This window comes from Microbacterium sp. NPDC055665 (genome assembly GCF_053618035.1).
The window spans coordinates 1-54,454 of the sequence record NZ_JBSHGY010000006.1 but is presented as its reverse complement, the minus strand read 5'-3'; the positions used below and the strand labels follow the sequence as shown (position 1 = coordinate 54,454).

The 54,454-nt window shown below is 69.1% G+C and carries 59 protein-coding genes (1 of these 59 cut by a window edge); 34 read left to right on the top strand and 25 right to left on the bottom strand.

The annotated features are described in order from the left end of the window. The 6 genes in view from ACWGO6_RS14370 to ACWGO6_RS14345 are tightly spaced (at most 40 nt apart) and all read left to right on the top strand, a layout consistent with a single transcriptional unit that may run on beyond the window. A protein-coding gene (locus ACWGO6_RS14370) for a purine-cytosine permease family protein (protein WP_452327022.1) crosses the window boundary here: on the top strand, window positions 1-1,102 show its 3' portion. The gene continues 236 nt to the left of window position 1, outside the view; the window shows 1,102 of its 1,338 coding nt (coding positions 237-1,338); the start codon falls outside the window, past its left edge; its stop codon occupies window positions 1,100-1,102. A gap of 40 nt (window positions 1,103-1,142) precedes the next feature. Then, a complete protein-coding gene (locus ACWGO6_RS14365; protein WP_452327021.1) occupies window positions 1,143-2,690 on the top strand; it encodes a hydantoinase/oxoprolinase N-terminal domain-containing protein in 1,548 nt (515 codons plus the stop codon). A 1-nt stretch (window position 2,691) separates the two neighbouring features. Beyond that, window positions 2,692-3,792, top strand: coding sequence for a DUF917 domain-containing protein (locus ACWGO6_RS14360; protein ID WP_452327020.1), 1,101 nt, complete (start codon window positions 2,692-2,694; stop codon window positions 3,790-3,792). Continuing rightward, complete coding sequence (locus ACWGO6_RS14355) at window positions 3,789-4,907, top strand: DUF917 domain-containing protein (protein WP_452327019.1); 1,119 nt, start codon at window positions 3,789-3,791, stop codon at window positions 4,905-4,907. The genes ACWGO6_RS14360 and ACWGO6_RS14355 overlap by 4 nt, the downstream gene beginning before the upstream one ends. A gap of 10 nt (window positions 4,908-4,917) precedes the next feature. Further along, a complete protein-coding gene (locus ACWGO6_RS14350; RefSeq protein WP_452327018.1) occupies window positions 4,918-5,946 on the top strand; it encodes an S-methyl thiohydantoin desulfurase domain-containing protein in 1,029 nt (342 codons plus the stop codon). Next, window positions 5,943-7,457, top strand: a complete 1,515-nt coding sequence (locus ACWGO6_RS14345) for a PucR family transcriptional regulator (protein WP_452327017.1) — start codon at window positions 5,943-5,945, stop codon at window positions 7,455-7,457. Before ACWGO6_RS14350 ends, ACWGO6_RS14345 begins: the two co-directional genes overlap by 4 nt. Window positions 7,458-7,479: 22 nt before the next feature. On the opposite strand, the gene ACWGO6_RS14340 is transcribed toward ACWGO6_RS14345, so the two are convergent. The 3 genes from ACWGO6_RS14340 to ACWGO6_RS14330 form a co-directional block, all read right to left on the bottom strand. Beyond that, complete coding sequence (locus ACWGO6_RS14340; protein ID WP_452327016.1) at window positions 7,480-7,893, bottom strand: VOC family protein; 414 nt, start codon at window positions 7,891-7,893, stop codon at window positions 7,480-7,482. Window positions 7,894-7,991: 98 nt separating this feature from the next. Further along, window positions 7,992-8,258 (bottom strand): glutaredoxin family protein, encoded by a 267-nt coding sequence (locus tag ACWGO6_RS14335; RefSeq protein WP_376103350.1) that lies wholly within the window; start codon window positions 8,256-8,258, stop codon window positions 7,992-7,994. 72 nt (window positions 8,259-8,330) lie between these two features. Continuing rightward, on the bottom strand, window positions 8,331-9,080 hold the full coding sequence (locus ACWGO6_RS14330; protein ID WP_452327015.1) for an SDR family oxidoreductase: 750 nt from the start codon (window positions 9,078-9,080) through the stop codon (window positions 8,331-8,333). Window positions 9,081-9,222: 142 nt separating this feature from the next. On the opposite strand from ACWGO6_RS14330, the gene ACWGO6_RS14325 reads away from it, so the two are divergent. Both ACWGO6_RS14325 and ACWGO6_RS14320 read left to right on the top strand, forming a co-directional pair. Next, a complete protein-coding gene (locus ACWGO6_RS14325; RefSeq protein WP_452327014.1) occupies window positions 9,223-10,572 on the top strand; it encodes a M20/M25/M40 family metallo-hydrolase in 1,350 nt (449 codons plus the stop codon). 55 nt (window positions 10,573-10,627) lie between these two features. Further along, entirely contained in the window at window positions 10,628-12,088 is a 1,461-nt protein-coding gene (locus tag ACWGO6_RS14320; RefSeq protein WP_136043015.1) for an MFS transporter, read from the top strand. Window positions 12,089-12,099: 11 nt separating this feature from the next. Here the strand turns inward: ACWGO6_RS14320 and ACWGO6_RS14315 are convergent, their stop codons facing one another. The 5 genes from ACWGO6_RS14315 to ACWGO6_RS14295 form a co-directional block, all read right to left on the bottom strand. Continuing rightward, window positions 12,100-12,345 carry a hypothetical protein gene (locus ACWGO6_RS14315; protein ID WP_452327086.1) on the bottom strand — a complete coding sequence of 82 codons (246 nt, stop codon included), beginning with the start codon at window positions 12,343-12,345 and terminating at the stop codon, window positions 12,100-12,102. Window positions 12,346-12,529: 184 nt separating this feature from the next. Next, window positions 12,530-13,699: an RtcB family protein gene (locus ACWGO6_RS14310; protein WP_136043012.1), complete on the bottom strand. Its 1,170-nt coding sequence runs from the start codon at window positions 13,697-13,699 to the stop codon at window positions 12,530-12,532. Between the two features lie 278 nt (window positions 13,700-13,977). Beyond that, on the bottom strand, window positions 13,978-14,382 hold the full coding sequence (locus ACWGO6_RS14305; RefSeq protein ID WP_136043011.1) for a VOC family protein: 405 nt from the start codon (window positions 14,380-14,382) through the stop codon (window positions 13,978-13,980). A 31-nt stretch (window positions 14,383-14,413) separates the two neighbouring features. Beyond that, complete coding sequence (locus ACWGO6_RS14300) at window positions 14,414-14,800, bottom strand: MmcQ/YjbR family DNA-binding protein (RefSeq protein WP_452327013.1); 387 nt, start codon at window positions 14,798-14,800, stop codon at window positions 14,414-14,416. 92 nt (window positions 14,801-14,892) lie between these two features. Further along, entirely contained in the window at window positions 14,893-15,660 is a 768-nt protein-coding gene (locus ACWGO6_RS14295; protein WP_452327012.1) for a siderophore-interacting protein, read from the bottom strand. A 100-nt stretch (window positions 15,661-15,760) separates the two neighbouring features. Here ACWGO6_RS14295 and ACWGO6_RS14290 point away from each other — a divergent pair, with 100 nt between their 5' ends. Genes ACWGO6_RS14290 through ACWGO6_RS14275 form a run of 4 tightly spaced genes read left to right on the top strand, consistent with a single transcriptional unit; the run spans window position 15,761 to window position 19,585 of the window. Beyond that, complete coding sequence (locus ACWGO6_RS14290) at window positions 15,761-16,756, top strand: siderophore ABC transporter substrate-binding protein (protein WP_376103373.1); 996 nt, start codon at window positions 15,761-15,763, stop codon at window positions 16,754-16,756. Between the two features lie 48 nt (window positions 16,757-16,804). Further along, window positions 16,805-17,791, top strand: coding sequence for an ABC transporter permease (locus tag ACWGO6_RS14285; protein WP_136043005.1), 987 nt, complete (start codon window positions 16,805-16,807; stop codon window positions 17,789-17,791). A gap of 4 nt (window positions 17,792-17,795) precedes the next feature. After that, window positions 17,796-18,833 (top strand): iron chelate uptake ABC transporter family permease subunit, encoded by a 1,038-nt coding sequence (locus tag ACWGO6_RS14280; RefSeq protein ID WP_136043003.1) that lies wholly within the window; start codon window positions 17,796-17,798, stop codon window positions 18,831-18,833. Next, window positions 18,830-19,585: an iron ABC transporter ATP-binding protein gene (locus tag ACWGO6_RS14275; protein ID WP_136043001.1), complete on the top strand. Its 756-nt coding sequence runs from the start codon at window positions 18,830-18,832 to the stop codon at window positions 19,583-19,585. Before ACWGO6_RS14280 ends, ACWGO6_RS14275 begins: the two co-directional genes overlap by 4 nt. A 28-nt stretch (window positions 19,586-19,613) precedes the next feature. On the opposite strand, the gene ACWGO6_RS14270 is transcribed toward ACWGO6_RS14275, so the two are convergent. From ACWGO6_RS14270 to ACWGO6_RS14260, 3 genes are read right to left on the bottom strand one after another with little or no spacing between them, the layout of a single operon-like run. Further along, window positions 19,614-19,811 carry a hypothetical protein gene (locus ACWGO6_RS14270; RefSeq protein WP_136043000.1) on the bottom strand — a complete coding sequence of 66 codons (198 nt, stop codon included), beginning with the start codon at window positions 19,809-19,811 and terminating at the stop codon, window positions 19,614-19,616. A 22-nt stretch (window positions 19,812-19,833) separates the two neighbouring features. After that, window positions 19,834-20,796 (bottom strand): DNA-3-methyladenine glycosylase family protein, encoded by a 963-nt coding sequence (locus tag ACWGO6_RS14265; protein WP_136042998.1) that lies wholly within the window; start codon window positions 20,794-20,796, stop codon window positions 19,834-19,836. A gap of 43 nt (window positions 20,797-20,839) precedes the next feature. Next, entirely contained in the window at window positions 20,840-21,547 is a 708-nt protein-coding gene (locus ACWGO6_RS14260) for a winged helix-turn-helix domain-containing protein (protein ID WP_136042997.1), read from the bottom strand. A gap of 332 nt (window positions 21,548-21,879) precedes the next feature. Here ACWGO6_RS14260 and ACWGO6_RS14255 point away from each other — a divergent pair, with 332 nt between their 5' ends. The 5 genes from ACWGO6_RS14255 (at window position 21,880) to ACWGO6_RS14235 (ending at window position 28,757) form a co-directional block, all read left to right on the top strand. Beyond that, entirely contained in the window at window positions 21,880-22,188 is a 309-nt protein-coding gene (locus ACWGO6_RS14255) for a GNAT family N-acetyltransferase (protein WP_136042995.1), read from the top strand. A gap of 52 nt (window positions 22,189-22,240) precedes the next feature. Beyond that, window positions 22,241-22,723 carry a DIP1984 family protein gene (locus ACWGO6_RS14250; RefSeq protein ID WP_136042994.1) on the top strand — a complete coding sequence of 161 codons (483 nt, stop codon included), beginning with the start codon at window positions 22,241-22,243 and terminating at the stop codon, window positions 22,721-22,723. Window positions 22,724-23,033: 310 nt separating this feature from the next. Next, window positions 23,034-24,479: an MFS transporter gene (locus tag ACWGO6_RS14245; RefSeq protein WP_136042992.1), complete on the top strand. Its 1,446-nt coding sequence runs from the start codon at window positions 23,034-23,036 to the stop codon at window positions 24,477-24,479. Window positions 24,480-24,590: 111 nt separating this feature from the next. After that, the gene (locus ACWGO6_RS14240) at window positions 24,591-25,760 is read left to right on the top strand and encodes an exonuclease SbcCD subunit D (protein ID WP_136042990.1); all 1,170 of its coding nucleotides are present in this window, start codon (window positions 24,591-24,593) and stop codon (window positions 25,758-25,760) included. Then, window positions 25,761-28,757: an AAA family ATPase gene (locus tag ACWGO6_RS14235; RefSeq protein ID WP_452327011.1), complete on the top strand. Its 2,997-nt coding sequence runs from the start codon at window positions 25,761-25,763 to the stop codon at window positions 28,755-28,757. A gap of 45 nt (window positions 28,758-28,802) precedes the next feature. On the opposite strand, the gene ACWGO6_RS14230 is transcribed toward ACWGO6_RS14235, so the two are convergent. Then, a complete protein-coding gene (locus ACWGO6_RS14230) occupies window positions 28,803-29,360 on the bottom strand; it encodes a phosphorylase family protein (RefSeq protein ID WP_136042987.1) in 558 nt (185 codons plus the stop codon). Window positions 29,361-29,469: 109 nt separating this feature from the next. Here ACWGO6_RS14230 and nadE point away from each other — a divergent pair, with 109 nt between their 5' ends. Both nadE and ACWGO6_RS14220 read left to right on the top strand, forming a co-directional pair. After that, window positions 29,470-30,288, top strand: coding sequence for an ammonia-dependent NAD(+) synthetase (gene nadE / locus ACWGO6_RS14225; RefSeq protein WP_136042985.1), 819 nt, complete (start codon window positions 29,470-29,472; stop codon window positions 30,286-30,288). An 89-nt stretch (window positions 30,289-30,377) separates the two neighbouring features. Then, complete coding sequence (locus ACWGO6_RS14220; protein ID WP_452327010.1) at window positions 30,378-33,848, top strand: TM0106 family RecB-like putative nuclease; 3,471 nt, start codon at window positions 30,378-30,380, stop codon at window positions 33,846-33,848. Window positions 33,849-33,949: 101 nt separating this feature from the next. Here the strand turns inward: ACWGO6_RS14220 and upp are convergent, their stop codons facing one another. After that, window positions 33,950-34,582, bottom strand: coding sequence for a uracil phosphoribosyltransferase (gene upp / locus ACWGO6_RS14215; RefSeq protein WP_021198071.1), 633 nt, complete (start codon window positions 34,580-34,582; stop codon window positions 33,950-33,952). A 94-nt stretch (window positions 34,583-34,676) separates the two neighbouring features. On the opposite strand from upp, the gene ACWGO6_RS14210 reads away from it, so the two are divergent. Further along, window positions 34,677-35,132, top strand: coding sequence for a nucleoside deaminase (locus ACWGO6_RS14210; RefSeq protein WP_136042983.1), 456 nt, complete (start codon window positions 34,677-34,679; stop codon window positions 35,130-35,132). Between the two features lie 28 nt (window positions 35,133-35,160). Here the strand turns inward: ACWGO6_RS14210 and ACWGO6_RS14205 are convergent, their stop codons facing one another. Continuing rightward, window positions 35,161-35,586 (bottom strand): hypothetical protein, encoded by a 426-nt coding sequence (locus ACWGO6_RS14205; RefSeq protein WP_136042982.1) that lies wholly within the window; start codon window positions 35,584-35,586, stop codon window positions 35,161-35,163. Between the two features lie 12 nt (window positions 35,587-35,598). Then, complete coding sequence (locus tag ACWGO6_RS14200) at window positions 35,599-36,570, bottom strand: cation diffusion facilitator family transporter (RefSeq protein ID WP_136042980.1); 972 nt, start codon at window positions 36,568-36,570, stop codon at window positions 35,599-35,601. A gap of 59 nt (window positions 36,571-36,629) precedes the next feature. On the opposite strand from ACWGO6_RS14200, the gene proC reads away from it, so the two are divergent. Together proC and ACWGO6_RS14190 are read left to right on the top strand one after the other, a co-directional pair. Next, a complete protein-coding gene (gene proC, locus ACWGO6_RS14195) occupies window positions 36,630-37,469 on the top strand; it encodes a pyrroline-5-carboxylate reductase (protein WP_452327009.1) in 840 nt (279 codons plus the stop codon). Between the two features lie 3 nt (window positions 37,470-37,472). Further along, window positions 37,473-37,760 (top strand): DUF1905 domain-containing protein, encoded by a 288-nt coding sequence (locus ACWGO6_RS14190; RefSeq protein ID WP_136042977.1) that lies wholly within the window; start codon window positions 37,473-37,475, stop codon window positions 37,758-37,760. A 13-nt stretch (window positions 37,761-37,773) separates the two neighbouring features. Here the strand turns inward: ACWGO6_RS14190 and ACWGO6_RS14185 are convergent, their stop codons facing one another. The 4 genes from ACWGO6_RS14185 to ACWGO6_RS14170 form a co-directional block, all read right to left on the bottom strand. Continuing rightward, entirely contained in the window at window positions 37,774-39,366 is a 1,593-nt protein-coding gene (locus ACWGO6_RS14185) for a hypothetical protein (RefSeq protein WP_452327008.1), read from the bottom strand. Next, window positions 39,348-40,124, bottom strand: a complete 777-nt coding sequence (locus ACWGO6_RS14180; protein ID WP_136042973.1) for an ABC transporter ATP-binding protein — start codon at window positions 40,122-40,124, stop codon at window positions 39,348-39,350. Before ACWGO6_RS14180 ends, ACWGO6_RS14185 begins: the two co-directional genes overlap by 19 nt. Before the next feature lie 78 nt (window positions 40,125-40,202). Continuing rightward, a complete protein-coding gene (locus ACWGO6_RS14175) occupies window positions 40,203-40,874 on the bottom strand; it encodes a potassium channel family protein (protein ID WP_021198064.1) in 672 nt (223 codons plus the stop codon). Further along, complete coding sequence (locus ACWGO6_RS14170; protein ID WP_136042972.1) at window positions 40,867-42,297, bottom strand: TrkH family potassium uptake protein; 1,431 nt, start codon at window positions 42,295-42,297, stop codon at window positions 40,867-40,869. The genes ACWGO6_RS14175 and ACWGO6_RS14170 overlap by 8 nt, the downstream gene beginning before the upstream one ends. A 106-nt stretch (window positions 42,298-42,403) precedes the next feature. Here ACWGO6_RS14170 and ACWGO6_RS14165 point away from each other — a divergent pair, with 106 nt between their 5' ends. Then, window positions 42,404-42,811, top strand: coding sequence for an ArsR/SmtB family transcription factor (locus ACWGO6_RS14165; RefSeq protein ID WP_136042971.1), 408 nt, complete (start codon window positions 42,404-42,406; stop codon window positions 42,809-42,811). A 209-nt stretch (window positions 42,812-43,020) separates the two neighbouring features. Here the strand turns inward: ACWGO6_RS14165 and ACWGO6_RS14160 are convergent, their stop codons facing one another. After that, window positions 43,021-43,848 carry an ABC transporter permease gene (locus tag ACWGO6_RS14160; RefSeq protein WP_136042970.1) on the bottom strand — a complete coding sequence of 276 codons (828 nt, stop codon included), beginning with the start codon at window positions 43,846-43,848 and terminating at the stop codon, window positions 43,021-43,023. Further along, window positions 43,845-44,738: an ATP-binding cassette domain-containing protein gene (locus tag ACWGO6_RS14155; protein ID WP_205820376.1), complete on the bottom strand. Its 894-nt coding sequence runs from the start codon at window positions 44,736-44,738 to the stop codon at window positions 43,845-43,847. The genes ACWGO6_RS14160 and ACWGO6_RS14155 overlap by 4 nt, the downstream gene beginning before the upstream one ends. 103 nt (window positions 44,739-44,841) lie before the next feature. Between ACWGO6_RS14155 and ACWGO6_RS14150 the strand changes: the two genes are divergently transcribed. From ACWGO6_RS14150 to ACWGO6_RS14100, 11 genes are all read left to right on the top strand, one after another. Further along, window positions 44,842-45,774 (top strand): TetR/AcrR family transcriptional regulator, encoded by a 933-nt coding sequence (locus ACWGO6_RS14150; protein WP_452327007.1) that lies wholly within the window; start codon window positions 44,842-44,844, stop codon window positions 45,772-45,774. A 39-nt stretch (window positions 45,775-45,813) separates the two neighbouring features. Next, the gene (locus tag ACWGO6_RS14145; protein ID WP_452327006.1) at window positions 45,814-46,737 is read left to right on the top strand and encodes a cyclase family protein; all 924 of its coding nucleotides are present in this window, start codon (window positions 45,814-45,816) and stop codon (window positions 46,735-46,737) included. A gap of 75 nt (window positions 46,738-46,812) precedes the next feature. Continuing rightward, on the top strand, window positions 46,813-47,004 hold the full coding sequence (locus ACWGO6_RS14140; protein WP_452327005.1) for a helix-turn-helix domain-containing protein: 192 nt from the start codon (window positions 46,813-46,815) through the stop codon (window positions 47,002-47,004). 18 nt (window positions 47,005-47,022) lie between these two features. Then, window positions 47,023-47,508, top strand: a complete 486-nt coding sequence (locus ACWGO6_RS14135) for a hypothetical protein (protein ID WP_136042967.1) — start codon at window positions 47,023-47,025, stop codon at window positions 47,506-47,508. Window positions 47,509-47,620: 112 nt separating this feature from the next. Continuing rightward, window positions 47,621-47,719 (top strand): 30S ribosomal protein bS22, encoded by a 99-nt coding sequence (locus ACWGO6_RS14130; protein ID WP_003792170.1) that lies wholly within the window; start codon window positions 47,621-47,623, stop codon window positions 47,717-47,719. A 78-nt stretch (window positions 47,720-47,797) separates the two neighbouring features. Further along, window positions 47,798-48,100, top strand: a complete 303-nt coding sequence (locus ACWGO6_RS14125; RefSeq protein WP_136042966.1) for a rhodanese-like domain-containing protein — start codon at window positions 47,798-47,800, stop codon at window positions 48,098-48,100. Further along, on the top strand, window positions 48,097-48,393 hold the full coding sequence (locus tag ACWGO6_RS14120) for a glutaredoxin family protein (RefSeq protein ID WP_136042965.1): 297 nt from the start codon (window positions 48,097-48,099) through the stop codon (window positions 48,391-48,393). The genes ACWGO6_RS14125 and ACWGO6_RS14120 overlap by 4 nt, the downstream gene beginning before the upstream one ends. Beyond that, complete coding sequence (locus ACWGO6_RS14115) at window positions 48,390-48,692, top strand: Dabb family protein (protein WP_136042964.1); 303 nt, start codon at window positions 48,390-48,392, stop codon at window positions 48,690-48,692. The genes ACWGO6_RS14120 and ACWGO6_RS14115 overlap by 4 nt, the downstream gene beginning before the upstream one ends. 173 nt (window positions 48,693-48,865) lie before the next feature. Next, a complete protein-coding gene (locus tag ACWGO6_RS14110) occupies window positions 48,866-49,684 on the top strand; it encodes a basic amino acid ABC transporter substrate-binding protein (RefSeq protein ID WP_136042963.1) in 819 nt (272 codons plus the stop codon). A gap of 34 nt (window positions 49,685-49,718) precedes the next feature. Continuing rightward, window positions 49,719-50,516: an amino acid ABC transporter permease gene (locus ACWGO6_RS14105; protein ID WP_136042962.1), complete on the top strand. Its 798-nt coding sequence runs from the start codon at window positions 49,719-49,721 to the stop codon at window positions 50,514-50,516. Next, a complete protein-coding gene (locus tag ACWGO6_RS14100; protein ID WP_136042961.1) occupies window positions 50,513-51,268 on the top strand; it encodes an amino acid ABC transporter ATP-binding protein in 756 nt (251 codons plus the stop codon). Before ACWGO6_RS14105 ends, ACWGO6_RS14100 begins: the two co-directional genes overlap by 4 nt. Before the next feature lie 101 nt (window positions 51,269-51,369). On the opposite strand, the gene ACWGO6_RS14095 is transcribed toward ACWGO6_RS14100, so the two are convergent. The 4 genes from ACWGO6_RS14095 to ACWGO6_RS14080 all read right to left on the bottom strand — a co-directional run bounded on the left by ACWGO6_RS14095 (window position 51,370) and on the right by ACWGO6_RS14080 (window position 54,317). Beyond that, on the bottom strand, window positions 51,370-51,549 hold the full coding sequence (locus tag ACWGO6_RS14095; RefSeq protein WP_136042960.1) for a YegP family protein: 180 nt from the start codon (window positions 51,547-51,549) through the stop codon (window positions 51,370-51,372). A gap of 88 nt (window positions 51,550-51,637) precedes the next feature. Next, complete coding sequence (locus tag ACWGO6_RS14090) at window positions 51,638-52,729, bottom strand: ABC transporter ATP-binding protein (protein WP_136042959.1); 1,092 nt, start codon at window positions 52,727-52,729, stop codon at window positions 51,638-51,640. Beyond that, window positions 52,726-53,520, bottom strand: coding sequence for an ABC transporter permease (locus ACWGO6_RS14085; RefSeq protein ID WP_136042958.1), 795 nt, complete (start codon window positions 53,518-53,520; stop codon window positions 52,726-52,728). Before ACWGO6_RS14085 ends, ACWGO6_RS14090 begins: the two co-directional genes overlap by 4 nt. After that, window positions 53,517-54,317: an ABC transporter permease gene (locus ACWGO6_RS14080; RefSeq protein ID WP_452327085.1), complete on the bottom strand. Its 801-nt coding sequence runs from the start codon at window positions 54,315-54,317 to the stop codon at window positions 53,517-53,519. The genes ACWGO6_RS14085 and ACWGO6_RS14080 overlap by 4 nt, the downstream gene beginning before the upstream one ends. Between the last annotated feature and the right edge of the window lie 137 nt (window positions 54,318-54,454).

The following is a 54,454-nucleotide window of genomic DNA, read 5'->3' as shown; positions in this document are numbered from 1 at the left end:
CGAGGGACTCAACACCGCACTCCTGGCCCGCTGGACCGGCTTCGGTGAGATCGGCGCATCACTGGTCGGGCTCGCCATCGGGATCAGCCTGATCGGCTGGTTCGGCATCCAGTCGGCCATCTCCGCGCAGTCCCTCGACGCCCTCATGCCCGGCGCGCTGCCGGTGTGGGCATGGAGCCTCATCTTCGGTCTCGCGGTCACCGCGATCGTAGCTTTCGGATTCGTCGGGATGCAGTGGCTCGCGAACATCACCGTGCCGCTGTTCCTCATCCTCGTCGGCTGGTCGGTCATCACCGAGCTGAGCCGTCACGACATCGGCGAGCTGCTCACGGGCCCCGCCCCCGGACCGAGCATGAGCGTCTGGGCGGGAACCGGCATCGTCGCCGGTGGCCTCATCGTCGGCGCGATCATCACCGGCGACATGACCCGCTTCAACCGCTCGCGCGCCGACGTCATCAAGCAGACCGTGCTGGGCGTCTCGCTCGGCGAGTTCGTGATCGGCCTCGCCGGAGTGCTGCTCGCCCACGCCGCGGCCACGGGTGACATCGTCGCGATCGTGACCTCGTCGGTCGGCTTCATCGGCCTGTTCATCGTGCTCACGGGCACCCTGAAGATCAACGACTGGAACCTGTACTCCTCCACGCTGGGTCTGGTGAACTTCATCTCCACCGCGTTCGGCAAGAACCTGCACCGCGTGACGACGACGATCGTGCTGGGTGTCGTGGGGTCCGTCCTCGCCGCGGTCGGCATCCTCGGCCAGTTCACCGAGTTCCTCATCGTGCTGAGCGTCGCCTTCCCGCCGATCGCCGGCATCATGGTCGCCGAGTACTACGTGGTGCGACGCTGGCGCCCCGACCTCGACGCGACGCGCGAGGCCGGCACCCTCCCGGCGACCGCGCCGCGCATCGTCCCCGCGACGATCGTCGTGTGGCTGGTCTCCGCTCTCGTCGGCTACTTCGTCACGTGGGGCATCCCGTCGCTGCTCAGCCTCTTCCTCTCGATGGCGCTGTACATCGTGGCGGGCAAGCTCGGCTGGGTCCGCGGCGTCGGCGTCGCGACCACCCGCCAGGCCGCACCGGTCGAAGAGACCGCAGCGGCCTGAGCCACCAGAGACAGACACCCCTCACAGGAAAGCGAGAATCATGCACATCGGCATCGACGTCGGCGGCACCAACACCGACGCAGTCCTCATGGACGGCACCCGCACGCTGGCGGGGGTGAAGCACTCGACCACTCCCGACGTCACCAGCGGCATCATCCAGGCGATCGAGGACCTGCGCGCCGGACACGCCTTCGAGGGCACCGACATCGACGCCGTCATGATCGGCACGACGCACTTCATCAACGCGCTCGTGCAGGCCAGCCGTCTGGCTCCGGTCGCAGCCCTCCGGCTCGGGCTTCCGGCCACGCGGGCGCTGCCGCCGCTGATCGACTGGCCCGAGGTGCTGGTCGAGGCGACGCAGGCGCGCAGCTACCTCGCGCACGGCGGCTACGAATTCGACGGCCGACCGATCTCGCCGCTCGACCCCGACGAGATCCGGGCGCACGCCGAGGACATGAAGGCGCACGGCATCCGCTCCGTGGCCATCTCCTCGGTCTTCAGCCCGGTCAACCACGATCTCGAGGTGCGGGCGGCCGAGATCGTCGCCGACGTGCTCGGTGCCGATGCCGCCATCTCGCTGTCGCACGAGATCGGACGGATCGGCCTGCTCGAGCGCGAGAACGCGACGATCATCAACGCCGCGCTGCGCGAGCTCGCCTCCGAGATCGTCGACGGTCTCACCTCGGCCGTTCGCGCCCAGGGCATCGAGGCGCCGATCTTCCTCAGCCAGAACGACGGCACGCTCATGGATGAGGAGTACGTGCGCCGCTACCCGGTCGCGACCTTCGCCTCGGGCCCGACCAACTCGATGCGAGGTGCCGCGGCGACCAGCGGGCTCGACGACTGCGCGGTGATCGATGTGGGCGGCACCACCGCCGACATCGGGCTGCTGATCAACGGGTTCCCGCGCGAGACGGCGAACGAGGTCAAGGTCGCCGGCATCCGCACCAACTTCCGGATGCCCGACGTGCTCTCGCTCGGCATCGGCGGCGGCAGCATCGTCGACGAGGAGACGGCCGAGGTCGGTCCGGCCTCCGTCGGATACAAGCTGACGACGGAAGCCCTGGTCTTCGGCGGCTCGACCCTGACGGCCACCGACATCGCCGTGGCGGCCGGTCGCGCCGAAGTGGGCGATGCGAGCAAGGTCGCCCACCTCGACCCCGCGTTCGTCGAACGGGTGCTGGCGCGCATCGCCGAGCGCGTGTCCGAGGCCGTGGACCGCATGCGCACCTCGCCCGAGCCCATCGCGGTGGTCGCGGTCGGCGGTGGATCCATCCTGCTCCCCGATGAGCTGCCGCTGTTCGGCACCGTGCACCGCCCCGAGAACTACGCGGTCGCGAACGCCATCGGCGCCTCCATCGCGCAGGTCGGCGGCGAGATCGACAAGGTCTACGCGATCGAACCCGGCCGCCGTGAGGAGACGCTCGCCGAGGTACGGGCCGAGGCCGTCGACAAAGCCATCGCCGCCGGTGCGAGGCCCTCGACCGTCTCGATCATCGACTTCGACGAGGTGCCCATTCCCTATCTCCCCGGCAACGCCACGCGCATCCGCGTCAAGGCCGTCGGCGACCTCGACATGGGGGCGTGACATGAGCTGGACCATCACCCCCGCCCACATCGACGGACTCGCCCGCGGCGCCGCCGTGCTCGGGACCGGCGGTGGAGGAGACCCGTACATCGGTGCCCTCCTCGCCCGTCAGGCACTCGCCTCCGGTGATGTCACGGTCGTCGGCCTCGAAGAGGTGCCCGACGACGCCCTCGTGCTCTTCGTCGCCATGATGGGTGCCCCGACCGTCATGGTCGAGAAGCTGCCGAGCCTCGCCGAGGTCATCGAACCGGTCAAGGCCCTCAGCGTCCATCTCGGCCGTCCGATCACGCATATCGCCTGTGCCGAGGTGGGCGGCGTGAACTCGACCATCCCGATCGCCGCCGCTGCCGCGCTCGGACTGCCACTGGTCGACGCCGACGGCATGGGGCGTGCGTTCCCCGAGCTGCAGATGGTGCTCCCGACGCTGTACGGCGTGACCGCATCGCCCCTCGCGTTCAGCGACGAGAAGGGCAACACCGGCGTGCTGCAGACGGCCGACAACTCCTGGACCGAGCGCATCGCCCGCGTGGCCTGTGTCGAGATGGGCTGCTCGGTCATGATCTCCGGGTTCTCCATGTCGGGCACAGCCGCGCGGGAGTCGCTCGTCTCGGGCTCGCTGTCGCGCTGCATCGAGATCGGGCAGCGCATCGCCATCGCGCGTGACGAGAAGACCGACCCGGTGGACGCGGTCGTCGACCTGCTCGGCGGGCGCGAGCTCTTCGACGGCAAGGTCGTCGACGTGCACCGCGCCACGACCACCGGATTCGCCCGGGGTCGCGCGCGCATCGACGGGGACGCCGGCACCACGCTGACCCTGCAGTTCCAGAACGAGCATCTCGTCGCCGAGGCCGACGGGGTGGTGCTCGCGACCACCCCCGATCTGATCATGGTGCTCGACGGCGAGTCCGGCGAGCCGATCACGACCGAGGGCCTGCGGTACGGCCAGCGCGTGCGGGTGATCGCGGCCCCGGCCGACGAGCGCTGGCACTCGGAGGCCGCTCTCGCCATGGTCGGGCCCGGCTACTTCGGCTACGACATGGCGGCGCACCGTTACGACGGCAGCATCTCCGCCGGAACGGCATCGGCGGGAGTCGCGGCATGAGCTGGCAGCTCACCGCCGCGGACCTCCCCGACCTCGCCCGCGGCGCGACGCTGCTCGGTACCGGCGGTGGCGGCGACCCCTACATCGGCAAGATGCTCGTCGAGCGGGTGCTGGGGGAGGGGAGCATCACGATCCTCGACCCGGACGAGCTCGCCGACGACCTGTTCGTGATCCCGACCGCGCAGATGGGCGCCCCGACCGTGATGATCGAGAAGATCCCGGCCGGCACCGAGCCCACCCTCGCGTTGCGCACGCTCGAGGAGCACCTCGGCCGGAAGGCGGATGCCACCATGCCGATCGAGTGCGGCGGCATCAACTCCATGATCCCGCTCATCGTCGCGGCCGAGACCGGGCTCCCGGTGGTGGATGCCGACGGCATGGGCCGCGCGTTCCCCGAGCTCTCGATGGAGACCTTCGCGGTCTACGGCGTGCACGGGTCGCCGTTGGCGCTCGCCGGGGAACGCGGGGAGAAGGTCGTGATCGACACCGGCGACGACGACCGGCAGATGGAGTGGCTCGCCCGCGGCATCACGATCCGCCTCGGCGGCGTCGGTCACATCGCGGAGTATGCGATGACCGGAGCCGACGTGCGGCGGACGGCCGTGCCGCGCACGATCTCGATGGCCCTCGCGCTGGGCCGCGCCATCCGGATCGCTCGCGAGGAGCACCGCTCCCCGTTCGAGGCGATCGCCGACACGCTCGCGACGACGCTCTACCCGCACCTGCGCGAGCTCTGCGTGGGCAAGGTCATCGACGTCGAGCGGCGCACGACCGAGGGCTTCGCCAAGGGGCGGGCGGTCATCGCACCGCTTGGGGCGGAGGAGGGCGACACGTTCGAGATCGCCTTCCAGAACGAGAACCTCATCGCGCATCGCGGAGAGACCCTCGTGGCGATCGTGCCCGACCTCATCTGCGTGGTCGACCACGAGACCGCCGAGCCGATCACGACCGAGGGGCTCCGGTACGGACAGCGCGTGCGGGTGCTGGGCATCTCGACCCCCGAGATGATGCGCACCCCCGATGCGCTCGCCGCCTTCGGCCCGTCGGCATTCGGGCTCTCGGCGGAGTTCGTCCCGGTCGAGACCCTGTCCGCAGGCGAGGGCGTTTCTCCCTAGGCTGGAGCGCATGATGCTGCAGCGCGACGACCTCACGGCACTCGCCCGCGGGTATGCGCTGCTCGGCTCGGGCGGCGGCGGCTCCACGACCATGCTGGAACTCATGCTCGCGCGCGCCGGAGACTGGCCGATCGAGGTGTCGCCGATCTCATCGCTCGACCCGGACACGCCCTGCCTCGGGGTCGCGTTCGTCGGCTCGACGATGCTGCTCGGCGAGCGGCTTCCGGCGGAAGAGCCGTTCGCCCGGCTCCTCGCCGCGGTCGAGCGGTGGGTCGGGCATCCGATCCCCGCGGTCTGCTCGCTCGAGGGCGGGGGTATGAACGGGCTCGCGCCGCTGACGCTCGCCGGATCGCACGTCGTGGTCGATGCGGACTGCACCGGTCGCGCGGTGCCGGGGCTGGACCAGATGTCGCTCTTCGTCGACAGCGTGCCGGGGCTCGTGTTCGCGTGCGACACCGGTGCCGACGGAGTCGCGCTCGTGGAGGCGCATCGGGCCATCGATGCCGAACGGGTCGTGCGGTCGGCGATCATCCAGGCCGGTGGTGTCGGTTGCGCGGTGCTCGGCGGCTTCACCGTCGGCGACCTGCGGGAGCACGCGATCGGCGGCCACCTCGCGCACGCGCTCGAACTCGGCAGGGCGTATCTCGCCTCCGTCTCCGCGCCGCTTCCGCTCCTCGCCGACGCCCTGGGGGCCGAACTGCTCGCCGAAGGACGCATCGTCTCGGTCGTGCCCTCGCTCCAGGACCCGCACGTGAACGCGGTCGAGATCAGCGGACTCGGTGGTGCGGTGCACCGGGTCGTCACCCGATCCGAGGCGCTTGCCGTGCTCACCGACGGACTCCTCGTCGCCTCGGCCCCGACGATCATCGTGATCGTCGACGCGGTCTCCCGGGAGATCCTCGAGGCCACCGAGCTGGGTCTCGCCCGGAACGTGGCGGTCTTCGCCGTCCCCGCGCCGGCATGGTGGAACGCGCGGTCGGACCGGCGAGCCAAGGTCCTGCCTTCGGCCTACGGCCTCGACGATCTGGATGCCGCATGATCGAGCGGCTGCGGTTGAGCGCCCTGCTCGCTCACGCGGAGAACGGCGGGTTGCGGCGAGTCGCCGGCCCCTCGGATGCCGCGTGGGACGCCGTCGCCGTCGGGGCGGGAGAGGCGGAGCTGACCGAGAGCGGTGCAGACCGGCTGGCGATCGTCACATCGGCGGCCCCGACCGCGACCTGGCAGCAGGACGCGCTGCTGCGACGACTGCGCGACCGCGGTTTCACGGGACTCGCGCTCCCCGGTGCGGTCGGCTTCGACGCGGGTGCGTTCCGGCTCGCGGACCGCATCGGTCTGTGCCTGCTCGACGTCGAGCGACCGGTGCAGCTCGCGAAAGCCTGCTGGATGCTGATCGAGGCCCGCGATGCGCTGACGCTCAGCCAGGTGCGAAAGGTCGCCCAGTCCTTCGAGTACGCCGCCGACGACCTCGCCGACCTGCTGGGGCACATCGCGGCGAACCTCGGTGTCGGGGCCGCGCTGATCGACTCATCCGGTGTCCTGGAGGAGGCGGGCGCACATCTCGACGAACGTCTGCATGCCGCGATCGGCTTCGACTCCTGGCTCGATCAGGCGAGCGCGGACGGTTCAGCGGCGGCGTCCGTGCGCGTCGACAGCCCGGGGCGCAGCGGTCTGCGGCTCGTGCTCTTCGGGCGCGGGCTCGGCGAGGCGCAGGTGCAGTCCCTCTCGGTCGCCGCCGAGATCGCGATGCCGGCCGTCGCGGCGCGCATCCTGATCGACGAGGTCGCGGCCGTGAACGACGTCGCCGTGTCTTCGGGTCTCCTTCGCGACTTCGTCGACCTGCACGGGGCAGCTGATGCCGATGTCGAGCGCCGCATGGCGGAGCGCGGCTGGCGCACGGGCGGGCATCACATCGGCTTCCGGGTGGTGGCGAGGGGACGGCTCGATTCCTTCTCGCTGCTGCGTTCGGTCAGCGCTGCTCTCTCGGTGATCGACGGAGAAGCACATGCGACGACGGCCGGCCGCGGGCTCAGTGGATGGCTGTCGTTCCCGGAGGCCCCGGACCCGGATCGGGTGGAGCGCGCCGTGGCCGCTCTGCGCGCGCTGCACCTGGGAGTCCTGCGCGACTTCACCGTGGCGACCGGTGTGGGCTCGTTGCAGGCCGGGGCGGAAGGCCTCGCCACGACTCTGGACGAGGCCGGCGACGCGGCGCGTATCGCGGCATCGCGCTCCGCGACGGGATGGTTCGTGCGGGTCGACAGCCTCGGCCTGGAGCAGCTGCTTCTCGCCTGGACCGGGAACGACACCTTCGTCCCGGCGGCGGAATCACTGTTGGCGCCGTTGCGCGTCGGGGGCGGGGAGCTGCTCACCACGCTCTCGGCGTACCTCGACCACGAGTCGGGCATCGCAGCGACGGCGCAGGCGCTCGGCCTGCACCGCAACACGGTCATGGTCCGGATCCGGCGCGTGCAGGAACTCCTCGGCATCGACATGACCGATCCCGAGGCGAGGCTCGCCCTGCACCTCGCGTGTCGCGCCGTGCAGCCGCGCTGAGCAGCGTGCTCAGTCTTCCCGCTCAGTCCTCCGGGTCGCCGTGCAGCATCCACGGGATGCCGAAGCGGTCGATGAGCATGCCGAAGAGTCCGCCCCACGGCGGCACGTCCAGGGGCATCGTGATCGTCGCCCCCTCGGCCAGTTTCTCCCACACCGTCCGGGTGGCGTCCTGCGAGTTGCCGCTCAGCGAGACCGAGAACCCCTGCGGCTTCTCCCAGGGCATGCCGTCGGGAGAGTCGGACGCCATGAGCACGAGTCCGCCGGGGGCATCGAGCTGGGCATGCATGACGAGGTCCTTCTGGCTCGGATCCTGCACCATGTCGGGGAACTCTCCGAAGGTGCTGATCACGAGCTCACCACCGAGCACGCTCTGATAGAACTCCATCGCCTCGCGGGCTTCGATGCGGAACGAGAGGTACGGGTTGAGAGCAGGCATGTGGACTCCAGGAGGTGTGAGATGAAGTGACGGCACCGCTGACGCTCAGTCTGCGCCCGGGGGCGTGCCTCCGCAAGGGGCCGACGGGGCCGAGTCGCTCAGGTCGGCAGCGCCTTGACCGCGGCGGTCAGCACCTGGGGGACCGTCGGCACGCCCTCCGCGCGGAACACCTCGACTCCTGATGCATCGCGGATGATCACGGTCGGGGTGAAGCCGATGTCGAGCGCCTCGGCGGCATCGGGATCGCGGGCCACATCGATCTCCGTGATCGTGGCATCCGGAAGGAACCGAGCAGCGTCGGCCAACACGGACCTGGTTCGTGCGCACGCGCCGCAGAAGGACGATGAGACCAGGGTCAGTTCCATGCGCACCTCCTCGGATCGGCGTCGGATCTCTGTGGTGCAACAGCAGCGGTCACGGCACTGTTCCCACGGTGCTCAGGGCCGCTGCCCTTCGGCGAGCCAGTCGGCGAACGTCTGGACGCCCAGGTCCGCATCGGGCCCGGGCAGAGCATGCCCCGCGCGCATCCCCGCCATCTGCGGTCCCGGCACGTTCAGGGCCGGTATCCATCCGCGGTATCCCTCGCGGCGGGCGAAGGCGCGGACCATGGCGGCCAGGCTCTCCTCGCGCGGGCCCGCGAAGTCGCGCACACGGCCCTGCGGCTCCGCTGCGGCGAGTGCGGCGAGGCGCGCGCCGACTTCCGCGGCAGCCACGGGCTGGGTGCGCGCGTTCGGCGCGAGGTGCAGCGGCCCGACCTTCGCCCGCTCGAACATCTGACCCGCGAACTCATGGAACTGCGTCGCGCGGAGGATCGTCCACGGAACGCGTGACGCCTCGACGACTTTCTCCTGCGCGACCTTGCCGGCGTAGTAGTCGTAGGGGATGCGATCGATCCCGACGATCGACAGCAGCACGACGTGACGGACCCCCGCATCCGCTGCCGCCGACAGCAGGTTCCCGGTCGCGGCGGTGAAGAACTCGATCGCCGCGCTCGCCTTGAGGGTCTGGATGCTCGCCACGTCGATCACCGCATCCGCACCGGCGAGGGCGGCATCCAGGCCCTTCCCGGTCACCAGATCGACACCCTGCGATCTGCTGAGCACCACCGCCTCATGCCCCGCGGCCCGCACCGCCTCCACGGTGTGCCGGCCGACAGTCCCGGTTCCTCCTGCGACGGCGATTCTCATGTGTGCTCCTTCTTCTTCTCGGTACATCCTTCTGCATAGCTGACCGGACAGGTGCTCGAAATGTGAGGCTGCTGCCGAATTCGTTCGTGACGAGTCCCCGAGCGCGAGACCGCTTCCGGGCGATGCCTGGGCGCTCGGTACGATGGCGGTTGTGACCACATCGACCGTGCGCCCCGGCATCGCCGAACGGCTTTCGCAGATGATCCGGATCCCGACGGTCTCCGCCGAGCTCGACGAGCGCGGGGCCACCCCGTTCGAGGACTTCGTCGCGTTGATCGCCGAGCTCTATCCGCTGACGCACGAGAAGCTGCGACTCGAACGGCACACCGACTTCGGGCTGCTGTTCCACTGGGCGGGCAGAGGAGTGGCCCCGGGTGGCCCCGCCGTGCTGATGGCGCACTACGACGTCGTCCCGGTCGACGAGAGCGACGCGTGGACCCATCCGCCCTTCGACGGCGTGATCGCCGGCGGCTCGGTGTTCGGGCGCGGCGCGCTGGACGACAAGGGCCCGCTGATCGTCGTGCTCGAAGCGGTCGAGAATCTGCTCGCCGACGGATTCGTCCCGCCCCGCGACGTCTACCTCTCGTTCGGCGGCAACGAAGAGACGTACGGGAAGGCGGCCGAGGAGATCGCGCGGGTGCTGCGTGCACGCGGCATCGTTCCGTGGCTGGTGGTCGACGAGGGCGGAGCGGTCGTGGATGCGCCGCTGCCTTTCGTCCCCGGTCGGGCGGCGATGATCGGCGTCGGCGAGAAGGGCGTCATGACGCTGCGGCTGTCGGCGCGCGGCGAGGGCGGGCACGCATCGGCCCCGCCGTCGCTCACCGCCGTGCGACGGATCGCCCGAGCCGTCGACAGACTCGGACCCGCGACCTTCCGTCCTCGCGCCTCGAAGGCGGTCCTGCGGATGCTGTCGCGGCTGGCCGCCCAGACACCGGGGCCGGCGCGCCACCTGCTGCGCTTCCTCGGCTCGGCGCCGCTGCTGACCGGGCAGGTTTTCGCGGCACTCGGCGGCGAGCCCGCGGCACTCGTACGCACGACCGTCGCCCCGACGATGCAGTCGGGCGGGACGGCCGCGAACGTGCTGCCCTCCCAGGCATCCGCGACCGTCAATCTCCGCATCGCGCTGGGGGAGACGACGCAGCAGACCGTGTACCGCGTGCGCCGCCGCATCCGCGATCCGCTCGTGTCCGTCGAGGTGGTCGAGGCCAGCGAGCCGTCGCCGGAGTCGCCCACCGACAATGCGCAGTTCGCCCTGCTCGCGGCGGCGCTCGAGGTCTCGCATCCCGGGGTGCCGGCAGTGCCGTACGTGATGATGGCCGCCACCGACTCCCGGCACTTCCATCGCTTCTCTCCGGCGGTCTACCGCTTCGCTCCGCTGGACATGTCGAACGCGCAGCGGGCTTCGATCCACGGCGTCGACGAGAGCGTGGAGATCGCGGCGTTGGAGCGCGGAGAGCGATTCCATCGCGCGCTTCTCGAACGGCTAGGGTGATCTCACCCTCCTCCCGCCCCGCGCGGGAGTACCCGAACAAGAAGCAGGAGACGCGATGACGCGCACCCGCACTCTGGGCACCCTCGCCGTCGTCGTCGGCTTCCTCGCCTTCGTCGAGTTCACGAGCGGTGTGCTGCAGGGCTATTACACGCCGATGCTCAGCGACATCGCCCGCCACCTCGACATCCACGACGCCGACGTGAACTGGCTCGAGGGCACGCAGCTCATGCTGTCGGCGCTCGTCGTCCCGGCGTTCGCGAAGCTCGGCGACATGGTCGGCCATAAGCGGATGCTGCTGATCTCCACCGCCGTGACCGCCGCGGCGGCCCTGGTGCTGCCGTTCACAGACTCCTTCGGCGTGTTCCTCGCGGCCTGGGCGCTCATGGGTTTCTACGTCGTGTGGCTCCCGCTCGAGATTGCCTTGATCTGGTCGCGGTCGCGCCGCATGGAAGGACGCTCCTCGATCACGGCCAAGGCGGCCGGTCTCCTGGTCGCCGCCCTCGAAGGTGGTGCGATCATCGGTGCTCTCGTCGGCGGCGCGCTGATCGACGTGCTGCCGCTCACCGTCGTCCTCCTGGTCCCGGCCGTGCTCATCGTGGTGTGCTTCTTCGTGATCCTGTTCGGGGTCAAGGAATCGCCGGAGCCCACCGGCGGCATCTTCGACACGGTCGGCCTCGTGCTGATCTCCCTCGCCCTCGTCTGCTTCACCGGCGGACTCAGCCTGCTCCGTCTCGAGGGTGGTCTCGTGAATCCGTGGTCCTGGGCCGTGGTCGTCTTCGGTGTGCTGCTGGTGATCCCGTTCGTGCTCTGGGAGCTGCGCTGCGACGACCCGCTCATCGACGTGCGCATGTTCCGTTCGCCCGCACTCGGCCCGGTGTTCCTCACCGCGGGCCTCTTCGGGGTCAGCGTGCTCGGTGCACAGGCGCCGCTGTCGACGTTCGCGCGCACCGATCCGTCGGTCTACGGCTACGGTCTCGGGACGAGCGGTTTCGCGACCTCGCTGATCATCGGCGTGTACCTCGTGGCGATGATCGCAGGTGCGCTGCTGTTCCCGACGTTCGCGCGCTGGGCCACTCCGCGGGTCACCCTGATGGGCGCGTCTGTCCTGGTGGGCCTCGGCTTCCTGCTCTTCCTGCCGTTCCATGACACGTACGGTCAGGTCATCACAAACATGGTCGTCGTGGGGCTCGGCTCCGGCGCGCTGGTCGCCGCTCTGCCCGCTGCCGCCGCCTCGGCTGCTCCTGCCACGCAGACCGGTGTCGCCACGGGGCTCACGAACTCGGTGAAGACCGTGGGTGGGGCGATCGCCTCGTGTGTGTTCGGCATCGCGTTGCTGCACGGCGTCGCCACCACTGCCGGTGCGACGGAGGGGACTGCCGGTTCGCTCGCGGGTTACTTCACCGTCTGGATCGTCTGCGGAGTTACCGCACTAGCCGCGGCGGTCATCCTCGTGTTCGTGCCGAAGACCGCGTTCACCGATCGGTCGGTCGATGCGGAGGTCGCCCCGGTCGTCTGACGTCGGGCCGATCAGTCGCGATCGAACCCGAAGGTGCGCTTCACGATGGCCTGCACGTCGCCGTCGAGCCCGTCGATGCGTGTGTTCACCGCATCGAACCGGGTGTCCACGGCGTCGAACCGCGCGTTCATCTCGTTGCGGAGTCCGCCGATCTCACTGCGGACGACGTGGATGAACAACGTGGAGACCACGGTCAACGTGCTGAACATCAGCGCGCTGAACGCCCCGATCATGGTCCAGATCTGCGCGTCATTCATGAATTCCACCCCGTCATCGTCGCATCGATTCCGCAAGCCTGCCAGGGCGGGAGCAGCGAAGATATCGGTGCCCCGGGAATGGGGGACAAGTCGTTCTCGAGCGGTCCGGAGGAGGAGCAGTCGATCCGCCTCCACGTGGACGGCACACGAACCGGGCGGTGGGGGTCCCACCGCCCGGTCCTGCTCAGTCGCCCTTCACGTTGACGAGCTGCCGCAGCGTGTGCCGGATCGACACCAGGCTCGAGGCATCCGCCATCACCTGGTCGATCGGCTTGTACGCCTGCGGGATCTCGTCGATGAAGGCGTCGGTGTCACGGAACTCGATGCCCGTCATCGCCTCCCGCAGCTGGCCGTGCGTGAACGTCCGCCTCGCGGCCGACCGGGAGTACTCGCGCCCCGCGCCATGCGGTGAGGAGTTCAGCGACTGCGGGTCGCCGAGCCCTTCGACCACGTACGACGCGGTGCCCATCGACCCGGGGATGAGCCCCGGACGACCGGCGTCGGCCTGGATCGCACCCTTCCGCGACACCCACACCTGCTTGCCGTAGTGCTTCTCCGATTCGGTGAAGTTGTGGTGGCAGTTGATGCGCTCCTGCTCGTCCACCGCGGTGTCGAGGAACCCCGACACCTGGCGGATGACCCGGTCCATCATCTCCTCCCGGTTCAACAGGGCGAAGTGCTGAGCCCACCGCAGCTCCCGGATGTACTGCGTGAACTCCGGCGTGCCCTCGACGAGGTAGGCCAGGTCGGGGTCGGGGAGGTCGATCCACCACTGCTTGCATAGCCGCTGCGCGACACCGATGTGGTGCCCGGCGATCTTGTTGCCGACGCCCCGGGAGCCCGAGTGCAGGAACAGCCACACCCGGTCGAGCTCGTCGACCGACACCTCGATGAAGTGGTTGCCGGAGCCGAGCGTGCCCAGCTGCAGCCGCCAGTTCCCGGCATACTGTGCGGGGTCGAAGCCGTTCTTCTCGGCGAGCTCCTCGAGCTCGGCGATGCGCGGCTCGGCCGTCGTGACGACCTTGCGGTTGTACCGGCCGGCCGACAGCGGAATGGCGCGCTCGATCTGCTCCCGAAGTTCTGCGAGGTCGCGGCCCCCCAGGTCGCTTCTCGTGAACTGGGTGCGGACGGCGATCATGCCGCAGCCGATGTCGACACCGACGGCCGCGGGGATGATGGCGCCGAGCGTCGGGATGACCGAGCCGACCGTCGCCCCCTTGCCGAGGTGTGCATCCGGCATCAGCGCCAGGTGCGGGTGGATGAACGGCATGCGGGCCGTGGTGTGCGCCTGAGCGAGTGTCTTCTCGTCGATCAGCGATGCCCACGACAGCAGCCGTGTGGAGAGCCTCTCCATGATTCCTTTCCTTGTGGTGGTGTCCAGCCACAGGTCAAGGTTCTGCTCTCCATACGGAAAACGCCCCGGACCTGACGGTGCGGGGCGTTGCGAGAGCGGATGCTGTCACACGGCGCGCGCCGGAGGGTACGACTCGTAGCGGTCATTGAACTTCGGCTGAAGCTGCAACACCGCTCCGATGGGAAGGTTCCGCTGGGCGGTCATCCGTCGACTCCTGGGCTGGCGTGCTGCGCCGATCGGCACAGCTTTGCCACATTAGAGGGCGACACGCCCGGGAGTCAAGCCGTCTCGCGCGGCGGGTTGTACATGAACTCGATGCGGATGCCGTCGGCGTCTTCGACGAAAGAGGCGTAGTAGCGCTCGGAGTAACGGGGGTACTCCTTGGGCTCGCGCACCGCCGTCCACCCGGCCTCGACGGCGATCGCGTGCAGGCGCTCGACCTCTTCGCGCGTCGGCACCGCGAAGGCGATGTGCTGCCACCCGATCTTGCCGTGCCGGTGCGGGGCGGAGTCTTCGTCCCAGGTGTACAGGATGATCTCGGTCTCGTCGCCGTTGTTCCAGGAGACCGAGTGATCGTCTTCGCCGCCGCTCCGGTAGCCCAGAGCGGTGAGGACCGGATGGAACTGCGCGCGGCCGCGCTCGAGGTCGTCGACGGTGATGCCCAGATGATCGAGAAGAGCCATGCCCCCAGTGTTGCAGAAGGGGCCGACAGGGTCAGGGAGCGATCCTCCCGAATGTGGCGGGGTCGACGGGCCGCTGACGCCGGGGGAGGTTCTCCACGACGAGGAGATACGACTCGGTCACCAGCTCCCGGACCAGGTCTTCCGGCAGCTTCCCACCTGGGCGGAGTGTGATCCAGTGCTTCTTGTTCATGTGATAGCCGGGGATGATGTCATCGAACTGCCGGCGAAGCGCGTCGCCGTCTTCTGGTGCCGCCTTGAGGGTCACGATCTCCGCTCCGATGACCGCGGTGAGCAGCATGAACACCTTGTCGCGCACCTTGAACACGTCCCATTCCGGACCGAAGGGATGCTCGAGACGAGAACCCGGGAGTTCCTCGGCGCGGTCCTTCGCGCACCGCTGCAGGCGGTCACCTTTCATGAACACTCCACCCTCGAGACAGCGGGAAACCACGGCACGCACCTACGGTACCCACCCCCACCGACAGGGACGCTGCAGAAGCGGAGACGGCGTCAGTGCGGTGCGTGGTACTCGGCTTCGCCGCGCTTCCAGTAGCCCTTCACGACGGCGTTCGCGGTGTCGACTCCCCAGCGCTCGAGCAGGGCCCGGCCCGGCTTGACGATCGACTGCTCGGCCGCGATGAAGACGAACGGGTCGGACCCGACGGCGTCTTCTGCGGTGAGCGCCTCGAGGAAGGCGATGAGGGCTGAGCCCGACGGAGCATCCCCGCGGTGCAGCCACTCGATCTCGACCGGCGCCTCGATCTCGAACTCGCGCCCCTGGTTCACCGTCTCCACGACGACGCGTGCCGGGGCTCCCGTGGGGATCAGCGCGGCGAAGCGCCGGATGGCGGGGATCGCGGTCTCGTCGCCCACGAGCAGCCAGGAGCCGGGGGTGCCCTCGATCACGGCCGAGCCGCGGGGTCCGCCGACGCCGATCGAGGAACCGAGTGGCGCCGTCGCCGCCCACGGCGCCGCGACGCCCTGGCCGCCGTGCACGGCGAACTCGACGTCGAGCCAGTCCTCGCCCCAGGCGAGCGGTGTGTATTCGCGGCTGGGCGACGCACGCAGCTCCTCGACGGAGCCGACCGGCCCTGCCGGGAAGAACAGCCGCATGTGGTCGTCGGAACCCCGCGATTCGAAGCCGGCGAGGTCGGAACCGGTCAGCCGCACCCGCACGAAGTCCGGAGCCAACCATTCGCGGGCACTCAGAGTCACGTTGCGGAAGCGCAGCTCGAGGCCGCGACGCTCGATCGAGAAGCCGGATTTCGTATCGCTCATGAAGTAAGGCTAACCTAAATAAGCCGAGGGAAGGTCACCCTAACCTCGTCGTCCCGGCGCCATCGTGTGCGCACAGATCCCGCAGAACAGGAGTCTCTCCATGTCCGTGCCCAGAACCCTCACCGCCACGAGCACCGCCCTCGTCGGCCTCCTCGTCCTCGCCGGCTGCGCTACCGGCGAGACGGCCGAACCGGCGAAGACCGAACCGGCGGCAGCATCCGTCACGATCGAGGACAACACCGGCACTCACGAGATCGCGACCCCTCCGGCCTCCGTCGTCGCCCTCGACAACCGCACCTTCCAGACGCTCTCCGACTGGGGAGTCGAGCTCTCGGCGGGTGCTGTGGCACTCATGCCCGAGACTGTGTCGTATGTGAAGGACGACGGCATCGTCGACATCGGACTGCACAGCGAGCCCGACCTCGAGGCCGTCGTCGCGGTCGAGCCCGACCTGATCATCAGCGGTCAGCGTTTCACGCAGCACAACGCGGCCATCGCCGATCTCGTGCCCGAGGCCACGATCATCGATCTCGAGCCGCGCGAGGGCGAGCCCTTCGACGAGGAGCTCAAGCGCCAGGTCACCGTGCTCGGCGAGATCTTCGGCAAGCAGGACGAGGCGAAGAAGCTGGTAGACGACTTCGATGCCGCGGTCGAGCGTGCCAAGGACGCCTACGACGACGCCGACACCGTCATGGCCGTGAACACCTCGGGTGGCGAGATCGGCTACCTCGCCCCGACCGTCGGCCGCTCGCTCGGCCCGATCTACGACATCCTCGGCCTGACTCCCGCGCTCGAGGTCGACGACGCGACCGACGACCACCAGGGCGACGAGATCTCGGTCGAGGCGATCGCGGCGTCGAACCCCGACTGGATCCTCGTGCTCGACCGTGACGCCGTGTTCGCCGCGGAGACCCCCGACTACGTCCAGGCGGCCGAGATCCTGGAGAGCTCTGAGGCGCTCGCCGGCGTCACGGCGGTGAAGGACGAGCAGATCGTCTACATGCCCACCGACACCTACCTGAACGAGGGCATCCAGACGTACACGACGTTCCTCGAGGACTTCGCCGACGCCCTCGAGGCGAGCGCGAAGAACTGAGGCGACGCGGCGGCATCCGGATGACTCGGGTGCCGCCGCACCGTCATCATGACCCCCACAGAAACCACCCCGCCGCCCCGGTACGCCGGGCGGCTGTTCGACGGCAAGCTGCTCATCGGCGTGCTCGTCGTCGTCGTGCTCCTCGTCATCTCGCTCTTCACCGGTGTGTACGACATCGCCGGCGCCGACGACGGCGCGGAGATGTTCCAGATCACGCGCGTGCCCCGGACGATCGCCCTCGTCCTCTCGGGCGCGGCGATGGCGATGGCGGGCCTCGTGATGCAGCTGCTCACCCAGAACCGCTTCGTCGAGCCGACGACGACCGGAACCACCGAGTGGGCGGGACTCGGGCTCCTGACGGTCATGATCCTCGTCCCGCAGCCGTCGCTTCCGCTGCGGATGGCGGGCGCTGTGCTCGCGGCGTTCATCGGCACGATGGTCTTCTTCGCCTTCCTGCGCCGCGTCGCGCTCAAGTCATCGCTCATCGTCCCGATCGTCGGCATCATGCTCGGGGCGGTCGTCGGCGCCCTGTCGACCTATCTCGCGCTCGCCACGAACTCCCTGCAGATCCTGGGCGTGTGGTTCGCCGGCAGCTTCACCTCGGTGATGCGCGGCCAGTACGAGATGCTGTGGATCGTGGCGATCATCGGGGTGATCGTGTTCTTCGTGGCCGACCGGCTGACCATCGCCGGCCTCGGCGAGGAAGTGGCCACGAACGTCGGGGTGAACTACAACCGGATCATCCTGCTCGGCACGGTCCTCATCGCGATCACCACGGGAGTGGTCACGGTCGTCGTCGGCAACCTGCCCTTCCTCGGACTGATCGTGCCGAACATCGTCTCGATGGTGCGCGGCGACGACCTCCGCAGCAACTTGCCGTGGGTGTGCCTGCTCGGCATCGCGATCGTCACGGTGTGCGACATCATCGGACGCACGATCATCATGCCGTTCGAGGTTCCGGTGTCGCTGATCCTCGGTGTCGTCGGCGCCGTGGTGTTCGTGCTCCTCCTGCTCAGGCAGCGTCGACGTGGCTAGCGGCGTGGGGGAGCAGGTGGCGGCGGTTCCGGTTCCGGTGCCGCGATCGTCGGGCTCGTTCACGACCCCTCGTGCGCGCCGTCGGTACCTCATCGTGCTCGGCCTCCTCGTCGTCCTGGCCGCGGGCTCCGGCTTCGGCCTGCTCGCCTGGGGGAACCCCATGCCGGTCGGCTCGACGGGGTTCTGGCGCATCGCCCAGCACCGGGGGATCGATGTGACGGTCATGGCGCTCGTCGCGGTCGCGCAGGCCATCGCCACGGTGAGTTTCCAGACGGTCACGAACAACCGCATCATCACCCCGTCGATCATGGGGTTCGAGTCGCTCTACCGAGTGGTGCAGACCTCGACGGTGTACCTGTTCGGGGTGGCAGGGCTCGTGGCGATCCAAGGCGTCGGCCAGTTCGCGATCCAGGTCGCGATCATGGTCGGGCTCGCGGTCGCGCTCTACGGCTGGCTGCTGTCCGGGCGATACGGCAACCTGCAGATCATGCTCCTGGTGGGCATCGTGATCGGTGGGGGACTGGGCGCGATCGCCACGTTCATGCAGCGCCTGCTCACGCCCAGCGAGTTCGACGTGCTGGCCGCCCGGCTGTTCGGCAACGTGTCCAACGCCGATCCCTCCTACCTCCCGTTGGCGATTCCCCTGGTCGTCGCGGCCTCCGCACTGCTGTGGCTGCGATCCCGGCGGCTCAACCTGATGGCGCTCGGGCCGGATGCCGCGCGCTCCCTCGGGGTCGACCATCGACGCGAGCTCTTCATCGTGCTCTTCCTGGTCGCGGTGCTGATGGCGACATCGACCGCGCTCGTCGGACCGATGACGTTCCTCGGATTCCTGGTGGCGACCCTCGCGTATCAGTTCGCCGACACGCACGACCATCGGCTCATCTTCCCCGTCGCGGTGCTCACGGCGTTCACCATCCTCGCGGGCGCGTACTTCGTGATGAAGAACGTCTTCTACGCGCAGGGGATGGTGTCGATCCTGATCGAGCTCGTCGGCGGCACCGTGTTCCTCATCGTCATCCTCAGAAAGGGCCGACTGTGATCTCACTCGACGGCGTCCGCCGTGATTACAGCAGCGAGGTCGCGATCGGCCCCGTCGACCTCGAGATCCCCGCCGGAGGCATCACCGCGCTCATCGGACCGAACGGCGCCGGCAAGTCGACCCTGCTGACGATGATCGGCCGACTGAACGGTATGGACGCCGGCGCGATCGAGATCGCCGGACTCGATGTCGCCTCGACGAAGTCGAAGGACCTGGCGAAGGTCGTGTCGATCCTGCGGCAGGAGAACCACTTCGTTACCCGGCTCACCGTGCGTCAGCTGGTCGGCTTCGGTCGCTTTCCGCACTCGAAGGGGCGACTGAACCGAGAGGACGAGGAGATCATCAGTCAGGCGATCGACTTCCTCGACCTCGGACCGCTCGAGGGCCGCTATCTCGACGAGCTCTCCGGTGGCCAGCGCCAGCGCGCCTATGTCGCGATGGTCCTGGCGCAGGACACCGAATTCGTGCTGCTGGACGAACCGCTGAACAACCTCGACATGCGGCATGCGGTGCAGATGATGAAGCACCTGCGCCGGGCCGCGGAGGAGCTCGGACGCACGATCGTCATCGTGCTGCACGACATCAACTTCGCCGGGCACTACTCCGATCACATCTGCGCGATGAAGGACGGGGCGGTGGTGGAGTTCGGCTCACCGGCCGAGATCATGACCGACGACGTGCTCACGCGCGTGTTCGACACCCCGGTCCACGTCGTCGACGGCCCCTCGGGACCCCTCGCCGTCTACTACTGAGGGACGGATGCGGTGCGCGAGGCTGCTCTCAGAGCTCGATGCCGTGGTCCTCGTCGTTGACGCCGGCGTTGTTGCCTCGGCGCGACTCGTATCCGAGGAACCATCCCAGCCAGACGATGGCAGCCAGCAGCACGCCGAGCCAGACGTTCTGGAAGATCAGCCCGACCACGACGCCGACGATGAGCAGGCCGACGGTGATGGAGATGCGCAGCGCAGAACGGGACATGGCACCAGCATAGGTGGCGGCGTCAGCGGTGGCGATGGTCTTCGGGCGCGAGACGGGGCCCCCGGCGCGGCTCCTGAACACCGCTGGCGAAGATGAGGCGCACGACGCGCTGCCGTTGACCCGCCCAAGGTGCGAGGAGCTCGAGCATCCCCTCGTCGTCGGTGCGTTTGCCCGTCAGCGCGTAGCCGACCTCGTGGGCGAGGTGATAGTCGCCGACGCTGACCGCATCGGGATCGCCCAGGGCGCGGATACGGGTCTCCGCCGCCGTCCAGACGCCGACACCCGGCAGGCTGGTGAGCACACGGTCGCGGTCAGCGCCCGTGGGAGCAGCCGCGTGCACAGCGCGGGCGATGCGGTCGCCGCGCTCGGCCGCGCGCACGATGGTGCGGGACTGCGGCGGTTCGACCCCGGCGCGGTGCCAGGCCCAGGACGGGATGCGGTACCACTGCTCGGGAGCGGGAGCAGCGAACATCGGTCGCGGCGTCGGACCGGGTGCGCGCTCGCCGAAGCGCGAGACCAGCCAGCGCCAGGCGCCGAAGGCCTGCATGCCGGTGACCTTCTGCTCGATGATCGCGCACGCGAGAGCGTCGAACACCTCGTCGGTGCGGGCGAGCCGCAGGCCCGGGTGTCGGCGCGCGGAATCGGCGATGAGGGGATGCCGCGACGCATCGAAGTCCCCGGCATCGTCGTGGGCACCGCAGAGGGCGGGCACGAGTGAGAGCGCGTGTTCGGCTCCGGGGCCCCAGGCCGCGGCCCTGACCTCTTCGCCCGACATGCGCAGGGCGAGTGTCGCGGGCCCGAGCGGCGTGCGCATGGCGCGCCAGATGACGGGGCCGTCGATGACCATCGTCGGGTCGGTGCCACCGCGTCGGAGCATGCCGACCGTGCGTCGGAGATCGAGCGGGTGCGGAGGCCGGTAAACGGTCTCACTGCGACCATCCGCAGACGCGGCGTCGGTCGTCGCAGGATGCTCGATCAGGGTCATGCGCCCACCCTACGCGCCGGCCCTGACACGGACCCGAGGGCGCTCAGAAGCGGTCGGGCGAGGGGGTGCCGTGGCCGTAGCGGATGACGACGTCGGCGTGACGGTCGAACCGGTACCCGATGCCGCGCACGGTACGGACGATGTCCTCGTAGCGGCCGAGCTTGGCGCGAAGGCGGCGGACGTGCACGTCGATCGTGCGCTCGCCGGGCGTCTCGTCGTCCTGTGCCTGCCAGAGCGCCGAGACCAATTCGCTGCGCTCGATGGTGCGTCCCTCGCGGAGCACCAGGTACTGCAGCAGCTCGAACTCCTTGTAGGTGAAGGCCGCGGACTCTCCGTCGATGAGCACGCGCTTGCGGGAGATGTCGACGGTGACGCCCGTCTCCTCTTCCACGACGTCCTCTTCGGCGGCGGCCTTGGTGCGGGCGATCGCACCCGGCTCCTGGAGGGCGAGGCGGACGACGTCGAGGTCGCGGCCTCCGGAGCCGTGCGGGGCGAGGGCGACCGTGGCGTGCGTCTCGGCACCCGGTGCGAGTTCGGCGAGGGTGCGACGCAGCGCGTCGACGAGGAGGGGGAGGCTGACTCCGGCTTCGGCTGCCTTGATCTCGTCGAGTCCGACATAGAGGGCGAAGCCGCGGGGCGAGCGGACGGCGGGCAGATCGGCGCCGGCGGCGGCCAGGGGGGCAGCGGTCTCGGGCTGCGTGCGGATCGCGGCGGTGGTGGCGGGACGCTCGAGAAGTGCGGTGTTCGACATGATGATGAGTCCTCAGGACGTGAGCCCGGATCGAGCGGGGCTCTGATGCGTTGCATGAATGACCGGCGGAGCCGGGAAGCGAGCAAAGGGTGGATGCTCGGTGACTCTGCCCTCGCAGATGGCGAGGCGTCAGGTCAGGCGGGGTGGCTGTTCGTTCAGCGACACATTCGGCAACACATGCCAACGCGACCGGGCATCATCATCCCGGCAGTCCTGTTCGCCTCCTGGGCGGACAAAGGGCTTGCGTTGGTGGTCATGGGGGGATTATGTCCGATCGTGACCGCCCATGTCAAAACGCCCGGGCGTCCGCGAGCGGGCGTAACGTTGCTCGGATGACGATCTCGCACACCGTCGGCGGCTTCATCCTGACCGACGAGAAGGACGCGTCGCGCTACACGCTCATGCGCGACGGAAAGCTCGTGAGCGTTCTCGACTACCGCGACGACGGACACACGATCGCCCTCACCAGGGCCTTCACCGTCCCGACTTTCCGCGGCCACGGCTATGCCGGGAAGGTCGTCGAGGGGGCCGTCGCCGACATCGAGGAGCGCGGCGACCGCAAGGTCGACGCCGTCTGCTGGTACGTCGCCGACTGGTTCGCAGCGCACCCCGAGCACGCGCCGCTGCTGCGCTCGCGTTGACTCGCGTGCATTATGACGCCGTGTTACGGCCCGCTGCTGCGAGGATGGGCCCATGAAACTCGCTGAGGCCCTCACCGCACGCGCCGATCTGCAGCGCCGCATCGAGCAGCTGCGCGCCCGCATCGTCGCGAACGCCCGCTACCAGGAGGGTGAGGAGCCGGCCGAGGACGCCGCGGCGCTCATCGTCGAAGCGGACGCCGCGCTGACCCAGCTGCGCGACCTGATCCGTCGCATCAACGCGACCAACGCGCGGCTCGACCTCGGTGCCGACGGCACGATGACGGATGCGCTCGCCGCCCGCGATGTGCTGCGTCTGCGCCACTCCGTGCTGACGGACGCGGCGGCCGCGGCATCCGGCTCGAACGACCAGTACCTGCGCCAGATGAGGTCGGAGCTGCGGCAGGTCTCGGCGCTGCCGGTCGCGCAGCTGCGATCGAGGGCCGACGCCGTCGCACAGGAGTTGCGCGAGCTCGACAACCGGATCCAGCAGGCGAACTGGGCGAACGACCTCGAGGAGGAGAGCGGAAGTCGGTAGTCGCGACGAAGCGGGCACAACCCTCAGCCGGCGGGGCAAGCCGGCACCTGTTGGGCGGAGGGCAGCCCTGATATCGCATCGCGCAGCCCCGCACGCCGCACAGGTGATGGTGCACAGCGCATCTCGCATCACCGCGTGTCGATCGTCGCGACGAGGGTGGGTCAGGGGACCTTCCGCTTCCTCCTCGAACATCATGCGATAGAATGGAGTTCTGCTCAGCCCCGTTGGCTGAGGTGGTCAGGCGTCCAGGTACGCGCTGATCCGAGGCTCGAAACCTCCGGCATCCTCATCAGACACCGGAGGTTTTTCCATGTCTTCGTCCCTGCGCGCCCATCCACATTCCCGGTGGTGGGCACTCATCGTCATCTCCCTCACTCAGCTCGTCGTGGTGCTCGACGGCACCATCGTGAGCATCGCGCTCCCGCGGGCCCAGGCCGCTCTCGGCCTCTCCGACGGGCAGCGGCAGTGGGTCGTCACCGCCTACGCGCTGGCGTTCGGCGCGCTCCTGCTCTTCGGCGGACGCCTCGCCGACTACATCGGGCGCAAGCGCATCTTCATGATCGGCATGATCGGATTCGGGGCGGCGTCGCTGTACGGCGGATTCGCACAGCAGGGCTGGGAACTCATCCTCGCGCGCGGGCTCCAGGGGGTCTTCGCCGCGCTGCTCGCCCCGGCGGCGCTGGCTCTGCTGACGGTGACGTTCCCCTCCGGCCGCGACCGGAACACCGCCTTCGCCGTGTTCGGGACCGTCGCCGGAACGGGAGCCGCGGTCGGCCTCCTGCTCGGAGGGCTGCTCACCGAGTTCGCCGACTGGCGCTGGTGTCTCTTCGTGAACGTCTTCTTCGTGGTGGTCGGTCTCATCGGCGGTGCCCTCTTCCTCACCGAGAGCAAGGCCGAGGGTGAGAACCGGTACGACGTCTGGGGCACCATCACGGTGACCCTCGGGCTCGGAGCGCTCGTCTACGGGTTCAGTCTCGCCGAGCACGGATGGGGTGATCCGCTGACGATCTCGTTCCTGGTGCTCGGGGTCGTCCTGCTCGCGCTCTTCGTCTGGATCGAGAGCCGGGTCGCACAGCCGCTGCTACCGTTGCGGATCGTCGCCGATCGCGTCCGGGGTGGGGCGTTCCTCATCCAGGGCGTCGCCGGGGCGATCATGATCGGCGCCACGATGTACCTCACGTTCCACCTGCAGTTCGTGCTCGGCATGGGCGCGTTCCCGGCGGGGCTCGCCACGCTGCCCCTGCCGATCGCGACCATGATCATCGCGCCGATCGCGACCCGGCTGCTTCCGGTGATCGGGCCGCGACCGATGCTGATCGTCGGCCCGCTGCTCGCCGCCGCGGGGATGGTGTACCTCTCGGGCATCACCCCGGACGGCGCGTACCTCGTGCAGGTCGCCCCTGCGCTGGTGGCGCTCGGCGTCGGGATGGCGTTCATCTTCATCCCGCTGCAGAACCTGGCGCTGTCGGGGGTGGCTCCGCACGATGCCGGCGTCGCGTCCGCCATGGCGAACTCGGCGATGCAGATCGGAGGGTCGATCGGACTCTCGGTGTTCACCGCCGTGTACGCCGCCGCCGTGGGCGGACACGCCCAGGGTGAGCTGGCGCCGTCGCAGCTTACCGATGCGTACGGGTGGACGTTCATCGCCGCGGCGGTCTTCATGGTCGCAGCCTCCGTGATCGCGGTGTTCCTGGTGCGAGGCACCAAGGAGGAGCTGATGCCGATGCAGGGCGAGCGGTCCCTCGCCGCGCACTGAGCCGTGGCCGCGGCATCCGTCCGGGCGCAGATCGCCTGATTCCCGCCCCGGGGAACGGATGCCGCGGCACGCCTCGGACGTAATGTCCGAGGGTGTTCGTACCGTGTGAGTATGCGAATCCTGCACACCTCCGACTGGCACATCGGCCGGACGTTCCATGGCAACTCGACCATGGACGCGCTCGCCGAGGTGCTCGGGGCGCTCACGGAGCAGGTTCGCGAGAACGAGGTCGACGTGGTCGTCGTCGCGGGCGACGTCTTCGACTCCGCGACCCCCTCGGGCGCCGCCTACACGCTGCTCGGCGATGCTCTGGTGTCACTGCACGAGACGGGCGCCCGCGTCATCGTCACGAGCGGCAACCACGACTCGGCCGCGCGGCTCGGCTTCCAGGCCCGTCTGCTCCGCGAGGGCATCCACGTGCTCACCGATCCGCTCGCGGTCGGTCTGCCGGTCACCATCGCCGACGCCGAGGGGCCGGTGCACTTCTTCGGCATCCCCTATCTCGAACCGGCGATCGTCCGTCAGCACTGGCCCGAGGGCGACAGCTCGGGGCGGCAGCTGCGTACGCAGGCGCAGACCATGGCTCACGCGATGGATCTGGTCCGCGCCAGTATGCGCGAGCACGAGGGGCGTTCGGTGGCGATCGCGCACTGCTTCGCGGCGGGTGTCGACGCGACCGCCGGCCTCGAGCGCGAGGTGCGCCAGGGCGGACTCGACGTCGTGCCGCTGAGCGTCTTCGACGGCCCCGACTACGTCGCGCTCGGACACATCCACGGGCGGCAGCAGATCAGCGAGCGCGTCCGGTACGCCGGCGCTCCGCTGCACTACAGTTTCGGCGAGCAGCACAAGCCGCGCGGATCCTGGCTGGTCGAGCTCGATGCCGAGGGACTCGCCGCAGTCGAGTGGCTCGAGCTGCCCGTCCCGCGTCGACTCGTCACGCTCACGGGCTCGCTCGAAGAGATCCTCGCAGCCGACATGGTCGCCGAGCACGCCGACGACTGGGTCTGCGCCGTCTACACGGATGCGGTGCCGCAGTCCGAGCCGATGCGGCGTCTGCGGGAGAGCTATCCCCACTGCGCGATGGTGCAGCATCAGCCGGCGGCTGTCGCCGAGGTGGAAGAGAAGTCGTACGTGCAGCGGCTGCGCACCGCCGTCACCGACGCCGACCGTATCGAGGCGTTCCTCGAGCACGTGCGGGCAGGTCGTGGGCCCACCGCAGTCGAGCACGAACTGATCCGCGCGGTGCTCGATGAGCGCGTGCGCGCGGAGGCACTCGTCTAGATGCGTCTCCATCGCCTGGAGGTCGAGGGCTTCGGTCCCTTCCGTTCGCGGCAGGTCGTCGACTTCGATGCCTTCGCCGACGACGGCATCTTCCTGATCGCCGGCCGCACGGGGGCCGGCAAATCGAGCATCCTCGACGCCGTGTGCTTCGGGCTCTACGGCGGCGTGCCTCGCTACGACGGCGGCGAGAAGCGGCTGCGCAGCGATCACTGCGAGCCCGATGATCCGTCGGAGGTGGTGGTCGAGTTCAGCACTCCGGCGGGCCGCTTCCGCGTGACACGCTCGCCGGAGTACCTGCGTCCTGCCAAACGCGGTGGCGGCATGACCAAGCAGGCATCGGCCGTCGCCCTCGACGAGTGGACCGACGCCGGTTGGATCGGTCGTGCCGCTCGGGCGGTCGATGTGGGGAACGAGCTCGACGAGATCCTGCAGCTCAGTCGCGAGCAGTTCCTCCAGGTGATCCTGCTCGCGCAGAACCGATTCTCCGAGTTCCTGCTCGCGGGCAGCAGAGACCGCCAGGCACTGTTGCGGCGACTGTTCGGCACGCAGCGGTTCGAAGACGTGCAGGCGCGTTTCGACGAGCGTCGCCGGGAGGCGGAACAGACACTCGGTGCCCGGCTCGCGACGGTGAATGCGCGTATCGACGAGGCCGAGCAGCTCGTGGTGGCGAGCGGGCTCTTCGGCGACTCCGACGACGGGACAGCGCCGGCCGACGACACGGCGGCGTCCGGACCCCAGCCGGTCGACGATCGCCTCGAAGCCCTCCGGCGCGCGAGGGCGCGTGCCGACTATCGGGCGGAGCGCCGAGCCTCGGAACGGGCGGAGGCGGAGAAGCGTGCGGCTGATGCCGACGCGGCGCTCGCCACGGTGCGAGAAGAGCAGCACGCCCAGCGGGAACGCGATCGCGCCCGGGCAGCGCTGGAGCGGCTGGATGCCGAGGCGCCGTCGATCGATGCTGCCCGTGCCGAGTTCGCGGCCGCGCGTGCCGCTGCGGCGGTGCGGTCGACGATCACTGCCGCGGCCCGCGCGCAGACGGCGCTCGCCCGCGCGTCCGAAGACGAGCAGCGGGCACGAGGGGTGTGGGAGGCGTGGGAGGTCTCCGTCGACGGCGACCTCGAGGCCTGGGTGGCCGACCGCACCAGGGAGAGCGGATCCTGGGAGCGGGCGCGTGAGCTCGAGGGGCAGGTGCCAGCGCTCGAGGCCGAGCTGCTGTCCGCCGAGGAGGCCGTAGCCGCGGCGACCGCGCGTCTCGAAGCCGGAGAGGCGGAGCGCACAGACCTCCCCTCCGCGATCACCGCGCTGACGGCGGAACGCGATCAGAAGCGCCGCCTCGCCGACCGGGCGGGCGATGCCCGAGCGGCCCAGGAGGAAGCGGACGCGCGACGGACGGCTGCCCGCGAGGCGCAGCGGCTACAGACGGCGCTGGCCTTGACCGAGGTCGAGCTCGCCGACGCCACCGCCGTGCACGCCACCGCGCAGACGAACCTCGCACAGCTGCGCCAGCGTCGGATCGACGGGATGTCCGGCGAACTCGCGTCGAGCCTGCGTGCCGACCAGCCGTGTCCTGTCTGCGGTTCACTCGAGCATCCGGCTCCTGCCACGCACGCCGATCCCGTCTCACCCGAAGACATCGCCGAAGCGGAGAATGCCCGAGACGTCGCGGCGCAGCGGGAGCGTGAACTCTCCTCGGTGTCGTCGACCCTGCGCGCCGAGCTGGCGGCCGCCACCGCGCGCGCCGATGAGCGGGACATCGAGCAGGCCGACACGGAGTATGAAGCGGCTGCGGCGGCGCACGCGCGGAGCCTCGCCGCCGCCGACGAACAGAAGGCGCTCGACACGCGACTGAGTGAGCTCGTCGACCGGGTCGCACAGCTCGACGCCGAGAAGACCGAGAGCGTGGCGGCCCTCGCTCATGCGCGGGAGCAGCACGCTCTGCTGCGGCAGCGGAGCGCGGAGGCCCGCGAGCTGATCACCGAGGCGCGAGGCACGTTCGACACGGTCGCCGAGCGCCTTGCCGACATGGCCGCACGGATCTCTGCCGCCCGGGCGGTCGCCCAGGCGACCGCCGAACGTCTGCGGAGGGCGCAGGCGCTCGCCGAAGCGGAGGCCGAGCGGGATGCGGCGCTCGCCGACTCGCCGTTCGACGATGCGACTGCCGCCGAGCACGCTCTTCGGTCGGCAACGGCGCAGGAGGCTCTCGACCAGCGGATCGGCGAGCATGCCGTGCAGCGGGAGAAAGAGCGAGCGATCCTCTTCGACCTGGAGTTGCGGACGCTCCCCGAAGAGCCGATCGACGTCACTCCCGTCGAGGAGGCTTCGGTGGCAGCCCGCACGACCTGGACCGACGCGGTCGACGCGGCGGCCCGAGCTGCGGGTACCGCCGAACGCCTCGGGAGCCTGATCGATTCCGCCGCCGCCGAGCACGCGCGCACCGCCGAAGATGCGGCTGCGTTCGAGGTCTTGCAGAACCTCGCCGACACGATCGCCGGGCGCGGAGCCAACACCCGCAAGATGACGCTCGAGACATTCGTCCTCGCGGCCGAGCTGGAAGAGATCGTCGAAGCGGCGAACCGGCGGCTGCACGACATGTCGACCGGCCGCTACCAGCTGCAGCACTCCGATGCGCTCGCGGCTCGAGGGGCCGCCTCGGGGCTCGGGATCGTGGTCTCCGACGCCTTCACGGGGCAGACGCGGCCGCCGCAGTCACTGTCCGGGGGTGAGACCTTCCTCACGTCGCTCGCGCTTGCACTCGGCCTCGCCGAGGTGGTGACGGCGCGGGCCGGCGGCATCCGTCTCGACACGCTCTTCATCGACGAGGGATTCGGATCGCTCGACGGCGACACGCTCGATGTGGCCATGCGCACGCTCGACGAACTGCGCCAGGGCGGCAGGACGGTCGGAGTCATCAGTCACGTCGAGGCCATGCAGGAGCAGATCCCGGCTCAGCTCACGGTCCGGGCGCTGCCGAACGGTCCGAGCATCATCGAGGCGCGCTGAACCGAGGTCCGCGCGCCGAGGTGCAAGCTGACGCGCTCCGCCGTTTCAGACCCCGTACTCAGCGCGGATGAAATCGCGCAGTTGCACGCTGCAACGGGCGACGGCCTCGCGCCAGTCGGTCAACGCGCCGTCCTCGGCCTGGTCGGACACGGCGCGGAACACGCGGATGGGCACGCCGAACTGGCCGGCGACCCAGATGTAGGCGTAGGTCTCCATGTCGACCAGCGCCGCTCCCGATGGGCGGATCACAGCGGTGACCTCGGCGTCCTCGACGAAGTGGTCACCGGTGGCGATCAGGACGCCGTCGTGCCCGGTGCTGACGCGCGCCGGCAGCGAGACGTGCTGACCGGCGACGCCGTCGAGGTCGGTGACGTCGTGCTGGAACGCCGTGCCGACCTCGTGGACGGTCGCCTCGAGATCGGGATCGATCGCGCCCGCGGTGCCGACGACCACGATCTCGTCATAGACCTTGGCGTCGAGAGCACGCGTGAGGGCGTACGTCGCCTGAAGCTTGCCGGGGCCGGTCACGAGTCGGTCGAAGCCGTCGAGCTCCTCCGGGAAAGCGGACAATTCGGATGCGAGCGCGGCGACGAGAAGTTTCACTGCCACATTCTCTCAGGTCGAGACTGACAGGAGCATGCGAGCGCCGCGGCGTCACCCTGACGTAACACGGAAGGGAGATACTGGGTCCAGGAAACGAGCGGAGGATCACATGTCGTTGCAGCAGCAGATCTCTGAGGACCTCGGCGTCAGGGCCGAGATCGACCCCGAAGCCGAGACCGAGCGTCGCATCGGTTTCCTCGCCGACTACCTGCGCACGACCGGAGCGAAGGGCTACGTGCTCGGCATCTCCGGCGGGCAGGACTCGACGCTGGCCGGTCGCCTGGCCCAGCTCGCCGTCGAGCGGGTGCGGGCCGAGGGCGGCGAGGCGAAGTTCCTCGCCGTGCGTCTGCCGTACCGCGTGCAGCACGATGCCGACGATGCTCAGGCCGCGCTCGCCTTCATCGCCCCGGACGCCTCTGTCGAGGTCAACATCCAGAACGGCGTCGACGGTGTCGAGGAGGACATCGAGTTCGCGGTCACGAGCGACATCAGCGACTTCAACCGCGGCAACATCAAGGCGCGCGTCCGGATGGTCACGCAGTACGCGCTCGCAGGCCACGACGGACTTCTCGTGATCGGCACCGACCACGCGGCCGAGGCGGTGACGGGCTTCTACACGAAGTTCGGCGACGGCGCGGCCGACATCCTCCCGCTGTCCGGCCTCACCAAACGCCAGGGACGCTCGCTCCTGCAGTTCCTCGACGCCCCGGATCGGCTCGCGTTCAAGGTGCCGACGGCCGACCTGCTCGACGGCCAGCCCGGTCGAGCCGACGAGGACGAACTCGGTCTCACCTACGAGCAGATCGACGACTTCCTCGAGGGGCGTTCGGTCGACCCCGAGGTCGCCGGTCGCATCGAGGCGCGGTACCTCGCCACGCAGCACAAACGACACCTCCCGGTGACCCCGGACGACAGCTGGTGGCGCTGACCGCCCGCTCGCCTCTGCGGGAGTGCTCCGCTTCGCGTCGTGTCTGATGTCGCGGATAGTGTCGAAGCATCCGACAGAACGGGAGCATCGTGCGGATCGACACTCAGGCGCAGCGCGTCATCTGGAGCGCGAGCGACCTCAAGGCGGCCGCCGAATGCGAGTTCGCGTGGTGTCGGGCGATCGACGCGAAGCTGGGACGGGTGTCCGCCGTCGAGGAACCGGAAGACGCGACCCTGAAGCGTGCCGCCGAACTCGGCGACGTGCACGAGCAGAATGTGCTGGCCCGGTACATCCACGACCTCGGTGATGCGCGCGTGCACCGCATCGAGAAGGTGTCGTCGGTCGATGCCGAGGCGCTGGCGGCCGCGATCGACGAGACGGTCAGGGCGTTGCGCTCCGACGCGCTCGTGGTGTTCCAGGCGGCCTTCGCCACCGACGAGTTCGTCGGTTTCGCCGACTTCCTCCGCAAGGACGACGACGGCCGGTGGCGCGTCCAGGACTCCAAGCTGGCACGCAAGGCCCGCGTCACCGCCCTCATGCAGCTCGCGGCATACGTCGACCAGCTCGACCGGCTCGGCATCCCGCGGTCCGATGAGGTCGACCTCATCCTCGGCGACGGCACGCTCAGCACGCATCAGGTGGATGACCTCCTCCCGCTCTTCCAGGTGCGGCGGGCCCGGCTGCGGGCACTCATCGCCGACCGTCGCATCGCCGACGGGGCGACCGGCGAGCCGCTCGCCTGGGGAGACGATCGGGGCGATCTGCAGGTCGTGGCCTGCGGGCGCTGCGCGACCTGCGAGGAGCAGGTGCTCGCGCATCGGGATCTCCTGATGGTGGCGCGGATGCGTCCCGTGCAGCGCGCGCGGCTGCGGGCATCCGGCATCGAGACGATCGATGACCTGGCCGAAGCTACCGCGGCGCCGGCCGGCATGAATGTCGACACGTTCGAGACCCTTCGTGCCCAGGCGCGGCTGCAGCTGCTCGCCGATGCCGAGGGGCGGCCCACCTACGACGTGCACTATGCACCGGCGATCCACACCCTCCCGCTTCCCAGCCACGGCGACATCTTCTTCGACTTCGAGGGAGACCCTCTCTACACCGAGCCCGCCGCCGACGGAGAAGGGCACTGGGGCATCGACTACCTCTTCGGCTGGGTCGACAACGCCGACCAGTACTCGGCGCTGTGGGCGCACACCTTCGCCGACGAGAAGCGGGCGCTCGAGACGTTCCTCGACTTCGTGAATGCACGCCGGATCGCCCACCCCGGCATGCACATCTACCACTACGCGCCCTATGAGACCTCGCACCTGGTGGCGATGGCAGCACGGCATGGTGTGCGCGAGGGCGAGGTGGATCGGCTGCTGCGCGAGGGCGTGTTCGTCGACCTGTATCCGCTTGTGCTGCGGACGGTGCGCGTCGGTTCGCGTTCGTACTCGATCAAGAAACTTGAGCCGCTGTACATGGGCGAAGACGTGCGGACCAGCGACGTGCAGAAGGGCGACGACTCGATCGTGCAGTACGTCGCGGCTCGTGAGCTCGCGGCTGCGGGGGAGCAGGCCGGGGCCGACGCGGTGCTGGCAGACCTCGCCGACTACAACCGCTACGACTGCGTGTCGACCAGGCGCCTGCGCAACTGGCTGATCGACATCGCACGCAAAGAGGGCGTCACACCGGCGCCGCCGGACGAGGCCGACGAGGTCATCTACGAACCGTCGCCGCGCTCGGTCGCGCTCCTCGCCGATGCCGAGCGTGCCGTCGAAGCGGGCGACGACGGGCTCGTGCATCGCCTCGCCGCCGCCGCGATCGACTACTTCCCGCGCGAGGCGAAGAGCTTCTGGGTGTCGCATTTCCAGCGGCTGCGCGAGCCGGTGACGATGTGGGACGGTACGCGCGACGTGGTGCGCGTCGACCGCCCCTCCTCGACGGTCCGTCGCGACTGGAGCATCGGAGAGGGGCGCCGGGTGATGTCCCGCGACGTCGAGATCCGCGGCGAGGTGTCACCGGGCACCACTCTCGGTGCCGGGTCGCAGCCGTTCGCGCTCTACGGTGTTCCCGCGCCGTTCGACACCGAGGTCCCCTCGCGCGCAGTGCACGTGCCGCACACCGTCACGGTGGCGGAGGTGCTCGACGACGGTTACCTCATCACCGAATCGGCGGTCCAGGGGCAGACGTGGGACGAACTGCCGCTCGCCCTCACTCCAGCCGCGCCGCCGCGTGTCGTGTCTCTTCAGGGAGCGATCGACGAGTGGGCCGATGCGGTGCATGCCGCAGCTCCGGGGTTCCCGCACGATGCCGCGACCGACATCCTCCGCCGGATTCCGCCGCGCACCGTGTCGGGGAATCCGCTGACCGCTGCCGGCGACGACACGGTCGACGCGATCGTGTCCGGGGTGCTCGACCTCGACGACAGCTATCTCGCGGTGCAGGGCCCTCCCGGAACCGGGAAGACCTACACGGGATCCCGTGTCATCGCGCGCCTCGTGAACGAGCACGGCTTCAAGGTCGGCGTCGTCGCGCAGTCGCACGCGATCATCGAGACCCTGCTCGAGCGGGTCGTGGCCGACGGTGTCGCACCGGCTCAGGTCGCCAAGGCCCCGAAAGACCCGAACGGGGAGCACTCGTACACGACGATCCCGAAGACCGGGATGGCGTCGTTCCTCTCCGAGCACGCCGGTGAGGGTGCCGTCGTGGGCGGGACGGCCTGGGACTTCAGCAACACCCAGCGCGTCGACCGCGGCGGACTCGACCTGCTCGTGATCGACGAGGCCGGTCAGTTCTCGCTCGCCTCGACCATCGCGGTCGCCGCCGGTGCGAGGAGGCTCCTGCTCCTCGGAGATCCGCAGCAGCTTCCACAGGTGAGCCAGGGCGCCCACCCCGAACCGGTCGACGCCTCCGCGCTCGGGTGGGTGATGGACGGCGACCCGGTCGTGCGGCCGGAGTACGGCTATTTCCTGGCGCGCTCCTGGCGGATGCATCCGTTCGTCGCGGCCCCGGTATCGAAGCTCGCCTACGCCGGGCAGCTGGCGTCAGCCCCCGGCACCGAGCTGCGGTCGGTCGACGGGATCGACGCCGGCCTGCACGTGATCCCGCTGCGGCATCGTGGCAACTCGACGCAGTCTCCCGAGGAGGCCGCGGAGGTCGTCCGGCTGGTCCGCGACCTGGTCGGGCGCACCTTCACAGACAACGACGCGTCCCGGTCGGCGAGGCCGCTGGTGCCCGCCGACATCATCGTGGTCACGCCGTACAACGCGCAGCGTCAGCTGGTGCTCGATGCGCTCGCGGAGGCGGGGTATCACGATGTCCCGGTCGGCACGGTGGACAACTTCCAAGGCAAGGAGGCGGTCGTCTCGATCACGTCGCTCGCGGCCTCCAGCGGGCGGGATGCACCCCGCGGCCCGGAGTTCCTCCTGCTGCAGAATCGACTGAACGTGGCGATCTCGCGGGCTCAGGCGGTCGCCTACCTGATCCATTCGCCGGCGCTGCTCGACGATCTTCCGTATACGCCGGAGGGGGTCGCTCGCCTCAGCGCTTTCGCACGTCTGGTCGGCGCAGCGGACTGAGCATTGCGCGGTCCGCCGGCCTCTGCGGCCATGACCGCGCAGCCGATGACCGCGCAGCCCAGGACTGCGCAGCCCATGACCGCGCGAGGGACAGCGTCGGGTCAGACCGTGCCGTAGAGGCGATCGCCCGCGTCGCCGAGCCCGGGAACGATGTAGCCCTTCTCGTCGAGACGCTCGTCGAGTGCGCCGAGCACAAGGGTCACATCGCGGTCGCCGGCCATGGCCTCGATCGCGGCGACACCCTCGGGCGTGCCCAGCAGGCAGATCGCGGTGACGTCCTTCGCGCCGCGGTCGAACAGGAACTGGATCGCTGCGGCGAGCGAGCCGCCGGTGGCGAGCATCGGGTCGATCGCGAAGCATTGACGGTCACTGAGGTCGTCGGGGAGACGCTCGGCGTAGGTCGTGGGCTCGAACGTCGTCTCGTCGCGGACCATTCCGAGGAACCCGACCTCGGCGGTCGGAAGAAGCTTGACGAGGCCTTCGAGCATGCCGAGGCCGGCCCGCAGGATGGGCACCACGATCGGGCGCGGCTCCGAGATCTTGACCCCTGTGGTCGTCGTGACCGGCGTGGTGATCTCGATCGGGCTCACCTTCACGTTGCGGGTCGCCTCGTACGCGAGCAGCGTGACGAGCTCCTCCGTCAACTGCCGGAACACCGGCGAGGGGGTACGCGCGTCGCGCAGCACCGAGAGCTTGTGAGTGATGAGAGGGTGGTCGGCCACGTGAACGCGCATGGATACAGGGTAATGCGCCGCGCCTTCGGGAACGACATCGAGGCCGTCGGCTGTCGTCTCCGGCCACGATCGGCAGCTGTCGTAGGCTCGACGCATGACCGCTGCCGACGACCTCGCGATGCGGCGGGCCCTCGAGCTCGCGGCCGAGGCTGCTGCGGCGTCGGAGATACCCGTCGGCGCCGTGGTGCTGGACCCCGTCGGGCGGATCGTCGCCGAGGGCCGCAACACCCGCGAGGCCACGAACGATCCGACCGGGCACGCCGAGGTCGAGGCGCTCCGTCGGGCGGCGACATCCGTCGGCTCCTGGAATCTCGAGGGACACACGCTGGTCGTGACCCTCGAGCCGTGCATCATGTGCGCCGGTGCGATCCTCCAGGCCCGCGTCGGTCGGGTGATCTTCGGCGCCTGGGACGACAAGGCGGGTGCGGCCGGCTCGATGTACGACGTGCTGCGCGACCGGCGGCTGCCCTACCGCGCCGAGGTGATCGGCGGCATCGAAGCGGACGCCGCGACCGCACTGCTGCGGACGTTCTTCGAGCACCGTCGCTGAGCCCCGGAAGCCCGCAGCCGGGAGAGCGTCAGCCCTCGACCTCGACGGTCCACCACGCGACGTCGACCAGGCACAGCCCGTCATCCGTCGCTCGGTAGAAGACGTCTCCCGGGTACTCCTCGCCGCTGACCACCCGCTCCTCGCCGAGGGAGAGATTGATGCTCCAGTCCGGATCCAGCACGGCCTGGTCCGGCCAGTACTCGGCGACGAAACGCTCCGGCTCCTCAGCCGATAGCCCTTCCCAGTCGGCCGGCTCGCGCAGCTCCGGATCGTGACCCTCACAGACGTACACGTCGGCGTCGCCGGAGGCCGCCGCATCGATCAGGCCTTCGGTGGACTGGATCACCGCGGCGCCGTCGGCTCCCCAGATCACGGTGTCCATCGAGCAGGCCGAGAGGCCGACGGTGAGTGCGGCCGCGGCGCCGACGGCCAGGACCAGCTTCGTGCGCCTCATGGAGCCCGGGCCTCAGTCCGACGACTTCAGCACGAAGACGTCGGTCGACGGCTCCGGGTCGATCGCCGGGCGGTACACGTCCGGCTCGATGTACACGATGCGCGCGACCGGCACGGCTTCGCGGATGCGGGCCTCGATCGCGTTGATGTCATCGGCGGCTTCACGCAGCGGCTTGTCGGCGTTGAGGGCGATCTTCGCGGCGACCATCAGCTCGTCCGGGCCGAGGTAGAGGGTCTTCATGTGGATGATCTTCTCGATCTCGTCGCCGGCGTTGATGGCGTCCACGATCCGGTCGTGATCGGCCTGGGTCGCGCCCTCGCCGACGAGGAGGCTCTTGGTCTCGACGCCCAGCACGATCGCGATCAGCACCAGCAGCACGCCGATCATCACGGTGCCGAGCGCGTCGAACACGGGGTTCCCGGTGAGCAGCGTGAGGCCGACGCCGAGCAGGGCGAACGTGAGACCGGTCAGCGCGCCCACGTCCTCGAGCAGCACGACCGGCAGCTCGGGCGCCTTCGAACGGCGCACGAACGACACCCACGACTGTCCCTTCTCCCGCACGAGGTTGCTCTCGCGGACGGCCGTGCGCAGCGAGAATGACTCCAGCCCGATCGCGACGACGAGCACGACCAGGGGCAGCCACCACCAGGTCTTGTCGAGCTCGTGCGGGTTGGTCAGCTTCTCGACACCCTCGTAGATCGCGAAGAGACCGCCCACCGAGAAGAGGATGATCGAGACGACGAACGCGTACACGTAGCGCTCGCGGCCGTAGCCGAACGGGTGGGCGCGGTCGGCCTCGCGTCGCGCTTTGCGTCCGCCGAGCATGAGCAGCAGCTGGTTGCCCGAGTCGGCGACCGAATGGATCGCTTCCGCGAGCATCGAGGCGGAGCCGGAGAGGGCCCAGGCGAGGAACTTCGCGAGGGCGATGCCCAGGTTCGCCAGGAACGCCGCGACGATGGCCTTGTTGCCTCCGGATGCACTCATGGGACGAGTCTAGAACCGCCCGCCCGAGGTTGCGGGAGTGCCCGCCGTAGGATGACGACATGGCTGATTCGCTTCCTTCTCTCGCTTTCCTGGGTGCCGGCTCGATGGGCGGTGCGATCCTCCGAGGAGTGGTCGCCTCCGGCATCCGGATCGACGGCGGGACCATCGCGACGAACCGCACTCCGGAGAAGGCCGAGGCATTCGCCGACCTCGACGGGGTGACCAGTGTCGCGCTCGCCGAACGGCCGGACGGCAATGCCGAGGCCGCCGCGCAGGCACGGATCGTGCTCGTCGGCGTCAAGCCCGCGATGGTGCCCGACCTGCTCCGCGAGATCGCACCGCACCTCGCGCCCGACGCGATCGTGGTGAGCGTCGCCGCCGGCGTCACGCTCGACACCTTCGCCGCCGTGCTCGGTGCCGACGCCCGCGTCATCCGCTCGATGCCGAACACGCCGTCGACCGTGCGCAAGGGCGTCACCGGCCTCGCCGCAGGTTCCGCCGCCACTCCCGAGGATCTCGCCCTCGTCCGTCGGCTGTTCGAGACCGTCGGCGCCGTCGTCGAGCTCCCGGAGTCGCAGATCGATGCGCTGTCCACGATCTCGGGCTCCGGACCCGCGTACGTGTACCTGCTGATCGAGGAATTCACGAAGGCCGCTGTCGGCATGGGCTTCACCGAGGCCGATTCCCGGCTGATGGTCGAGCAGACCTTCATCGGCGCGACCGCCCTGCTCGACGCCTCGGGGGAGGACCCCGCCGAGCTGCGTCGTCGCGTCACGAGCCCCAAGGGAACAACCGAGCGCGCGGTCGCCGTGCTGCAGGACGCGCACCTCGACCGCACCTTTGCGGATGCCGCGGCCGCAGCCCTCGCACGGGCGAAGGAACTCGCCGCCGGGGCCTGAGCCATGCAGCTGCGGATCGGGGGACCCATCTGGTACTGGCGGGGACCTGCGCCGTTCCACTTCGTCACCGTGCCGCCTGCCGAGAGCGAGATGATCCACGACGTCGCGTCGATCGTCACGTACGGGTGGGGGATGATCCCCGCATCCGTCACCATCGGCTCCACGACCGTGACGACGGCCCTCTGGCCGAAGGACGGCGGCTACATCGTGCCGATCAAGAAGGTGCTCCAGGACCGCGAGGGCCTGGGCGTCGATGACGTGGTCGAGCTCGTCCTCGACATCGACGCCTGAGCCTCGCGTCCGGTCAGCTCTCGCTGGAGACCTCGGCGAGCACCTCCGGCCAGCGCCGGTTCAGGATGCTGCCGCCCAGCATCGTCCCGCCCCACAGGGCCACGGCGCCGAGCACGACGCCGCAGACGAGACTCACCCAGCCGAACGCGGGAGTCCAGATGCCCGCGATCGCGAAACCGAACGCCGGTGCCCCGAGCACGAGCGTGATCGGTCCGATGATGATCATCGCCAGCAGCGACTGCACGCCACCGGACGAGCCGCGGCCGAGGGGGTTCGCCTCGGGGGCGGGCGCACGACCGGGAAGGAAGCTGCCGACCCACGCCCCAGCGCCTGCCGAGATCGCCGTCAGGCCGAGGGCGGATCCGATGCTGCCCGGGAGCAGGTCCATCCGACCCGCGATCAGGCAGGTGGCCACGCACAGCAGCAGCGTCACGGGAATCGCGATCAGCCCGAATCCGAGCAGTCGTCCTGCCCGGTCGGCCGCGCCGCTGACGCCGCTCAGGATGTGCGCGGCGACCGCGTCGTTGTCGTAGGCGATCGCCATCTGCACGACGGTGCCGGTGAGAAGGGCGTTGATCGTCGGGATGAGGGTGATCGCGGGGCCGAATCCGATGGACTCGTCCTGCAGCCCGTTCATCAGGGACAGGCCGATGAAGATCGCGGGCAGCAGCAGGAGCATCACGATGTTGACGATCTGCCGGGGATCGCGTCGGAAGTACCGCAGCGTGCGGGCGGCGATCGCCCCCACCGGACTGGCCGGCAGCACCCGATCGAGCAGCCCGACCGAGCGCACGCGTCCGCCGCCGGTGTCCTGGATGGGGGCGACCAGCCGCGCAGCGAGCAGCCCCTGTGCCGCGAACCACAAGGCGGCGACCGTGGCGAGGGCGATGACCAGGCGGAGTGCCGCAGCCGGGAAGTCGCCCTGAGCGACGGACCCGGACACGCCGAAGACAGCACCGACCGGCGTCCACGCGGCGATGTCCGCGATGGCGGTGAACGCTCCGCCGACGTCGTTCACCCGGACCAGCGCGCCGATCCCCACATTGAGCAGGACGCCGGACGAGGAGAGGAGCACCACGCCGACGATCACGACAAGGTCGCGGGCGCTGCGTCGGGCGAGCCAGCCGGCCAGCACACCGCTCACGACGCGGGCGCCCAGCACGCAGGTGGCGATGGCGACGGGGATCATGATGAGCGCGGTCAGCAGCGCGGGCAGGCTCACCGACCAGCCGAGGAGCATGAGGAGCAGAGCGACGGTGGTGCCGATGCCGCCTACCGTCGTCGCCCCCGCGACCACGAAGCCCGGCAGCAGGGAGCGTGCCGTCAGGGGGAGCAGCGCGAATCGTTCGGGTGCGAGCGAGTCGTCGGCGCTGACCAGGATCGACCCGATCCACCAGCCGAGGACGATGACCGCCCCCGCCAGGACGATCACCGTGACGGCGGCGTCGGGAGCGGCGATCCGCAGCGCCACCAATCCTGCGGCGAGGCCGGCGAGGAAGCCGAGGGCGATCAACCCCGTGATGACCAGGGTGACGATCATCCACGGATTCCGCGACAGCTGATGGCGCAGCTGCCGCCAGCGCAGGCTTACGAGGAGCGCAACCATGCGAGCGTCTCCGTCCCGAGGTCGTGTGCCCCCACGAGGGCGAGGAACCGCTGCTGCAGCGAGAGTCCGGCGCGCACCTCATCCAGAGTTCCGTGCGCGAGAAGGCGGCCCTCCGCGACGATCGCGACCCGGTCGCACATCGACTCGACGAGCTCCATCACGTGGCTCGACAGCACCACGGTGCCACCGCCGTCCACGAACGCCCGCAGGATCTGCCGGATCGTCTCGCCGGACACCGGGTCGACGGCTTCCAGCGGTTCGTCGAGGATCAGCAGGCGGGGCGCATGGATCAGTGCGCAGGCCAGGCCGATCTTCTTGCGCATGCCCGCCGAGTAGTCGACGACGAGCCGGTCCCGGGCGTCCGTGAGGCCGAGCGCGGCGAGGAGTTCGTCACTGCGCGAGACGACCTCGGCTTCGGGCATGCCACGGAGGAGCCCGGTGTAGCGCAGCAGCTCGGCGCCGGTGAGGCGGTCGAGCATGCGGATGCCGTCGGGCAGCACACCCATCCGCGCCTTCGCGTCGGCGGGGTTCTGCCACACGTCCGCGCCGAGCACCCATGCGGCACCGGCATCCGGTCGCAGCAGGCCCGTGGTCATGGCGAGGGTCGTGGTCTTGCCCGCACCGTTCGGGCCGAGGAGTCCGAGCATGGACCCGGCCGGCACGTCGAGGGAGAGGTCGTCGACCGCGATCTTCTGCCCGAACTGCTTGCGGAGCCCACGGAGGGCGAGGACGGGAGGGGCCGCTGCGTTGTCGGTCATGCGTCCCATCCCATCACGGGGACGCATGACGGGGCATCCGCCGCGAGGGGGAGTCGAGCTATCGAATGTATCCGGGCGTCAGCGGTCGAGGCCGGCGAAGCGCTCGATGTCGCTGTTGGTGCCCGAGACGATGATGAGGTCGTGGTTCGTGACGATGGTGTTCGCCTCGGCGTAGCGGAACGGCTTGCCGGGGCTCTTCACACCCACGACCGTGACCTTGTACTTCGAGCGCACGCCGGACTCGTTCAGGCCGACGCCGCGGATGAACTTCGGCGGGTACATCTTGGCGAGGACGAAGTCGTCGTCGAAGCGGATGAAGTCGAGCATGCGCCCGCTCACGAGGTGCGCCACGCGCTCACCGGCCTCGCGCTCCGGGTAGATGACGTGGTTCGCGCCGACGCGGGCGAGGATCTTGCCGTGCGACTGCGAGACGGCCTTGGCCCAGATCTGCGGCACCTTCAGGTCGACCAGGTTCGCGGTGATCAGCACGGACGCCTCGATCGACGAGCCGACGGCGACGACGGCGACCTGGAAGTCCTGAGCGCCGATCTGGCGGAGGGCGTCGATGTTCTTCGCGTCGGCCTGCACCGTGTGGGTGACCCGGTCCGACCACTTCTGCACGAGCTCGAGGTTGTCGTCGATCGCGAGCACCTCGCGGTCGAGGCGGTCGAGCTCTCCGGCGCACGCGGCGCCGAACCGACCGAGACCGATGACGAGGACGGGAGCGTCGCCCCGGAGGACTTCAACCAACGATCGGCCTTTCCACGGGCAGTGAGTAGTACTGCGTTCGCGATGTCGCGGCGACCGCCGCGGCGAGTGTCACTGTACCAACGCGGCCCATGAAGATGGTCGCTGCCAGCACGTAGGAGCCGGAGTCCGGCAGTTCGGCGGTGAGACCCGTCGACAGGCCGACGGTCGCGAACGCCGAGATCACGTCGAAGAGCACGTGACTGATGTCGGCCTTCGTGATCTGCGCGATCACGATGGTGGACAGGGCGACGATCGTCGCTCCCCAGGCGACGACGCTGAGCGCCACGCGCTGCACGTCGCTGGGGATGCGCCGGCCGAAGGCCTCGACCGACTGGCGGCCCTTGGCCTCCGACCAGACGGCGATCGCGAGCACGGCGAGAGTGGTGACCTTGATGCCGCCGGCGGTCGATGCGGAGCCGCCGCCGACGAACATGAGCATGCTGGCGGCGAGCAGGGACGAGCCGTTCAGGTCGTCCATCTCGATGACGTTGAAGCCACCGGACCTGGTCATGGCGGAGAGGAAGAACGCCTGGAAGGTCGTGTCGGCAGCATCCATCGACCCGAAGGTCTTCGGGTTGTCGTACTCGAGGATGAGGAACGCCGCGGCCCCGAGCACGAACAGCAGCACGGTGGTGACGAGCGTCAACTTGCTGTGCAGCGACCACCGCTTCACGTGCCAGACGTGCTTGGCGAGGGTGTAGATCACGGGGAAGCCGATGCTGCCGAGGAAGACACCCACCATGAGGAGGAACAGCACCAGATAGTCGTCCGCGAAGACCGCCACGCCGCCGTCGTTCGGGGCGAATCCGGTGTTCGTGAACGCCATCGCCGCGAAGTAGGGGGCCTCCCAGAGCGCGGCGATCGGGTCGACCTTCGCCATCACGAGCGCCGGGTAGAGCAGCGCCGCCAACGATGCTTCGATGATGAGCGCTGACACCGCGACCGTGGTCAGCAGCTGGCCGACCTCGCCGAGCCGCACGGTCTGGCTCTCGTTGACCACGCCGCCGTGTGCGCGGAGGGGGTTGGTGTCGCCCGCCGCCAACAGCTTGGCCCGCAGTCCGAGCCGCTTCGAGATCAGCATGCCCATGAGGGACGCGAGCGTGAGGACGCCGAGCGCGCCGATGTTCACCCCGAGGAAGATCAGGACGTGGCCGAACGGCGACCAGTGGTTGGCCATGTCGACGGTGGCGAGGCCGGTGACGCAGATGGTCGAGACGGCCGTGAAGAGCGCATCGCTCAGTGGTGTGACGGTGCCGCTCGCGGACGCGATCGGCAGTGACAGCAGCACCGTGAAGACCAGGATCAGCAGCGCGAACACGACGATCGCGAAGCGGGACGGCGACGACGTGACGAGGTGCTTCACCCGTCCGGCGGCACCTCTGAGGGCCTGTCGTGGGGACGACGCCGAAACGATGCCCGACATCGCTGCCCCCTCGTGATTCTCTCTCGTCCGCACACCGCGGACACCCGGCGCCAGTCGCCGAGCCTTCGTCATGGTACTCCGTGCCGGAGCCGACTACCCTGATCACATGACGGACATCTTCGACGTGATCGCAGACGGTACGAGGCGAGACATCCTCCAGCTCCTGCTGCGACGTACGACCGAAGGAGAGACGGGCACCAGCGTCAGCCAGATCGTCGCCGATCTCGGCATCAGCCAGCCCACCGTGTCGAAGCATCTGAAGGTGCTGCGCGACGCCGAGCTGGTCTCCGTGCGCGAAGACGGACAGCGTCGTTTCTACAGTCTCGCGGTCGAGCCGCTCGAGGTCGTCGACGACTGGCTGGTGCCGTTCCTCGTCGACGCATACGGCGACGAAGCTCCCGACATCGACTACCCCGTGCCGGACAGTGCCGCGCACGCCGCCGAGGTCGTCGGTCGCGCCGCGGCTTCCGCGAAGCATGTCGTCGCCAACGCACTCAAGCGCCTCGGAGCCTGACCCCTCGTCCTGACCGGAATGAGTCCCGGGGGAACGCCTCGCCCCTGACGACCGGGGGGCAAGTCGTCAGGGGCGATCCGCAGGTCCCCAGACCCGCGTGGACTCGGCGGGGTCGGTGCGAGTCCTGTACCGACCATCGCAGTCTCGTCTGAGCGAACGGCACGGAGCGCCTATGGCTCAGCTGGGATCCGAGCCGTGGCGGAAGGCAATCACCGGCGGCCCGCCTTGCGGCGGAAGAGCCACGCGCCCCACGTCACCGCGATCAGCAGGATGACCAGGCACCAGCCGATGGCCCACCATGCCTCGCCCTGCAGCGGCGTATCCATCAGGAGGGAGCGGATCGTCTCGACGATGGGGGTGATCGGCTGGTTCGCCGCGATCGGCTGCAGCCACTCCGGCATGCTCGCGACGGGCACGAACGCGCTGGAGAGATAGGGCAGGAACAGCAGGACGAAACCGTATCCGTTCGCGCCCTCGGGGCTTCCTGCCGCGAGCCCGATGGCTGCGAACAGGTACGTGATCGCGAGGATGTACAGGGTGATGAGGCCCGCCAGCGCGATCCACTCCCCGAGGTTCGCGGTCGGCCGGAACCCGACCAGTACGCCGACGCCGATCACGATCGCGGTGGCGATCAGGTTCCGCAGCACACTGGCGACGACGTGCCCGGTCAGCACGGCGCCCGCTCTCAGCGGCATGGTGCGGATGCGGTCGATGATGCCGGTGCGCATGTCGTTCGCGACATACACGGCGGTGGACGATGCACCGAAGCCGGCGCAGGTCAGGATGATGCCCGGCACGACGTAGTCGACGTAGGCGCCCGACGGGTCGATGGCGCCGCCGAAGACCCACGTGAACATGAGCATGAGCATCACGGGCAGCATGATCGCCATCAGCAGCGATTCACCGTCGCGGACGGAATGACGCAGGCTCCGTCCGACGAAGACGGCCTCGGCGGTGAAACCGCGCAGTCGCGGACGGGGAGTGGGAGCGGAGGGGGCGGATGCCGTCGCTCGAGGCGCGGCCAGGGTGATGTTCATGCGTTCTCCTTCACGGGGCGAGGGGTGGAGGCAGGGGAGGTGACGGCGAGGAAGACGTCGTCGAGGGTGGGGCGGCGCAGCGTGACGACGCCGTCGGCGCCCTCCTCGTCGAGCAGGTCGAGCGCTCGCCGCAGGTCGGCGACCGTGCCGTCGGTGGGGATCTCGCGGTTGAGCACCCCGTGGTCGTCATGGAGCTCGACCGTGTCCCCGCCGATGCGCGCCTTCAGCTCCGCCGGTGTGCCGAGCGCGGCGATGCGACCGTCGTGCAGCACCGCGATCCGGTCGGCGAGCTGGTCGGCCTCCTCGAGGTACTGCGTCGTCAGGAACACCGTGGTGCCGGAGGCGGCGAGCATCCGGATGATGTCCCACAGATCGCGGCGGCTGCGGGTGTCGAGGCCCGTGGTCGGTTCGTCCAGGAACAGCACTTCGGGTGTCACGACGAAACTCAGGGCGAGGTCGAGACGGCGGCGCATTCCCCCGGAGAACGTGCGCACGGTGCGAGTGGCGGCATCGGTCAGGTCGAACTGGGCGATCAGGTCGGCGGCACGACGCTTGGCCGCGGCGCGGCCGAGGCCGGCGAGTCGGGCGAACATCACCACGTTCTCCGTCGCCGTCAGCGCGTCGTCGACGGCGGCCGCCTGACCGGTGAGGCTGATACGGCGCTGCACCTCGACCGCGTGCGTGCGCACGTCCCACCCGGCGACGGTCGTGGTGCCGGCGTCGGCGGCGGTGAGGGTGGTGAGGATGTTGATCGTGGTCGTCTTGCCGGCGCCGTTGGGTCCGAGCAGGGCGAAGACCTCCCCGCGTCCGACGGTGAAATCCAAGCCGTCGACGACGGTCTTCTTGGCGAATGCCTTGTGCAGGCCTCGTACCTCGATGGCTGTATCCATCAGGTGATCCCTTTCTGTGTATGGAGAAAACTGTGTATGGGCAACGCAACTGTGTATGACGGTAACACACTGTTTATTAAATAAACAGAAGTAGGATGGGCGCATGACTGAGACCGAGCCGCCGGAGCTGCCACGGGGGATCGCGCTCGCCTGGGGCGTCGCCGCGAATCCGCAGCGCGGACCCAAGCGGGAGATGAGCGTCGAGAAGATCGTCGACGCAGCCGTCGAACTGGCGGATGCCGAGGGAATCGGCGCCGTGTCCATGGCGGCGGTGGCGGCGAAACTCGGCTTCACGCCGATGTCGCTCTACCGCTACGTGACCGCGAAGGACGACCTGCTGCTGCTCATGCAGGAGGAGGCGACGGGTCTTCCTCCCGAGAGTCACCTCGAGGTCGACGGATGGCGCGGGCGACTGCTGGCGCTGTACGAGGCGCAGATCCTGCTCTACCTCCGTCACCCCTGGATGCTGTCGCTGCCGATCACCGGCTCACCGATCACGCCGAACAGTTCCGCATGGATCGATGCGGGGCTCACGGCCCTGGAAGAGACGCCGCTGACGGCAGAGGAGCGGCTGGCCGTCGCGCTCGCGATGACGGGGCACGCCCGCTGGTGCGGGATCGTGCAGGCCGGCTACACGGAACAGGCCCGCGGCAGCGGACTCACACCGGACGAGGTCTCGGCTCGGGAGGCGGCACTCTTCGACCGGGTGATCACGTCGGAGGAATTCCCGGCTCTGCGGCGCGCGATCGATGAAGGCGTGTTCCTCTCCGCGGCCGATCCGTTCCGCTTCGGGGTCGAGCGGACACTCGACGGCGTGGCCGCCTACATCGCCGGACTCGATCGCGCCGAGCCACGGTCCGCAGCGGCCGAGTGGGTCGATCTCGATCCCGCGGAGCTCGCCGGTGATCGTCGGCTCAAGGACGCGCAGAAGGCTGTGCGTGACGCGGAGAAGGCTCTGCGTACGGCTCACAAGATCGAGCGGCAGGCGCTTCGCGACGCGCGGGAGCGATTGGCCAAGGCCAAGAAGTCGGTCTGATCCTCCCGCGGCGTCGGCAGTCTTCGCCATGATGAGGACATGACGGCCGAATACAGAGCGCACTTCGACTTCACGATCGCCTTCGCGAACGGAGGCGGCATCACCGGCGACGCATTCCGTCTCGACCTCCCGCATCCGGACATGACGTCCCAGGAGATCGGCGCGCTCCTCATCCGGCATCTCGGGCTGGCGCTGGTGAGCAGCGTCGAGCTCAGCGGACTCCGCATCGTCGAAGAGCCTCACCGGGGCAGTCGAGGCGTGCAGACGGTCCGCGATTCGGTCGAGGACGCGGTGATCGACCTGAGTCATCCCATCGAAGCGGGGCTGGTGACGTACCCGGGGCTCCCCGCGCCGACGATCACCCCGTTCCTCACCCGCCAGGACTCCCGCACGAAGTACGCGCCGGGAACCGAGTTCGCGATGGACGTCATCACGATGATCGGCAATACCGGCACGTATCTCGACTCGCCTTTCCATCGATATGCCGAGGGTGGCGACCTCGCCTCGCTGGACCTGCGGACCCTCGTCGGGCTGCCCGCCGAAGTGTTCCACTTGCGCGATGCATGGACGCCGGAGCAGCGCGGCATCCGCGCGGCCACCCTCGCCGACCGCGATCTCCGCGGGTCTGCTGTCCTGCTCGACACGGGGTGGGACCGACACTTCGGCGCGCCCGAGTATGCCCACGGCGCGCCGTACCTGGCGGAGGACGCCGCTCGCTTCCTGGCCGACGCCGGGGTGCGTCTCGTCGGCATCGACTCTCTGAATATCGACGACACCGAGAGTGGAGGAGAGCGCCCGGCGCACAGCATCCTGCTGGCGGCCGGAGTGCACGTGGTGGAGCATCTGACCCGCCTGGATGCTCTTCCGGCTCGGGGCGCTCACTTCACGGCGGCACCGCCGGCGGTGCGCGGGTTTGGTACGTTCCCCGTCCGCGCGTTCGCGACCGTGCGCTCTTCCCGCTGATCACAAGAGCCACACGGGTTTACATGCGTCCCAGCTACCCCATAGAGTGTGCACATCGAGAAAGGGGTACGTGGGATGCCCGAGGTTCCAGATGTCCGATTCCTCACGGTGGCCGAGGTCGCCGAAATGATGCGCGTGTCGAAGATGACCGTCTACCGGCTGGTCCACGCCGGGGAGCTGCCGGCCGTTCGCTTCGGCCGCAGCTATCGCGTGCCCGAATCCGCCGTGGCCGACGCGCTGCAGCGGCCCATCGCCGACGTCGGTTGAATCCCGGGAGAAGCCGCCGTGGACGTCAGCACGTTCTACGCTCTCTTCTCCACCACGTGCTTCACGCTCACGGGACTCTGGTGGAACGTCGTCCGCGCTCGCCGTGACTGGACCGCGAATCCCGCGATGCGCCGGACCATCGGCGGCATCTACCTCTCCTTCTTGCTGCCCGCCCTGATGGGGCTCTTCGCGCAGGTCGGCGGCGCCGAGACCCCGATCCTGTGGCGTCTGTCCTTCGTCGTCGTCGCGATCGTGGGCGGCGTCTCCATGATTCGCCTGGTCGCGCAGGCCGGGAAAGACGGGACGCCGAGGTCGGTGCGCTGGATCCAGGCCGGCACCGTGGTGGTGTACGCGGCGGTCGCCGTGATCGGAGTGGCGCCCCACCTCGTCGCCCCGTTCGGACTCACCGGCATCCAGGTCGAAGCGCTCCTGCTCATCGGGCTCGTCGCCCTCGGGCACGCCCTCGTGTGGCGGTTCCTGGTGACGGACGAGGTTCCGGAGTGAGGCCGGACGGCGGAGCCCGTCGGATTTGCTAGACTGACCCGAGGCATTTTCCGTGCCCGTACCCGGGTGTCCGATTTCGGCGACACCCAGCCACTGACTTAGTGAGGTTTCCGTGGGTTCTGTCATCAAGAAGCGCCGCAAGCGCATGGCGAAGAAGAAGCACCGCAAGCTGCTTCGCAAGACTCGCCACCAGCGTCGCAACAAGAAGTAAGCGACCAGACACGAGCGCCTGTCTTCGGACGGGCGCTTTGTGTCTCTGCCCGCAGCTCCGTACCGCCGAGAGGAAGCCATGAAGTCGATCACCGTCACCGAACTCGCCGAGCGGTCGGGCGTCCCGCTCATCGATGTGCGGGAGGTGGACGAGTTCGCCGCGGGTCACGTGCCGGGCGCCGTCAACATCCCCATGTCCGAGATCGGCAACCGGCTCGATGAGCTGCCGGCGGAATCGTTCGACGTGATCTGCCAGGCCGGCGGTCGCTCGGCTCGGGTCGTCGAGGCGCTGGAGTCGCGCGGCTTCGATGCCACCAACGTCGAGGGTGGCACGGGGGAGTGGATCTCCCAGGGGCGCGCTGTCGAGGTGCCGTCGGCGTGACCACGCTGACTCTGATCCGCAAGCCCGACTGCCACCTGTGCGAGGTGGCCTCCGACGTGATCGACGCTGTCGTCGCCGAGCTGCCCGACGCCGCGGCGGAGCAGATCGAGATCGTCGAGGCGTCCATCCAGGATGACCCCGGGCTGTACGAACTGTGGTGGGAGAAGATCCCCGTCGTCCTGATCGACGGCGACCTGCACGCGCACTGGCGGGTGTCGCCCGACCGGTTGCGCGAGGCGCTGGAGGCCGCGGTTCGCGGCGAGGCGCAGATCGAGACGAAGGAGTCCCTGTGACCATCCGCCATGTCGTGACGTGGAAGCTCGCGGCCGAAGACGCCGCCCTGCGCGCAGAGCAGGCGGCCGAGGTCGCTCGTCGCCTCAACGCCCTGCATGGCGTCGTGCCGCAGCTGCTCTCGATCTCCGCCGGCGCCAATGCGGCATACCCGGAGACGAACTGGGACGTGACGCTCGTGGCCGACTTCGCCTCGGTGGCCGACATCGACGCGTACCAGGTGCACCCTGCGCATGAGGAGGTCGCCGGCTACATCCGCTCGGTGGTCGCTTCCCGCGTCGCGGTCGACTTCGAGCTCTGAGACGGCGTCGCATCCGCTGCGGCACTCGATTTCACGGCTTGGGCGCCGTGCACTTGCAACCCAAACGTGATACGTCCGCTGCCCCATGTCATTGGTCACGCGACGAGCCGCATGTTTAGATGTTCTCCTACCCGTCCGTGGGCATACCCCGCCCTCGTCCTTCAGGAGCCGACATGACTCGTCGTAACCTCATCGCCGGTCTCGCCCTCATGGCGACCGCCACTCTCGCGCTCGCCGGCTGCGCGACCGGTTCGTCCGATGCGGGCAGCAGCGACGCTCCCGCCGCCGGCGACGAGTACGGCCTGGCGGAGGCGGGCACGCTCTCCGTGTGCTCCGACGTGCCCTACCCGCCCTTCGAGATCGAGGACACGAGCTCCGAGTCCGGCTACTCGGGCTTCGACATCGACCTGCTCACCGCGATCGCCGAGAAGCTCGACCTCAAGATCTCCGTCCAGGACGTGGCCTTCGACCCGCTGCAGTCGGGCGCGATCCTCGTTTCGGGCCAGTGCGACATCGGCGCCTCCGCGATGACGATCACCGAGGAGCGCAAGGCGAACATCGACTTCTCCGACCCGTACGTCGACTCGCTGCAGTCGCTGCTGGTCCGCACCGACTCGGGCATCGAGTCGATCGACGACCTCGACGGCAAGAACGTCGGCGTGCAGCAGGGCACCACCGGCGAGTCCTACGCGACCGAGAACGCCAAGGGCGCCCAGCTGGTGCAGTACGGCGGCGACGGTGAGCTGTGGCCGGCGATGCAGGCCGGTCAGATCGACGCCATCCTCCAGGATCAGCCCGTCAACTACGTCCACGAGCAGGAGAACTCCGACTACAAGATCGTCGAGACGTACCCGACCGACGAGTCCTACGGTTTCGCCTTCGCCAAGGGTGAGAAGGACGAACTCCGCGAGGCCATCAACAAGGCGCTCAAGGAGCTCCAGGACGACGGCACGTACCAGGAGATCTACGACGAGTACCTCGCGGCCAAGTGACCGGCGGAGTCGGTAGAGCGGGAGGACCTCGACGATGGCGTTGAGGCGCACGACCAAGGCCAAGCTGTATCGGTATTCCGTGTATGCGGTGCTGCTCGCGATCGCCGTCTGGGCGATCCTGACCACCGACTGGGCGAAGATCGGACCGCTGTTCTTCAACCCTGAGGTCGCGGCGAAGATGTTCCCCGGGATCATCACGACCGCCCTCGTGAACACGCTGTGGTTCACGGCGGTGGCGTTCGCGGGGGGCTTGCTCCTCGGGGTGCTGCTCGCCCTGATGAAGTTGTCGGTCATCGCGCCGTTCCGATGGATCGCGACGGTGTGGATCGAGCTGTTCCGCGGGCTCCCCGCGATCCTGACGATCTTCGGCATCGCCTTCATCCTGCCGATCGCGGTGGGCGTTCCCGGGACGAAGCTCGGCGGACCGGTCGTGCTCGGACTGATCGGTCTCGTCCTCGTCGCCTCGGCGTACATGGCCGAGACGATCCGCGCCGGCATCCAGGCGGTCCCGAAGGGGCAGACGGAGGCGGCGCGATCGTTGGGCATGTCGCCCCTGAAGACGACCTTCTGGATCATCGTGCCGCAGGGGTTCCGGATCATCATCCCGCCCCTGACCAACGAGTTCGTGCTGCTCTTGAAGGACACGTCTCTGCTGTTCATCGCCGGGTCCTTCATCTGGTCGAAGGAGCTCACGAACTTCGCCCGCGATGCGAGCACCCAGAACGCGAATGCGACGCCGCTCATCATGGCGGCGATCCTGTACCTGATCGTGACGATTCCGCTCACGCGCTTCAGCGCGTGGCTGGAGCGACGGATGTCGAGGCAGCGATGATCACCGAGAAGATCGATGTGCACGCCCCCGCGATCGACGTGCAGGGGCTCGTGAAGTCGTTCGGCGACAACGAGGTGCTCAAGGGCATCGACCTCACGGTCACCAAGGGCGAGGTCGTCTGCGTCATCGGACCCTCGGGCTCCGGCAAATCGACCCTGCTGCGCTCGGTGAACCTGCTCGAGGAGCCGACCGCCGGTCGGGTGCTGATCGAGGGGATCGACATCACCGACCCCGACGTCGACATCGACGCGGTGCGCACCCGTATCGGCATGGTGTTCCAGAGCTTCAACCTGTTTCCGCATCTGGATGTGCTCGGCAACCTCACTGTCGCGCAGCAGCGGGTGAAGAAGCGCTCGAAGAACGAAGCCGAACTGATCGCACGCGCCATGCTTGAGCGCGTCGGACTGTCCGAGAAGGCGGACGCCTACCCCGGACACCTTTCCGGCGGGCAGCAGCAGCGCGTCGCGATCGCCCGTGCCCTGTGCATGAACCCCGACATGATGCTGTTCGATGAGCCGACGTCGGCACTCGACCCCGAGCTGGTCGGCGAGGTGCTGCAGGTGATGCGGTCGCTGGCCGACGAGGGCATGACGATGCTCGTGGTCACGCACGAGATGGGCTTCGCCAGAGAGGTCGGCTCGCGCCTGATCTTCATGGACGGCGGGCACATCGTCGAAGAGGGAGACCCCCGCGAGGTGCTCGCGAACCCGCAGCATCCGCGGACGCAGGACTTCCTCTCCCGCGTGCTCTGAGGTTGCGGCGACAGGGTCCGCCGAGACCCCGCCTTCACGTCGAGACCCCCTGTTGCAGATGTCTGCAGCAGGGGGTCTCGGCGTGAAGTGGGGGTGTCGAGCTAGTCGGTCTCGACGACCTCGGCGTCGGCGGCGTTCCGGCGGACGGAGTCGATGCCGTTCAGTGCCGCCGCTTTCGACGAGTAGCCCTCACCCGTCGCGATGACCTCGCCGTTGCCGGCCTTCAGACGGAACCGGTACTCGCCGGACTTGTCGGTGTACAGCTCGAACGTGCCTGCCATGAGGCGTCCTTTCTCTTCTCTTCGATGGAGGGAGTCCGCCCTCGCGGCTCACGCTAGTGGTCCCGGTATATCGGAGGGAAGAGCAGCCTCACCCGCGTGGGTGCACGGCGACGGGCTCCGGGGCGACCGCGATGCGCACGCGCTCGCCGAACGACGGATGGATGCCGGGGGCGTGCTGCACCCGGACCAGCTCGCCGGACTCGGTGCGGACCAGCGTGCGCCGCATGCTGCCGAGGAAGGTGCTCTCCTCGACCAGGGCCTCGGTGGCGGCGTCGGCTGCGGAAGCGAAGTAGACGTTCTCGGGTCGCAGATACACGTCGACCGGGCCATCCGCCGGGGACTGCAGCGGAAGTCGCTGACCCCACACCAGCACGTGGTCGCCCTCGGCGACACCCGAGACGACGCTGGAGAGCCCCACGAAGGCCGCGACCCCCGCTGTGGACGGGGTCGTGTACAGCTGCTCCGGAGAACCGATCTGCTCGATCCGCCCCGCGTTCATCACCGCGATCCGGTCGGAGACGGCCAGCGCCTCCTCCTGGTCGTGGGTGACGAAGACGGTCGTGATGCCGAGGCGCAGCTGGATGCGGCGGATCTCATCGCGCAGCTGCACGCGCACCTTCGCATCCAGCGCCGACAGCGGCTCGTCGAGCAGGAGCACCTTGGGCTCGGTGACCAGCGCCCGCGCGAGCGCGACCCGCTGCTGCTGTCCGCCGGAGAGCTGGTGCGGGAAGCGGTCGGCGAAGTCGGCGAGACCGACGAGAGCGAGCGCATCGACGGCTCGGCGCGAAGCCTCCGCCTTGCCGATCCCACGCCGACGCAGGCCGAAGGCGGTGTTCTCCGCGACCCGCAGGTGCGGGAACAGCGAGTACGACTGGAAGACCATTCCGATGTCCCGCTTGTTCGTGGGCACTCGCGACACGTCGCCACCGCCCAGGAGCACGGCACCCGCGTCCGCGCCCTCGAGTCCGGCGAGCACCCGGAGCAGCGTCGTCTTGCCGCATCCCGAGGGGCCGAGAAGCGAGACGAACTCACCGGGCGCGATGTCGAGGTCCACCCCGTGCAGCACCCGCGTGCCGGCGTAGCTCTTGACGATCCCCTGAAGCTCGACGCGGGTGCCCTCGCCCGCCTGGGCGAGCAGCAGATTGTCCTTGGTGCGCGGCAGCGCGTGGTCGAGGGTCATGAGCGGGCCTTTCCGGTGCCGCGGGCGACGCGGCCGATGACGAGGAGCAGGAGGAAGACGAACACCAGTGCCAGCAGGGTGAAGATCGCCGGCGCGTAGGGGTCCTGCTTGTTCACGACCACCATGGCGGTCTGGAAGACCTGGCGGTTCAGGAGCGAGGCGATCGTGAATTCCCCGAGCACCACGGCGATGGAGATGAGGGATGCGGCGAGCAGGCCCTGACGAAGGTTCGGGGCGAGCACCTTCAGCACGACCGTCGGCCAGCTCGCACCGAGCGATCGCGCCGCCTCGGAGAGGGTGCGCAGGTCGGCCGCATCGATCGATGCCTGGATGGACCGGAACGCGAACGGCAGCACGGTGACGCCGTAGGCGAAGGCGAGCGTCCAGGTGCCGGTTCCGAAGGCGCGGCCGATCTGCAGGTAGATCGGGGCGAGACCGACCACGAGCACGATGGCGGGGATCGAGATCGGCAGCAGCACCGCGAACTCGAACACGGGCTTGAGCTTCCGGAAACGGAGGTTGACCAGGATCATGGTCGGCGCGAGCAGCAGCAGCACGATGGCGACCGTGACGACCGCGAGGATCAGGGAGTTGCCGAGGCCCGTCCAGATCGGCTTGAGGGTCGCCGCTGCCGCGGGGTCGAACAGCGCGCTCCAGCGGACGAACGACAGCCCGCCTTCGGGATCGCGGAGAGTGAAGAGGAAAGTCGACACCAGGGGCACGGCGAAGAACGCGCCGATCAGGATGCCGATGACCCAGCGCGTCGCGAGGGAGGGGCCGAGTCGGTTCACGACTGCCACCTCGCCGCGCGTCGCTGCACCAGGGAGTACAGGGCCATCACGATGCCGACGATGACGATCATGCCGAGCGCGAGGGCGCCGGCGAGGTTCTCCCGCCCGAGCACCGTCTCGCTGGTGAGCGCCGTGCGGATCTGCAGCGGCACGATCTGCGCGCCCTGACTGGCGAGGGCGGCGGCAGTGGCGTACGACGAGAACGCGTTCGCGAAGAGCAGCAGCAAGCTCGCGAGGAACGAGGGAGCGAGCACGGGGATGCCGATCCGCAGCCAGAAGCTCGCGCGGGTGCCGCCGAGCGTGAGGTTGGCCTCGGCCCACTGCGGCTTGAGCGCGGCGAGGGCGGGCATGAATGTGATGACCATGAGCGGGATCTGGAAGTAGATGTACGGGAGGATCAGCCCGGGCAGCTCATAGAGCCAGGTGCCGTTCTCGAAGATGTCGACCCCGAAGGAATCCTTCAGGAAGACCGTGACGACGCCCTGGATGCCGATGGTCGCGATGAACGCGAACGCCAGCATGACGCCGCCGAACTGGGCAAGCACGCCGGCCGCGGCATCCACGGCGGAGCGTGTTCGCGCTTCGGGGTCCATGCCGAGCAGCGCGTAGCAGACGAGGGCTCCGGCCAGGGCGCCCACGACGGCGGTGAGCAGCGAGAGTCCCGCCGAGTTCGCGAACGTGTTCAGTACGACGGGGTCGGCGAGGGCCGACATGTTCGCCCACGTGAACGAGCCGTCCTTCGTGAAGAACCCCGAGCCGATCGCGAGGATGGTCGGGACGGCGAGGAACAGGACGATGTAGGCCGCGAACGGGACGAGCCCGAGCCAGGCGAGAGTCGGAGCGGACCGCCGGGCCCCCCCAGGCGCCCCGGGCCCCCGCGGGGGGGGGGGCGCGGGAACCCGCCCAACGCCCCCCCAGACCGGTGGGGGGGGTC

What these genes read in the sequence shown, in the direction of transcription:
- ACWGO6_RS14315 (WP_452327086.1), bottom strand. Translation starts at nt 12,345, where the DNA reads ATGAATGACGCGCAGATCTGGACCATGATCGGGGCGTTCAGCGCGCTG.
- ACWGO6_RS14260 (WP_136042997.1), bottom strand. Translation starts at nt 21,547, where the DNA reads ATGTCGAACACCGCACTTCTCGAGCGTCCCGCCACCACCGCCGCGATC.
- ACWGO6_RS14345 (WP_452327017.1), top strand. Translation starts at nt 5,943, where the DNA reads ATGATCGAGCGGCTGCGGTTGAGCGCCCTGCTCGCTCACGCGGAGAAC.
- proC (WP_452327009.1), top strand. Translation starts at nt 36,630, where the DNA reads ATGGCTGATTCGCTTCCTTCTCTCGCTTTCCTGGGTGCCGGCTCGATG.
- ACWGO6_RS14155 (WP_205820376.1), bottom strand. Translation starts at nt 44,738, where the DNA reads ATGGATACAGCCATCGAGGTACGAGGCCTGCACAAGGCATTCGCCAAG.
- ACWGO6_RS14150 (WP_452327007.1), top strand. Translation starts at nt 44,842, where the DNA reads ATGACTGAGACCGAGCCGCCGGAGCTGCCACGGGGGATCGCGCTCGCC.
- ACWGO6_RS14350 (WP_452327018.1), top strand. Translation starts at nt 4,918, where the DNA reads ATGATGCTGCAGCGCGACGACCTCACGGCACTCGCCCGCGGGTATGCG.
- ACWGO6_RS14325 (WP_452327014.1), top strand. Translation starts at nt 9,223, where the DNA reads ATGGCGGTTGTGACCACATCGACCGTGCGCCCCGGCATCGCCGAACGG.
- ACWGO6_RS14235 (WP_452327011.1), top strand. Translation starts at nt 25,761, where the DNA reads ATGCGTCTCCATCGCCTGGAGGTCGAGGGCTTCGGTCCCTTCCGTTCG.
- ACWGO6_RS14310 (WP_136043012.1), bottom strand. Translation starts at nt 13,699, where the DNA reads ATGGAGAGGCTCTCCACACGGCTGCTGTCGTGGGCATCGCTGATCGAC.
- ACWGO6_RS14165 (WP_136042971.1), top strand. Translation starts at nt 42,404, where the DNA reads ATGACGGACATCTTCGACGTGATCGCAGACGGTACGAGGCGAGACATC.
- ACWGO6_RS14200 (WP_136042980.1), bottom strand. Translation starts at nt 36,570, where the DNA reads ATGAGTGCATCCGGAGGCAACAAGGCCATCGTCGCGGCGTTCCTGGCG.
- ACWGO6_RS14180 (WP_136042973.1), bottom strand. Translation starts at nt 40,124, where the DNA reads ATGACCGACAACGCAGCGGCCCCTCCCGTCCTCGCCCTCCGTGGGCTC.
- ACWGO6_RS14305 (WP_136043011.1), bottom strand. Translation starts at nt 14,382, where the DNA reads ATGGCTCTTCTCGATCATCTGGGCATCACCGTCGACGACCTCGAGCGC.
- ACWGO6_RS14270 (WP_136043000.1), bottom strand. Translation starts at nt 19,811, where the DNA reads ATGTCCCGTTCTGCGCTGCGCATCTCCATCACCGTCGGCCTGCTCATC.
- ACWGO6_RS14340 (WP_452327016.1), bottom strand. Translation starts at nt 7,893, where the DNA reads ATGCCTGCTCTCAACCCGTACCTCTCGTTCCGCATCGAAGCCCGCGAG.
- ACWGO6_RS14245 (WP_136042992.1), top strand. Translation starts at nt 23,034, where the DNA reads ATGTCTTCGTCCCTGCGCGCCCATCCACATTCCCGGTGGTGGGCACTC.
- ACWGO6_RS14160 (WP_136042970.1), bottom strand. Translation starts at nt 43,848, where the DNA reads ATGAACATCACCCTGGCCGCGCCTCGAGCGACGGCATCCGCCCCCTCC.
- ACWGO6_RS14285 (WP_136043005.1), top strand. Translation starts at nt 16,805, where the DNA reads ATGACCCCCACAGAAACCACCCCGCCGCCCCGGTACGCCGGGCGGCTG.
- ACWGO6_RS14190 (WP_136042977.1), top strand. Translation starts at nt 37,473, where the DNA reads ATGCAGCTGCGGATCGGGGGACCCATCTGGTACTGGCGGGGACCTGCG.
- ACWGO6_RS14110 (WP_136042963.1), top strand. Translation starts at nt 48,866, where the DNA reads ATGACTCGTCGTAACCTCATCGCCGGTCTCGCCCTCATGGCGACCGCC.
- ACWGO6_RS14335 (WP_376103350.1), bottom strand. Translation starts at nt 8,258, where the DNA reads ATGGAACTGACCCTGGTCTCATCGTCCTTCTGCGGCGCGTGCGCACGA.
- ACWGO6_RS14250 (WP_136042994.1), top strand. Translation starts at nt 22,241, where the DNA reads ATGAAACTCGCTGAGGCCCTCACCGCACGCGCCGATCTGCAGCGCCGC.
- ACWGO6_RS14090 (WP_136042959.1), bottom strand. Translation starts at nt 52,729, where the DNA reads ATGACCCTCGACCACGCGCTGCCGCGCACCAAGGACAATCTGCTGCTC.
- ACWGO6_RS14365 (WP_452327021.1), top strand. Translation starts at nt 1,143, where the DNA reads ATGCACATCGGCATCGACGTCGGCGGCACCAACACCGACGCAGTCCTC.
- ACWGO6_RS14255 (WP_136042995.1), top strand. Translation starts at nt 21,880, where the DNA reads ATGACGATCTCGCACACCGTCGGCGGCTTCATCCTGACCGACGAGAAG.
- ACWGO6_RS14210 (WP_136042983.1), top strand. Translation starts at nt 34,677, where the DNA reads ATGACCGCTGCCGACGACCTCGCGATGCGGCGGGCCCTCGAGCTCGCG.
- ACWGO6_RS14265 (WP_136042998.1), bottom strand. Translation starts at nt 20,796, where the DNA reads ATGACCCTGATCGAGCATCCTGCGACGACCGACGCCGCGTCTGCGGAT.
- ACWGO6_RS14140 (WP_452327005.1), top strand. Translation starts at nt 46,813, where the DNA reads ATGCCCGAGGTTCCAGATGTCCGATTCCTCACGGTGGCCGAGGTCGCC.
- nadE (WP_136042985.1), top strand. Translation starts at nt 29,470, where the DNA reads ATGTCGTTGCAGCAGCAGATCTCTGAGGACCTCGGCGTCAGGGCCGAG.
- upp (WP_021198071.1), bottom strand. Translation starts at nt 34,582, where the DNA reads ATGCGCGTTCACGTGGCCGACCACCCTCTCATCACTCACAAGCTCTCG.
- ACWGO6_RS14105 (WP_136042962.1), top strand. Translation starts at nt 49,719, where the DNA reads ATGGCGTTGAGGCGCACGACCAAGGCCAAGCTGTATCGGTATTCCGTG.
- ACWGO6_RS14300 (WP_452327013.1), bottom strand. Translation starts at nt 14,800, where the DNA reads ATGAAAGGTGACCGCCTGCAGCGGTGCGCGAAGGACCGCGCCGAGGAA.
- ACWGO6_RS14355 (WP_452327019.1), top strand. Translation starts at nt 3,789, where the DNA reads ATGAGCTGGCAGCTCACCGCCGCGGACCTCCCCGACCTCGCCCGCGGC.
- ACWGO6_RS14095 (WP_136042960.1), bottom strand. Translation starts at nt 51,549, where the DNA reads ATGGCAGGCACGTTCGAGCTGTACACCGACAAGTCCGGCGAGTACCGG.
- ACWGO6_RS14360 (WP_452327020.1), top strand. Translation starts at nt 2,692, where the DNA reads ATGAGCTGGACCATCACCCCCGCCCACATCGACGGACTCGCCCGCGGC.
- ACWGO6_RS14320 (WP_136043015.1), top strand. Translation starts at nt 10,628, where the DNA reads ATGACGCGCACCCGCACTCTGGGCACCCTCGCCGTCGTCGTCGGCTTC.
- ACWGO6_RS14205 (WP_136042982.1), bottom strand. Translation starts at nt 35,586, where the DNA reads ATGAGGCGCACGAAGCTGGTCCTGGCCGTCGGCGCCGCGGCCGCACTC.
- ACWGO6_RS14295 (WP_452327012.1), bottom strand. Translation starts at nt 15,660, where the DNA reads ATGAGCGATACGAAATCCGGCTTCTCGATCGAGCGTCGCGGCCTCGAG.
- ACWGO6_RS14290 (WP_376103373.1), top strand. Translation starts at nt 15,761, where the DNA reads ATGTCCGTGCCCAGAACCCTCACCGCCACGAGCACCGCCCTCGTCGGC.
- ACWGO6_RS14240 (WP_136042990.1), top strand. Translation starts at nt 24,591, where the DNA reads ATGCGAATCCTGCACACCTCCGACTGGCACATCGGCCGGACGTTCCAT.
- ACWGO6_RS14170 (WP_136042972.1), bottom strand. Translation starts at nt 42,297, where the DNA reads ATGTCGGGCATCGTTTCGGCGTCGTCCCCACGACAGGCCCTCAGAGGT.
- ACWGO6_RS14100 (WP_136042961.1), top strand. Translation starts at nt 50,513, where the DNA reads ATGATCACCGAGAAGATCGATGTGCACGCCCCCGCGATCGACGTGCAG.
- ACWGO6_RS14185 (WP_452327008.1), bottom strand. Translation starts at nt 39,366, where the DNA reads ATGGTTGCGCTCCTCGTAAGCCTGCGCTGGCGGCAGCTGCGCCATCAG.
- ACWGO6_RS14125 (WP_136042966.1), top strand. Translation starts at nt 47,798, where the DNA reads ATGAAGTCGATCACCGTCACCGAACTCGCCGAGCGGTCGGGCGTCCCG.
- ACWGO6_RS14145 (WP_452327006.1), top strand. Translation starts at nt 45,814, where the DNA reads ATGACGGCCGAATACAGAGCGCACTTCGACTTCACGATCGCCTTCGCG.
- ACWGO6_RS14330 (WP_452327015.1), bottom strand. Translation starts at nt 9,080, where the DNA reads ATGAGAATCGCCGTCGCAGGAGGAACCGGGACTGTCGGCCGGCACACC.